Annotated in this window: 48 protein-coding genes, 1 tRNA gene and 1 riboswitch (1 of these 50 running past the window's edge); of the genes, 28 read left to right on the top strand and 21 right to left on the bottom strand. The window is 71.0% G+C overall.

Annotated features, from left to right (window positions below):
* From M8J73_RS32540 to M8J73_RS32520, 5 genes are all read right to left on the bottom strand, one after another.
* Positions 1–115 carry the 5' end (the start) of a sigma factor-like helix-turn-helix DNA-binding protein gene (locus M8J73_RS32540; RefSeq protein ID WP_055541773.1) on the bottom strand. Its footprint begins 746 nt before the window's first position, so 115 of the gene's 861 nt are visible here — the first part of the coding sequence; its start codon is at positions 113–115; its stop codon lies beyond the left edge, outside the window.
* A 175-nt stretch (positions 116–290) separates the two neighbouring features.
* A complete protein-coding gene (locus M8J73_RS32535) occupies positions 291–686 on the bottom strand; it encodes an ATP-binding protein (RefSeq protein ID WP_055541774.1) in 396 nt (131 codons plus the stop codon).
* A gap of 98 nt (positions 687–784) precedes the next feature.
* Positions 785–1,639, bottom strand: a complete 855-nt coding sequence (locus M8J73_RS32530) for a helix-turn-helix domain-containing protein (protein WP_079055146.1) — start codon at positions 1,637–1,639, stop codon at positions 785–787.
* 499 nt (positions 1,640–2,138) lie between these two features.
* Positions 2,139–4,739 carry a DEAD/DEAH box helicase gene (locus tag M8J73_RS32525; RefSeq protein WP_055536682.1) on the bottom strand — a complete coding sequence of 867 codons (2,601 nt, stop codon included), beginning with the start codon at positions 4,737–4,739 and terminating at the stop codon, positions 2,139–2,141.
* 7 nt (positions 4,740–4,746) lie between these two features.
* Positions 4,747–6,921: a site-specific DNA-methyltransferase gene (locus M8J73_RS32520; RefSeq protein WP_055536683.1), complete on the bottom strand. Its 2,175-nt coding sequence runs from the start codon at positions 6,919–6,921 to the stop codon at positions 4,747–4,749.
* A 183-nt stretch (positions 6,922–7,104) separates the two neighbouring features.
* Between M8J73_RS32520 and M8J73_RS32515 the strand changes: the two genes are divergently transcribed.
* Positions 7,105–7,183 (top strand) — tRNA-OTHER (locus M8J73_RS32515).
* Positions 7,184–7,415: 232 nt separating this feature from the next.
* Here the strand turns inward: M8J73_RS32515 and M8J73_RS32510 are convergent.
* Complete coding sequence (locus M8J73_RS32510; RefSeq protein ID WP_055536684.1) at positions 7,416–9,095, bottom strand: SWIM zinc finger family protein; 1,680 nt, start codon at positions 9,093–9,095, stop codon at positions 7,416–7,418.
* A 1,260-nt stretch (positions 9,096–10,355) separates the two neighbouring features.
* Here M8J73_RS32510 and M8J73_RS32505 point away from each other — a divergent pair.
* Entirely contained in the window at positions 10,356–11,021 is a 666-nt protein-coding gene (locus M8J73_RS32505) for a hypothetical protein (RefSeq protein ID WP_206187737.1), read from the top strand.
* 170 nt (positions 11,022–11,191) lie between these two features.
* Here the strand turns inward: M8J73_RS32505 and M8J73_RS32500 are convergent, their stop codons facing one another.
* Positions 11,192–11,479, bottom strand: a complete 288-nt coding sequence (locus tag M8J73_RS32500; protein WP_206187738.1) for a hypothetical protein — start codon at positions 11,477–11,479, stop codon at positions 11,192–11,194.
* A gap of 355 nt (positions 11,480–11,834) precedes the next feature.
* Between M8J73_RS32500 and modA the strand changes: the two genes are divergently transcribed.
* The 6 genes from modA to M8J73_RS32470 all read left to right on the top strand — a co-directional run bounded on the left by modA (position 11,835) and on the right by M8J73_RS32470 (position 18,065).
* On the top strand, positions 11,835–12,596 hold the full coding sequence (gene modA / locus M8J73_RS32495) for a molybdate ABC transporter substrate-binding protein (RefSeq protein WP_240500864.1): 762 nt from the start codon (positions 11,835–11,837) through the stop codon (positions 12,594–12,596).
* 2 nt (positions 12,597–12,598) lie between these two features.
* Entirely contained in the window at positions 12,599–13,462 is an 864-nt protein-coding gene (locus tag M8J73_RS32490) for an ABC transporter permease (protein ID WP_055536686.1), read from the top strand.
* Complete coding sequence (locus tag M8J73_RS32485) at positions 13,459–14,598, top strand: ABC transporter ATP-binding protein (RefSeq protein ID WP_249829421.1); 1,140 nt, start codon at positions 13,459–13,461, stop codon at positions 14,596–14,598. Before M8J73_RS32490 ends, M8J73_RS32485 begins: the two co-directional genes overlap by 4 nt.
* Before the next feature lie 174 nt (positions 14,599–14,772).
* Positions 14,773–14,869: riboswitch (cobalamin riboswitch) on the top strand.
* Positions 14,870–15,016: 147 nt separating this feature from the next.
* Positions 15,017–16,039: a FecCD family ABC transporter permease gene (locus tag M8J73_RS32480; protein ID WP_249829429.1), complete on the top strand. Its 1,023-nt coding sequence runs from the start codon at positions 15,017–15,019 to the stop codon at positions 16,037–16,039.
* Positions 16,040–16,179: 140 nt separating this feature from the next.
* Positions 16,180–17,058 (top strand): ABC transporter ATP-binding protein, encoded by an 879-nt coding sequence (locus tag M8J73_RS32475; RefSeq protein WP_249829420.1) that lies wholly within the window; start codon positions 16,180–16,182, stop codon positions 17,056–17,058.
* 8 nt (positions 17,059–17,066) lie between these two features.
* A complete protein-coding gene (locus M8J73_RS32470) occupies positions 17,067–18,065 on the top strand; it encodes an ABC transporter substrate-binding protein (protein ID WP_055542834.1) in 999 nt (332 codons plus the stop codon).
* A 51-nt stretch (positions 18,066–18,116) separates the two neighbouring features.
* On the opposite strand, the gene M8J73_RS32465 is transcribed toward M8J73_RS32470, so the two are convergent.
* Positions 18,117–18,479: a hypothetical protein gene (locus M8J73_RS32465; RefSeq protein ID WP_055542835.1), complete on the bottom strand. Its 363-nt coding sequence runs from the start codon at positions 18,477–18,479 to the stop codon at positions 18,117–18,119.
* A gap of 879 nt (positions 18,480–19,358) precedes the next feature.
* The gene (locus M8J73_RS32460) at positions 19,359–22,301 is read right to left on the bottom strand and encodes a SpoIIE family protein phosphatase (RefSeq protein WP_372504056.1); all 2,943 of its coding nucleotides are present in this window, start codon (positions 22,299–22,301) and stop codon (positions 19,359–19,361) included.
* A gap of 504 nt (positions 22,302–22,805) precedes the next feature.
* Between M8J73_RS32460 and M8J73_RS32455 the strand changes: the two genes are divergently transcribed.
* Positions 22,806–23,726 (top strand): lysylphosphatidylglycerol synthase transmembrane domain-containing protein, encoded by a 921-nt coding sequence (locus M8J73_RS32455; protein ID WP_372504055.1) that lies wholly within the window; start codon positions 22,806–22,808, stop codon positions 23,724–23,726.
* A gap of 153 nt (positions 23,727–23,879) precedes the next feature.
* On the opposite strand, the gene ku is transcribed toward M8J73_RS32455, so the two are convergent.
* Positions 23,880–24,929: a non-homologous end joining protein Ku gene (gene ku, locus M8J73_RS32450; RefSeq protein WP_443740365.1), complete on the bottom strand. Its 1,050-nt coding sequence runs from the start codon at positions 24,927–24,929 to the stop codon at positions 23,880–23,882.
* A 142-nt stretch (positions 24,930–25,071) separates the two neighbouring features.
* Between ku and ligD the strand changes: the two genes are divergently transcribed.
* Positions 25,072–25,953 carry a non-homologous end-joining DNA ligase gene (gene ligD, locus M8J73_RS32445; protein ID WP_055541044.1) on the top strand — a complete coding sequence of 294 codons (882 nt, stop codon included), beginning with the start codon at positions 25,072–25,074 and terminating at the stop codon, positions 25,951–25,953.
* A 46-nt stretch (positions 25,954–25,999) separates the two neighbouring features.
* Here ligD and M8J73_RS32440 read toward each other — a convergent pair whose 3' ends face one another.
* Entirely contained in the window at positions 26,000–26,803 is an 804-nt protein-coding gene (locus M8J73_RS32440; RefSeq protein ID WP_055541045.1) for a nuclease-related domain-containing protein, read from the bottom strand.
* A 105-nt stretch (positions 26,804–26,908) separates the two neighbouring features.
* Here M8J73_RS32440 and M8J73_RS32435 point away from each other — a divergent pair, with 105 nt between their 5' ends.
* The 7 genes from M8J73_RS32435 (at position 26,909) to M8J73_RS32405 (ending at position 33,668) form a co-directional block, all read left to right on the top strand.
* Positions 26,909–27,430 (top strand): protein-tyrosine phosphatase family protein, encoded by a 522-nt coding sequence (locus M8J73_RS32435; protein WP_079055082.1) that lies wholly within the window; start codon positions 26,909–26,911, stop codon positions 27,428–27,430.
* Positions 27,431–27,532: 102 nt separating this feature from the next.
* Entirely contained in the window at positions 27,533–28,393 is an 861-nt protein-coding gene (locus M8J73_RS32430) for a hypothetical protein (RefSeq protein ID WP_240501578.1), read from the top strand.
* A gap of 17 nt (positions 28,394–28,410) precedes the next feature.
* On the top strand, positions 28,411–29,667 hold the full coding sequence (locus M8J73_RS32425; protein WP_240501579.1) for an ATP-binding protein: 1,257 nt from the start codon (positions 28,411–28,413) through the stop codon (positions 29,665–29,667).
* A gap of 113 nt (positions 29,668–29,780) precedes the next feature.
* Positions 29,781–30,137 carry an SH3 domain-containing protein gene (locus M8J73_RS32420; RefSeq protein ID WP_055541048.1) on the top strand — a complete coding sequence of 119 codons (357 nt, stop codon included), beginning with the start codon at positions 29,781–29,783 and terminating at the stop codon, positions 30,135–30,137.
* 48 nt (positions 30,138–30,185) lie between these two features.
* A complete protein-coding gene (locus M8J73_RS32415) occupies positions 30,186–31,571 on the top strand; it encodes an FtsW/RodA/SpoVE family cell cycle protein (protein WP_055541049.1) in 1,386 nt (461 codons plus the stop codon).
* A complete protein-coding gene (locus M8J73_RS32410) occupies positions 31,568–33,031 on the top strand; it encodes a penicillin-binding transpeptidase domain-containing protein (protein ID WP_055541050.1) in 1,464 nt (487 codons plus the stop codon). Before M8J73_RS32415 ends, M8J73_RS32410 begins: the two co-directional genes overlap by 4 nt.
* 127 nt (positions 33,032–33,158) lie before the next feature.
* Positions 33,159–33,668, top strand: a complete 510-nt coding sequence (locus M8J73_RS32405; RefSeq protein WP_055541051.1) for a DUF3291 domain-containing protein — start codon at positions 33,159–33,161, stop codon at positions 33,666–33,668.
* 24 nt (positions 33,669–33,692) lie between these two features.
* Here M8J73_RS32405 and M8J73_RS32400 read toward each other — a convergent pair whose 3' ends face one another.
* Positions 33,693–34,496 (bottom strand): hypothetical protein, encoded by an 804-nt coding sequence (locus M8J73_RS32400; protein ID WP_249829416.1) that lies wholly within the window; start codon positions 34,494–34,496, stop codon positions 33,693–33,695.
* A gap of 265 nt (positions 34,497–34,761) precedes the next feature.
* Between M8J73_RS32400 and M8J73_RS32395 the strand changes: the two genes are divergently transcribed.
* From M8J73_RS32395 to M8J73_RS32380, 4 genes are all read left to right on the top strand, one after another.
* Entirely contained in the window at positions 34,762–35,700 is a 939-nt protein-coding gene (locus M8J73_RS32395; RefSeq protein ID WP_249829415.1) for an AurF N-oxygenase family protein, read from the top strand.
* A 335-nt stretch (positions 35,701–36,035) separates the two neighbouring features.
* Complete coding sequence (locus tag M8J73_RS32390; RefSeq protein ID WP_249829414.1) at positions 36,036–36,761, top strand: TetR/AcrR family transcriptional regulator; 726 nt, start codon at positions 36,036–36,038, stop codon at positions 36,759–36,761.
* A 24-nt stretch (positions 36,762–36,785) separates the two neighbouring features.
* A complete protein-coding gene (locus tag M8J73_RS32385) occupies positions 36,786–37,091 on the top strand; it encodes a DUF8847 domain-containing protein (RefSeq protein ID WP_055541205.1) in 306 nt (101 codons plus the stop codon).
* Positions 37,092–37,193: 102 nt separating this feature from the next.
* On the top strand, positions 37,194–38,435 hold the full coding sequence (locus M8J73_RS32380) for a C40 family peptidase (protein WP_055541204.1): 1,242 nt from the start codon (positions 37,194–37,196) through the stop codon (positions 38,433–38,435).
* An 87-nt stretch (positions 38,436–38,522) separates the two neighbouring features.
* On the opposite strand, the gene M8J73_RS32375 is transcribed toward M8J73_RS32380, so the two are convergent.
* The 5 genes from M8J73_RS32375 to M8J73_RS32355 form a co-directional block, all read right to left on the bottom strand.
* Positions 38,523–39,761: a styrene monooxygenase/indole monooxygenase family protein gene (locus tag M8J73_RS32375; RefSeq protein ID WP_055541203.1), complete on the bottom strand. Its 1,239-nt coding sequence runs from the start codon at positions 39,759–39,761 to the stop codon at positions 38,523–38,525.
* Positions 39,762–39,810: 49 nt separating this feature from the next.
* On the bottom strand, positions 39,811–40,434 hold the full coding sequence (locus tag M8J73_RS32370; RefSeq protein ID WP_240501586.1) for a GTP-binding protein: 624 nt from the start codon (positions 40,432–40,434) through the stop codon (positions 39,811–39,813).
* A gap of 115 nt (positions 40,435–40,549) precedes the next feature.
* Positions 40,550–41,047, bottom strand: coding sequence for a DUF742 domain-containing protein (locus M8J73_RS32365; protein ID WP_063799277.1), 498 nt, complete (start codon positions 41,045–41,047; stop codon positions 40,550–40,552).
* Positions 41,044–41,556, bottom strand: coding sequence for a roadblock/LC7 domain-containing protein (locus M8J73_RS32360; protein ID WP_055518822.1), 513 nt, complete (start codon positions 41,554–41,556; stop codon positions 41,044–41,046). The genes M8J73_RS32365 and M8J73_RS32360 overlap by 4 nt, the downstream gene beginning before the upstream one ends.
* Positions 41,553–44,492 (bottom strand): sensor histidine kinase, encoded by a 2,940-nt coding sequence (locus M8J73_RS32355; RefSeq protein WP_055541200.1) that lies wholly within the window; start codon positions 44,490–44,492, stop codon positions 41,553–41,555. Before M8J73_RS32355 ends, M8J73_RS32360 begins: the two co-directional genes overlap by 4 nt.
* Before the next feature lie 370 nt (positions 44,493–44,862).
* Between M8J73_RS32355 and M8J73_RS32350 the strand changes: the two genes are divergently transcribed.
* Positions 44,863–45,648 carry a protein phosphatase 2C domain-containing protein gene (locus M8J73_RS32350; RefSeq protein ID WP_055541199.1) on the top strand — a complete coding sequence of 262 codons (786 nt, stop codon included), beginning with the start codon at positions 44,863–44,865 and terminating at the stop codon, positions 45,646–45,648.
* Between the two features lie 63 nt (positions 45,649–45,711).
* On the opposite strand, the gene M8J73_RS32345 is transcribed toward M8J73_RS32350, so the two are convergent.
* Together M8J73_RS32345 and lon are read right to left on the bottom strand one after the other, a co-directional pair.
* On the bottom strand, positions 45,712–46,206 hold the full coding sequence (locus M8J73_RS32345) for a MarR family winged helix-turn-helix transcriptional regulator (RefSeq protein ID WP_055541198.1): 495 nt from the start codon (positions 46,204–46,206) through the stop codon (positions 45,712–45,714).
* Positions 46,207–46,491: 285 nt separating this feature from the next.
* Positions 46,492–48,894 (bottom strand): endopeptidase La, encoded by a 2,403-nt coding sequence (gene lon / locus M8J73_RS32340; RefSeq protein WP_055541197.1) that lies wholly within the window; start codon positions 48,892–48,894, stop codon positions 46,492–46,494.
* A gap of 215 nt (positions 48,895–49,109) precedes the next feature.
* Here lon and M8J73_RS32335 point away from each other — a divergent pair, with 215 nt between their 5' ends.
* Entirely contained in the window at positions 49,110–49,763 is a 654-nt protein-coding gene (locus M8J73_RS32335; protein WP_055541196.1) for a GNAT family N-acetyltransferase, read from the top strand.
* 57 nt (positions 49,764–49,820) lie between these two features.
* Here M8J73_RS32335 and M8J73_RS32330 read toward each other — a convergent pair whose 3' ends face one another.
* Both M8J73_RS32330 and M8J73_RS32325 read right to left on the bottom strand, forming a co-directional pair.
* Complete coding sequence (locus M8J73_RS32330; RefSeq protein WP_249829413.1) at positions 49,821–50,786, bottom strand: rhomboid-like protein; 966 nt, start codon at positions 50,784–50,786, stop codon at positions 49,821–49,823.
* A gap of 199 nt (positions 50,787–50,985) precedes the next feature.
* Positions 50,986–51,681, bottom strand: coding sequence for a TetR family transcriptional regulator (locus tag M8J73_RS32325; protein ID WP_079055239.1), 696 nt, complete (start codon positions 51,679–51,681; stop codon positions 50,986–50,988).
* 429 nt (positions 51,682–52,110) lie between these two features.
* Here M8J73_RS32325 and M8J73_RS32320 point away from each other — a divergent pair, with 429 nt between their 5' ends.
* The 5 genes from M8J73_RS32320 to M8J73_RS32300 form a co-directional block, all read left to right on the top strand.
* Positions 52,111–53,889, top strand: coding sequence for a glycoside hydrolase family 3 protein (locus M8J73_RS32320; protein WP_055542674.1), 1,779 nt, complete (start codon positions 52,111–52,113; stop codon positions 53,887–53,889).
* 102 nt (positions 53,890–53,991) lie between these two features.
* Positions 53,992–54,666 (top strand): spermine/spermidine synthase domain-containing protein, encoded by a 675-nt coding sequence (locus M8J73_RS32315; protein ID WP_055542675.1) that lies wholly within the window; start codon positions 53,992–53,994, stop codon positions 54,664–54,666.
* 131 nt (positions 54,667–54,797) lie between these two features.
* Positions 54,798–55,535, top strand: coding sequence for a response regulator transcription factor (locus tag M8J73_RS32310; RefSeq protein WP_055513578.1), 738 nt, complete (start codon positions 54,798–54,800; stop codon positions 55,533–55,535).
* Positions 55,536–55,591: 56 nt separating this feature from the next.
* Positions 55,592–56,734 carry a HAMP domain-containing sensor histidine kinase gene (locus tag M8J73_RS32305; RefSeq protein ID WP_055542676.1) on the top strand — a complete coding sequence of 381 codons (1,143 nt, stop codon included), beginning with the start codon at positions 55,592–55,594 and terminating at the stop codon, positions 56,732–56,734.
* A 628-nt stretch (positions 56,735–57,362) separates the two neighbouring features.
* On the top strand, positions 57,363–57,671 hold a 309-nt coding region (locus tag M8J73_RS32300), incomplete at its 3' end, for a 2-oxoglutarate dehydrogenase E1 subunit family protein (protein ID WP_249829412.1).

Below are 57,671 nucleotides of genomic sequence, written 5' to 3'. Positions count from 1 at the left end.
GAAGGCGAGCCAGCTCGGTCACCTCCTGCTGTGCATCAGCCAACCGGGTCGTGACCTCGCGCAACAGCCGGTACGGATCGTCAATCGCCATGATCCGCTGCAACTCGTCCGACATGACTTCACCTCCTAGCACTAACCAGGAGTCTAGGGCCCTAGACGGAATGGGCGGGAGACGGCGTCCCGTACTTACGCCGACCACGTAGAACCGTGACCGTCTGCCGGGCACACCCCTAGGGCTCACCCGTCACCGCCCGCGAGGCGACCAGAGACGACCGTCGAGGCGGGCGCGATCACACGCCCTCCCGCACGAGGTCCGCCCACACCGTCCGCCCGTCGGGCCAGCTCTTGATGCCCCAGTCCTTGGCGCATGCGGCCACCAGCGCCAGGCCGCGACCACCCTCATCCCGATCCGTCACGTCGCGCAGGTGAGGCTCGCGTTCACCTCCCACATCGACTACCTCGATGCGCACGAGGTCACTGTCGTCGCCGAAGCTGACGACCACAACGAACCAGCCGCCGGCCGCGCCACTCAACGAATGCCGCACAGCATTGGTCGCGAGCTCACTGACGACCAAGACCGCCTCGTCGACCGGTCCTCGCTCCTCCAGCAGAGCAGCGACGAAGCGTCGAGCATGACCCACCTCCTCGGCCAGGCCGGGAAAGGCGCGGCACCACTTGGTACGCATGGGAGATCCCTCACTCTACGTCTAGGGGGCTAGACAGCGCAACGGCAGAGTATTCCCACAACGGAGCGGCGGGCTAGGCATCTAGAGGAATTATTCCTCTAACGAGTGAGGGTGTCTCCCAAGCTGCGGAAGTCCGTCATCGACCGCAACAGCAGCTCCCGCACCTCGTCGCCGAAGATGGCCGCTTCCTCGAAGCGGGCGAACGCCTCCTCGTATGCGGCCAGTTCGGCGGAATCGGCCGACACGCGCTCACGGTCGAAGGTCTCGACGACAACAGCCCTCTGGTCGCACAGGGTGAACCCGTGGCGAGGCAGCATCGGCACACACTGACGCCAGGGGATGACCCCGAGCCGCACCGTGTCCAGGCTCTCGACGGCCAGCAGCCGGTCGAGCTGGGCGAGCATGAGCGCCGGAGTCCCCGGCCAGGTACGCAACACGGCCTCGGTCAGCACGAACACCGACTCCCGACCCGGCTCGTACAACACACTCTGCCGCTCGACGCGGGCAGCCACCGCCCGACCGATGGCATCAGGCGACGAGTTCGGCACACTCGCGAAGACGTGCCGGGCGTACTCCGCGGTTTGAAGCAGGGCCGGCAGTACAACGCACTGGAACGACCTCACCAGCTGCGCGGACCGCACCTCTTCATCAACGGTGCTACCGGCGACCGCAGTTGTGCCCTCTGACTGTTGGTCGGCACCAGGAGCCGCCATCACAGCGTGCAGCAGCTCACGGACCTCGCGAGCGGTCGACTCGTCGAGGCCGAGAGCGCCTGAGAGGCGGTCGAGCACATCAACGCTCGGAACCATGCGGCCGGTCTCGACCTTGGACACGGTCGGCTGTCCTACCCCGGCACGCTGCGCTAGCGCAGCACCCGTCAACCCGGCTTCTGCCCGAAGTTCCCGAAGACGCGCACCAAGCCCCCGCATCCGCTCCCGCCGCTCACTCCCCATGCTCAGGGTTCTACACCACGGGGCAGCCCGGCACAGAAAAGCCGATCACGGCCACCGTCAACCATCAGCTGGGATCGAACTGTCAAGCATCACCCGGGATCGGACACGGCCCCAGCCCCCTCCGTGATTCAAACTTTCTCTACTGGTTCAAGGCGGCTCGCTACGCTCACCGCGCGCGGCCCGGCCCCCGGCCGGGCCTGCGCTCCTGCCTCCGTCCCGCTCCAGCCCGGCCGGCGCCCGTGCCGCGCTCATGGCAACCAGCCGCCTGATGCCAGAGATGGGGTACGTCGTGGCTGGGGCGGTCGGCTCCGCGGCTTTACGGAGCCACTTTGGCGCGAGCCTCGAAGATCATGGCCCCAACGTCGTGCTTTACCGGGCAGGTCCACAGACTGCCCGACGCGCCGGAAGCTTACGGGGCCATGATCACTCGCGCCAAAGCAGCGCCACCCCAAAGCCGCTCCACCGACCGCACTTTCCGCGCCCCGTGGACCTGACAAGCTCAGTAATCTGTCGCAGCCGCGGACAGATAAAGCTGTTCCACGTCGCTCGCACCCTTAATAGCTTCTCGCACCGAAGAACTCTTTAGGTCGAGCACTCGAAGCCTCTTGTCCTTCGTCTCAGCCACAGCCTCGATGCGGTGGAATTCAGTGCCGTACTCCTCAGTGAAATCCACCAGACCCACCAACTTAGGAAGAGCGTCCCGGAGATGGAAGCCATGCGGATCGACAATGGAGACCTTCACATCAGAGAGATCACCATGGAAGAAGATGAAGTCAGGACACATGCGTCGCCAATCACCCTTGCCGTCCTTATAAGCGATTGCGAGCGAATCCTCAGAGGCGCGTCCCGGGTTCCTATACCAAGCCAGGAAGCCTGGCTGCCCCATTTCCGACTCTAGAACCTTCGTTTCCCACTGGTTGAGCGATGAAATGGGGAAGTCACCGTTCTCGTCAGCCATGAGGTGTCCAGGCTTAGTCACAACCTTGTTACCGTCCGAATACTCTGTTTCCTCGGACCGAACTTTTGGTCGTGCAACTCCGGTGCGCTGCGGCTCCACAGACATCGCGACGATGTCGTCATAGACGGCCTTGCGTTCGTCCGTCAGCCCCTTGATGGCTACCCGGAACTGAGAGAGCCATTTGGTCGCCAGGGCGTCGGCCTCACGATCGACAGCCTCCTGAACACCGTTGACTTGCGCCAAGGCAGCGACTTTTACGTGAGCATCAAAAAGACCATCATCGTCATCATCCTCCACTGCGATATGGTCAGCATACTTGCGTGCCAGATCCGGGGAAAGGAGACGTTGCGCAACTTTGAAGTCCGAATCCACCGAGCGCTCGTCCGCGATCTCAGTGAATTTTTCCGCTACAACAACATTTTTGTTGTGAACGGAGGCGATGAGCGTCTCTCCCTTAACATCCAATATGCCAGTCGTTGCGACTTGCACCTGCTCTTTGTATCGAGCCATCAAGCCATCGAGAACTGCGAATAGTTCCGCGTAAGCAACCTTCCGGGCGTCAGCCAAGAGGTGGTCACGTGAGAGAGCCTGGGCAAGTGCTGTTAGTCGCTTGGTAGGCTTTGCTGCTTTACGCGGAAGGGTCTGGGACGGAATAGCATCAAATGCATCCCAAACTTCCGCGGGGACCGCCTGATTAACGACCATGTCGACCGGCTTATAGAGGACGCGGCGTCCCTCGCCTCCGCCGGAACCTCCAGACCCGTCTTCACTGTCGTCACCAGAGCTCTTTCCGAGGAGGATCTCGGCGACCCCAGTGGCGGTCGCGCGATTGAAGAACGGAAGGACACATTCGACGGAATTGAGGCGATCATTTCCGGTAATGCGGCGCGCTAGTGGAGTCCGAACCATGCGGCCAAGGAGCTGTGTGATATGCGTCTTGTCAGTAGCCGGGCGAAAAGATACGAGTACCTCAGCCCGAGGGCAATCCCAGCCCGTGGAGATAGCATCTTTTGCAAGAATGACTCTGATATGCGACCTATCCTGGACCTTTTCCGGCGCCACGTATGGAATCACGTAGTCGCCCAACTGGATGTTTGCGTGTTCTCCGAATACATGCGCGATGCTGCCGGCCGGCAGTTCTGGCCACTCTTCGCGGATAGTATCGATGGCTGATACGAGCAGGCTGTCTGACGGAGTGTTGGGGACCTGTACCACCAGGAGCGGTACCACTGGGTCCGATGTCGTACCTTGCTCTTCGGCGTATTGCTTCCACTGCGCGGCTGACTCGCGTACTTTTCGCGTGCCTCGCTTTAGAAGGACGGTGTCGAACACGCCTGATTCTGAGGGGAAGTCAAGACGAATGTCGTCCTTCAGGAGGCCAGACTCCTGGATCAGGGCGGGGTCAACCTCATAGTCCGGGTAGGTGAAGCGGCCTTGCGCCTGCGACATCGCTTCCGAGAACCGTTCAATTGTCGCAGAAATGCCCCACACCACGGGGACCGGAGGCACGCCACTACCTCCGTTGACCAGGCGCTTGACGATAGTGGTCCTATCCTCACGGTCGCTTTTAGTGAGCTTCCGCATCCCTTTATGTGCCTCGTCAAGAATCAGATAAAGGGTCAGGCGGTCATCCTCGATGGTGTTCTTGATTGTCTCCCAGATAGTAAAGGCGCGTAGGTCCGGCGACACTGAGCGCTCTACTAGAGGTGTCTGTTCGTCCTCTGCCGCTCCCCGGACAAGCAGCGACTTCTTCGAGAGCTTCTGCGAATTGAGGAAGTATACCTTCCCTGATTCGAACTTCTCTCGATTGAAGGTGTTCTCGATCACGTGCAATTGAGAGTGAGCGATGCGGTCACCTGCCGCCTCGACTAGCCGCAAACGTGTCTGCTCGTTGAGAGACGGATCGTCTGTGAACCACAAAACTACCGCGCCTGGGTCGGCTTCAAAATTCCAGTCATCGTTGCCGAGGAAAAGAGACTCGATCACTGCGGCGGCCATAACCGTTTTACCGGCACCGGTAGTGGCTGCGAGAGAGAAGGAGACGTTACGACCCTTCCGATGGAAGTCCTCACGGGCGTCACTGAAGTAGGTCAGCATTTGACCCACGGCGTCGTTCTGGTACTCCTTCAGCGTGAATCGCATCGTGCAGTCACTCCCTGCCCGTGTTGATTGTGAAATTCGTCAGATAAGACTCGTACAAGCGCACTGGTTCTACGTGGCCTGGAAGCTCTGAGCAGACCATCTGGAAGCTACGGTCGTCGTCAGTCACGATGAACGCCATTCGTACTCTATCGACCTCTGCAAGGGCGGTCAGAAAGTCGTACGAGTAATCCATGTCAAAAAGAACGCCGTATGAGTCAGCGATATCAAAGCCATCGCGCGCCTTCTCTATACGACGCCCTCGTGCTCCGGCCTTAAGCCAAAGCAGGGGAGCCACAGCCTCGAACGAACGGTGATGTGCAACTGCTCGCGGAGCTTCATAAGTCATCGTAAAAAATTCGATGTTCTCATCGAAGCCATCCGACATAGGAAATGGGTCGGCGAACCTGTACTTTCCTTTAACGGGCTCGCCCTCGGGTGTCAAACCTGTGACTGCCGCTTGCAGTCGCGGCTTAGTAATGAAGTCGCAGATGCCGAGTCGCTCCCATTCGGCATCACCAGGCCGCAATCCTTGTGTCCGCAGCCGAGCCTGCTCGTTCGCCGACACCTCGTTATTTGTGACGATGATGCTGGATCGGGATCCGTCGTCTTGGCGATTCAGACGCATAACGGCATGAGCAGTAGTGCCAGAGCCGCCAAAGAAATCGACGACAAGAGCATCCTTTTTGGGGCCAACAACGAAGCGCAGGATGTCCTCGACCGCGAACAGAGACTTAGGGTACGGGAAGTGGCGCTTTGGAATAAGCGCTGAGAGAATACTTGTACCGCCGATCTCGGCATTGTGTGACGCCATATTCCACACCCGCTTCGGCGGAGTGACAATTGAGCTGTCAGGCGTGACGTGCCCTTCTACGGCGCCATCAGCAGCTCGCCCAGTGACGGTGATTTCTCCCTTGCGGATGCGCTCAATAGTGCCACTGGGCAGGTAATAAATCGTGCCCTTTGCGGTGGCTGGCTTCCAGTTTTTAACCCGCGCGTAGCCGTTAGCCCAATTCTTCCTCAGAACCTCAGGGGTCAGCCCCCACAGCATTTCTGTCCCGTCAGGCTTTAGTGGCCAAAGCGCGACTGTACCCGCAGGGGTCGGAACGGCAGATCGATCGACGTCGTCATCGATCGGATCACCAATAGAGTGCAATGTCCCATCCTCACGGGACACGAAGATGGGATAGAACTGATTCGGTCGCGAACCACGGACGCTGGACGGCTCTCTACGTCGCAAGCCAAGCCATTCGATTGGCTTGGGAGCAGCTTCTACCTCTTCGGCGGCTTCGTCTTCCTGTGTTTCCTTGTACGACGGGAGCATGTTACTTTCCCACGGGTGAATTTTCGCCCCCCCGAAGGTCAAGAAAAAGATATGCTCCTCGACTCGTGAGAATTTCCCGCGCCGCACTGCCCCCTTTGCGCTAATGACGGACGTGACCATCTGAATAGCGGCCTCTGGGAAGGTTTGCTCAAGCAGCAGGCCGAGACGGAGGACCTCTTTCTCGTCGATTGTGACGATAAGGGCAGAGGACTCGGGGTTAAGAAGGCGCTTCGCGAGCTTCAGACGCCGTTCCATGAAGGCCAGCCACTTAGAGTGGGCGTAATCGTCTTCAGGGTCGACGTAATCGTTATTGTACTTCCAATCATTGTCGCGAGTGTTGTATGGGGGGTCGATGAAGATGGCGTCGACTTTCCCCTCATGGGTGAAGAGCAAGGTCTGCAGTGCGTGGTAGTTCTCCGCATTGATAACAGAATGGAACGGCTTTTCGCCCCCTCGCTCGACTTTGCCAGTAGAAATGAGGCCCGGGAAAATGGCGTCACGGAACTCCGCTACGACGACGAGATCATCTACGGAGCGGGTTGCGGTCTCGACCTCCGCATCGGAAGTGTCTTGACGAGTGAGGGTGGCAACGCGGCCACTCTCAGTACGCGTGAGACCAACGACTCTCCAGATGCGCTGATCGACTGACTTGGGACGGGCCCCACGCTCGGCTAGGAAGCGCACCTTGTCACCCTTGCGAACCGGCCGCCCTGGCAGATCGACCGTCTCAGGCACGTGGCGTTCAAAGTTGAGTCCGAAGCGGCGACGCCGGCTTAGCGCTTCCACCTCCCTAGCTAGGTCGGCAGCCAGCTGCGGATCCTTCTGTCCGACCTGCCGCAGGAGGTTGCTCAACGTCGACACTCGGTCCTGTCCTTCCGCCGTCCACTATGTGCTTCCCTGGCTTCACCAGCGCATGGAAGGCTATCGGGTGCACCAGCATGCAGGGGGCCAGTTGGAGCAGACGCAGGTCCCCAGCCCTGGCGTCAGCACTCACGCTCTGCGTGGACTATGCGTGGACGAGGCCGAGGTTCTGGTCCGTCGGCTCCCTCGTGACCTGCACCATCGTGGTCCTCGCTAACGGCCTCCGGAGCCGTGTGCGCAGGTTCGAATCCTGCCGGGGGCACCTTGCATGAGGTGCCCAAAGACCCCGTCACCAGCGGAAACGCTGAGGCCGGGGTCTTCGTGTTTGTGCAGCCGTGTGCCGCCTGGAGCGGCTGTATGTCAGTGCAGGGGCTGTGCGAAGTTGATCGGGGCAGGACTGGCCGAATAGGCAGGACCTGGTCGAGCAGGACGGCTGACGTTTCCCCCCGGTGACCACCCCACCGGCCAGGTGAGCATCCCAGGCGCCGTCCGGCTCACAGACCGTGGTCGTTCATCAGGCGCATCAGGTTCCGCTTGCGTTTCTGGGTGGCGCGCAGAGTCGCGACGTACACGCCGAACTCGTCCTCCGTGCCCAGGCTGCGGTGGCAGTCGCGGACGCTCAGCAGTAGGCCGACGAGCTGCTCGTAGACAGCGTTGCCGGTCTGCTTCAGTAGTGGTTCGGTCAGGCGCAGGTAGACACCGAGCGCATCGGCGGGGCGGTAGGCGCGGGCCTGGTCGGCGAGGGCGAGCCATTGCCGGTCGTCGGCGCCCGCGTCGGTGGCGGCCTGCCAGGCGGCGTCGGTGTCCTTGTCGTCGAGCAGGACGTCGACCAGGACGGGGCCGCCGTACCAGCCCCCTCGCCGGGGTCCCGCGGCGTCGGCGCGGAGCAGGGCCAGGGCCGCCTCCCGTTCGGCCGACCAGCACTCGGCGGCGCGGGCGGCGGCCCGCAACTGCTGGTAGGTGAGCAGGGAGAGGCGGGCGCCGAAGTGGTCGCGGCGCAGGGCGACCGCGTCGGCATGCCGGGCCATCTGCGCGTAGCGCTCGCAGAGGTGGTCGACGAGGGCGGTATCGACGGTGGCGAGGTCCTCGGTCTCCCGGATACCGCGTTCCGCCCAGCTCAGCGCCTCGTCGGGGCGTCCCGCGGTGTCCAGCTCGCGGGCGATGACCAGGTGCGTGTGTCCGTTTGGCGCCAGGTCGGCCGCGTGTACAGCGATCACCGTGTCGACGTCGTCTCCCGCCTTGGCCAGACGCTCCATCAGGTATTTCTCGGCCCAGCCGCGACGGTTGCCCCGCCATGCCTCGACCGCCAGCTTCCGCAGGACGCTCATTCCCTCTTGGCCAAGGATGTCCTCGTAGTCGAGCGGGTCGATGTCGGTGAGTCCGTCGTCCAGGTCTCCGAGCGCATGGCCGACCAGCCAGTGCGCGAGTTCCTCGGGGTCGGGGCGAGCCGCACGGCAGGCGTCGAGGTGGGCGTCGGCGAGGTCGGCACCGATCTGTCCGAGCCAGCCGTCGGAGTCGTCGACGCTCTCCACAGCCTCGGCCAGCAGCCGCATCGCCTCCCGCGCCAGGGTGATCGCGTCGGCGGCGCGGCCCGAGCCGGTGAGCGCGCCGATCGCGGACACCGCCTGCCGGGCCTGGTCGGCGTAGGCGCGGGCATCGGCGTACTCGACGTGTCCGTACTGCGCGAAGGGACCGATGTCGAACAGGTCGCGGATACGGGCCCGGACTGCGGCGAGGTCTCCGCGGGCGCTCGCGGCTCGTAGTTCCAGACGGCGGCGCAGCTGCCTGTTCTCGTCGATCTCTTCCCGTAGCAGAGCGAGCAACTCCGCCTGGGAGAGGGAGGTCAGCCACGCCTGGAGGCCCTGTGCCCGGTCCCGGGCCGCCTTCCGCTGCCGCGGCAGGCTCTCTCGTCGGGCGAGCACGGTCAGGCCGAGGGCGACCAGGTGCTTGCAGAAGTTGCCCTCCATGCCGTACGGGCAGTCGCACTCGCCGGACAGCCCACCGGGCGCGTCGAGGGCCAGCTCCACCTCGTACCGTTCCGTGCCGTGGACGCTCGCGGTGACCCGGCCGTCACCGACCTCGACCCCGGACACCGCGTTGAGATAGCCGCGCCCACGGTCGAAGGAACGGGAGCCGGCCAGCTTCTTTAGGTTCGCCTCGGTGAGGCCGTGCATGACTCTCTTCCGCCCTGCTGTGGCTGCGCACTTGATGCGTCGCCAGCCTAGGGGCTGCCAGGGGAGCGGGCCCACGACTTCGGAGGGTTGGCCTCCAGCGCGTGGAGTGCCAGGGCTGGTCGGCCGGTCACGAACCACGTTCAGGCGCGTGGTGGGCCGGGCCGGGCTTGGCTGACGAAACATTGGTTTGCGGAGTCCCACGGGTCGGCGCCGGACCGGGCCCCTTCGGTCGAAGCAGCCACGGCGCAGTGGCGAGTGGCTGACTCAAGGCAACGGCATCAGGGTTCCCCGGCGCTGCAGTTCCCGGATGTGTTCGGCGGCTCTCTGCGGAGCGGTGCCGCCGGTGACGAGCACCCCGGCTTCCAGGTTCCTGCGTACTCCAGCCGGTGCGCTCGTCGAGGTCGTCGTGGCGGTAGCCGTGGCGCGGGCACCATTCGGTGACGGGGCCGAACAACAGCCCTGCGCAGCCGTTCCACGGGAGCTGGGCGAACTTGTCGACGGTGGCGATGACCATGGCGGGTGCGAGGCGGTAGATCTCCTCGTCGACGCTGAACACGGGGATGCACTCGCCGGGAGAGCCGAGCCGGGAGAAGGGGCAGCGGTCCTCGCCCTCGCCACGCGGGCAGTACAGCAGTACGCGGCGCCGATCGGGGTCGTAGTCCATGTTGGAGTGCGCGGCAGGCCCTGCCCGCACCAGGGACAGCTGAGGACCTGGATGACTCGTGCGTGCTTGTCGCTGGCGCTCTCCCCGGGCGCCGGCGATCTGCTCCTGCGCCTCGCCGAACCAGTTCGGACACCGAGGTCCCCACCCACAGTCCGATACGGAACGGGGTCGTGCCCCAGCGTCGTTCGCGCGCGTACTCCTCGCGGCGCAGTACCTCGCAGGCGCTGACCAGGGCTGCGGCCCGCTGGAACTGCTGGGCCGTCAGCAGCCTCAGGGTGTAGCACACGAGGACCGCGACGCCCGCACGGCCGGCGCGGGCCTCGGTGCCGCTGCCCACGATGCCTGGAGCCTGCGCAGGGCGAAGGTGTAGGCGGCCAGCCCCAGGTAGGCCCTCGGTCTTGCCGCCGCCGGTGGGGAAGAACAGCAGGTCGACGAGAGCCTCGCGCCCGGTGCCGCGGTGCGGGTGGCCCGGGGGCGCTCAGCGAGGCGAGGTTGAGCAGGACGAAGGCGAGCTGGAAGGGCCGCCAGCCGGCCGCCTCCTTGCCCTGCGCGTACACCGCCTGGCGGGCCTTGCGGTAGGAGGCGGGATCGTCCTCGTGCCCGGCGCGCCGGGCGGCGATGGCGGTGTTGCGTCGCTGGAGGGCCACGGCCCGGTTGACGAACCGGAACGCTTCGAGGGCGTCGTCGTCCGTGGACAGGACGTCGATGCCGAAAGCCATGCGGTGGCACACGTCCTCGGCCTGGTCGATGGCCGCTTCGGCAGCTGTGCGCAGGTCGTCGGGGAGGGTCCGCGCCTTCCCCCGCTGAGTCTGGAGCCAGGAGCTGTGGCCGTCGGCGAGCGGGGCCAGGGCGGCGCTCAGTTCCGCGCGGCGTGCGGGTACGGCGAGGGCCGTGAGCTCGTCCATGCCGAGTTCCAGCCCGGCCAGCAGCGGCTGTTCGTCGATCTTGGGGGCGGTGGTGGCGCGTACGTCATACTCGGGCAGCCATGTGGTGGCCAGCCGGTGAGCCCGCCGCTCGCCGTGGCGGACGTCGGCCGTCACGGCGACGTTGCGGCCGACGCCGTAGCGGAGGCTGTCGCGGTAGAGGAGGCGCAGCCGCCGCTCCTCCGGTTCCTCGGAGGCCCCGACGGACCGGGGGTCCAGCGGGTCGTCGATGGGCAGGAAGACGGCCGCCCGGTCGTCGGGGAACGCGGCCACCTCCAGGCCGGTCTGGAACTGCCACTGGGTCCCTGCGGTCGGACGTGCTCTCGGGAAGCCTGTTGACAAGGGCGACCTCCACGACACGCAGGTCCTCGCCCGCCGCTCCGGCCGGGCGCGCGGACCTGTACGTCGAGGTGGATGCAGTGGGCGTCGTCCCCCTCCAACACGCGGCGCTGGTCGCCGGTCCGGGTGACCTGGATGTCGATGGGGTGGTGCTCAACGGCCTCGCGTCCTCACACACGCACCGGGTTCGGGCTGGTGTCGACGATCCTGTCGGCCAGCAAGTGCCGCCCCCAGCGGGCCGTGACGCTGAGGGTGCCGATCGACGCCGGGACCACGAAGGACAGCCCCATGGAGGAGGCCCAGATACGGCCAGCGGCCTGCGGGGTGAGGCGTTCGGGCAGTTCACCGCCCTCGGCGGCCTGCCCGTCGTCGCTGCCGGGTTCGTCGTCGCCGCTCTGCGCGGCGGTGTGAGCCATCGTGCGGGCGTCGTCACCACCGTCCGGGCGGGGCCCGAGCATGCCCACGAGGTACCGGTCGCGCGGCTCCGCGGACCGGTGCGGCAGCGCCGCAGGGGCCACCGCATCGGTCGGGGGCGGGTGCGGTGTGGATGTGCCGCGTGGCTCGCCGGGGGAGAGCATCCCCGCTCGGCATTGGGGGAACGTACATGCCATGCCCTTGGGGGTCTTTCCTTGCTTGTGCGATGGCACTGTGTCTGATGAGCTTGCATGTGCGAGACAATGGGGCAGTCATGGTCGGCTGGGGCTGTGCGTTCCGAGGATCGAGGATCTTCGAGGGCCCCTGCGTCAGTGCGGGAGGAGTGGGGGCTTGGTGGCTCGGTCTTCGGGGTCTGGGTGGTTCCGTCGGTGGGGGGCCCTGGTCGGTGCGGTTGTGTTGTTGGGGGTTGCCGGATGTTCCTCTCATTCCGCTGAGTCCTCTGAGTCCTCTGAGGGCGGTGACGTTTCCGGGGAGGTCACCGTTTTCGCCGCCGCTTCGTTGAAGGAGAGCTTCACGGAGTTGGGGAAGCGGTTCGAGAAGGCGCATCCGGGGGTCGAGGTGACCTTCAACTTCGGGGGGAGCGACTCCCTGGCCGCGAGCATCATCGGTGGGGCGCCTGCGGATGTGTTCGCGTCGGCCAGTCCCAAGACCATGAAGATCGTGACGGATGCCGGGGATGCCGTCGGGGCGCCCGTGACGTTCGTGCGGAATCAGTTGGAGATCGCCGCCCTGCCAGGCAATCCCGAGGGGATCTCCTCCCTGAAGGACCTCACCAAGAGCGGGCTCAAGGTGGTGCTGTGCGACAAGGAGGTGCCCTGCGGTGCCGCCGCCCAGAAGGCCCTCGACGCGAGCGGGCTCCGGCTCACTCCCGTCTCCTATGAGCAGGACGTCAAGGCCGCCCTCACCAAGGTCGAGCTGAAAGAGGCCGACGCCGCGGTCGTCTACAAGACCGATGTGCTCGCCGCGGGTGACAAGGTGGAGGGCGTGGAGTTCCCCGAAGCCGCAGACACCGTCAACGACTATCCGATCGCCCTCCTCAAGGACGCCCCCAACACCAAGGCCGCGAAGGCGTTCGTCGCGCTCGTACGGTCCGGTGAGGGGCAGGAGGTCCTGAGCGACGCCGGGTTCCTGAAGCCGTGACCGTGGGCTCGGTCGACGGCTCGGGTGCCGGGTCCGGCCGCGACGCGGAGGGGCCAGGGCGGGGGCGTGGCCTGATCTCGCCGCGGCGCGGTCCCGTGCCCGTGCCCTTGCTCGTGCCCGCGCTCGTCGGGCTGGCCTTTCTGGTTCTGCCGCTCGTCGCGCTGCTCGTACGGGCTCCCTGGTCGGACCTTCCCGATCAGCTGACCAGTCCTGAGGTGTGGCAGGCGCTGCGCTTGTCGCTGCTCTGCGCCACGGCGGCCACCGTGGTGAGTCTCGTGCTCGGGGTGCCGTTGGCGTGGCTGCTCGCCCGGGTCGATTTTCCGGGGCGGGGGTTCGTACGGGCCCTCGTCACGCTTCCGCTGGTGCTGCCGCCGGTGGTGGGCGGTGTGGCGCTGCTGATGGCGCTCGGGCGCAACGGGGTCGTGGGGCAGTGGCTGGAGTCGTGGTTCGGGGTCAGTCTGCCCTTCACCACCGCCGGGGTCGTGGTCGCCGAGGCGTTCGTCGCCATGCCGTTCCTCGTCATCAGCGTCGAGGGGACCCTGCGGGCCGCCGACCCGCGGTACGAGGAGGCCGCGACCACGTTGGGGGCCTCCCGGTTCACCGCGTTCCGGCGGGTCACGCTGCCGTTGATCGCGCCCGGGATCGCGGCCGGGGCGGTTCTCGCGTGGGCGCGGGCGCTGGGTGAGTTCGGGGCGACGATCACGTTCGCCGGTAACTTTCCGGGGCGTACCCAGACCATGCCGCTCGCCGTCTACCTCGCCCTCCAGAGCGACCCGGAGGCCGCCATCGCCCTCAGCCTCGTCCTGCTGACCGTGTCCATCGCGGTCCTCGCGGGGCTGCGCGACCGTTGGATGAGTGCCTCATGAGGGGGGCCGAGGGCAGGAAAAGGGCGAAGAAGGCGGTGGGCTCCGGTGCCGGTTCGACGGCCGGGGCCGGTTCGACGGCCGGGGCCGGGCGCTCCGGGGCCGGGCTGGATGCCCGGCTCGTGGTGCGGCGGGGGGCGTTTCGGCTTGATGTCGGGCTTCGGGTAGTGCCGGGGGAGGTCGTGGCCCTGCTCGGGCCCAACGGGGCCGGGAAGACCACGGCCCTGCGGGCGTTGGCGGGACTCGAGCCGCTCGCGGACGGGTATCTGCGGCTCGACGGGGCCGCTCTGGAGCGTACGCCGCCCGAGTCGCGTCCCGTCGGGGTCGTCTTCCAGGACTATCTGCTCTTTCCGCATCTGACCGCGCTCGACAATGTCGCCTTCGGGCCGCGTTGCCAGGGCGCCTCCAAGGCGGAGGCGCGTGCGCTCGCCGCCGAGTGGCTGGGGCGGATGGGGCTCGCCGAGCACGCGGGGGCCAAGCCCCGCCGGCTCTCCGGCGGCCAGGCCCAGCGCGTCGCCCTCGCCCGTGCCCTCGCCACCTCCCCCCGGCTGCTGCTCCTCGACGAACCCCTCGCCGCGCTCGACGCCCGTACCCGCCTCGACGTACGCGCCCAGCTCCGGCGGCACCTGGCGGACTTCGAGGCCGTCGCCGTACTCGTCACCCACGATCCGCTCGACGCGATGGTCCTCGCCGACCGGCTCGTCGTCATCGAGGACGGGCAGGTGGTGCAGGAGGGGACGCCGGGTGACATCGCCCGGCATCCGCGGACGGACTACATCGCCCATCTCGTCGGGCTGAACCTCTACAAGGGCGTCGCCGACCGGCACACCGTACGGCTCGACGCCGGGCCGGCGATCACCACCACCGAGGACCTCACCGGGCCGGTCTTCGTCACGTTCCCGCCGAGCGCGGTGACGCTCTACGGCGAGCGGCCCACCGGGGTCAGCGCACGCAACCTGTGGCGCTGCGCGGTCGCCGGGATGGAGACCCACGGCGACCAGATCCGCGCCGACCTCACCGGTGAACTCCCCCTCGCCGCCGACCTCACCACGGTCGCCGCCGCCGAACTCGGCCTCCACACCGGCGCCGAGGTCTGGGCCGCGGTCAAGGCGACGCAGACGCACGCCTATCCGGCCTGAGCCACGACGACTACAGCGACGGCGACTGCGGCGGCGGCCGCGGGACCGCGGGGCGGTGACAGCTGTGGGGCCGCGGGGCGGTGACAGCCGCGGACCCCGGGGCGGTGACAGCTGTGGGCCGCGGGGCCTACGGCCGGGTGTGCGGCCGGTGTTACGCTCGCCATGCCTCTCGTGGGGGAAGCCGGTGGGAATCCGGCGCTGACCCGCAACGGTGTGCGTGAGGACCCGACGGTCCGTGCGCGAGCCCGATTGCCCGTGAGCGGTGCGACCCGTTGACTGCTCGCCGTGGACTGCGAGAGGGGACCGCGCGGCCGTCCGGTCGTACGGGCTGTCTCCTTGCGTGAGGTTCCGCAGGCGGCCCGGAGGACCGAGGAGCGCCTCGATAGTGCGTCAGGCCCGTAGTCATGGCCGTGTTCCCCTGCCTCCTCTGGTGCTCGGGCTGAGTCTCGTGCTGGCCGGGTCGGTCGTGTGTGGGGTGGGGCTCGGGGCGGCGGGGGTCGCGTGGGCGGACGTGGTGCGATTTCTGTGGGCCGGGGGGACCGGGGGGAGTGTCCGGGCCGCGGACGGCGCCGCGTACACGATCGTCTGGGAGATACGGCTGCCGCGCGTGGTGCTGGGGGCCGTCGTCGGGGCGGGGCTCGCGGCGGTCGGGGTCGCCGTGCAGGCCATGGTGCGGAACGCGTTGGCCGATCCGTTCGTGCTGGGCATCTCCTCCGGGGCCGCCGTGGGCGCCAACGCGGTGATCCTGCTGGGGGCGTTCGCGGGGCTCGGGGTGTGGGCGCTGTCGGTGTCGGCGTTCGGGTCGGCGCTGGTGGCGATGGCACTGGTGTACGGGGTGGCCCGGTCCGGGGTCGGGCTCACGCCCTTGCGGCTGGTGCTCACGGGGACGGCGCTGGCGTACGGATTCGAGGCCCTCACCACGGTCATGGTGTTCGGGGCCGCCCGGGGTGAGGCCGCTCGCGCGGCGATGATGTGGCTGCTGGGGAGCCTCGGCGGGGCGACCTGGGCGCAGGTGCCGATCGCCGCGGCCACGGTCGTCGCCGGGTGGGTGTGGTTGCGTGCGCGGGCCGAGGCGCTGAACGCGCTCGCCATGGGTGACGAGACCTCCGCCGCGCTCGGGGTGCGGCCGGAGCGGCTGCGGCGGGAGCTGTTCGTGGTCACCGCCGCCGTGACGGGGACCGTGGTCGCGGTGAGCGGGGCCGTCGGGTTCGTGGGGCTGATGGTGCCGCATGTGGTGCGGATGGTGGTCGGTGCGGATCACCGGCGGGTACTGGCCGTCGCGCCGCTCGTCGGGGCCGTGCTGCTCGTCTGGGCCGATGTGCTGTCCCGGCTGTTGCTGGCACCCGCCGAGCTGCCCGTGGGAGTGATCACCGCCGTGGTCGGGGTGCCGGTGTTCCTGCTGCTCATGCGGCGGGGCGGCTACGCGTTCGGGGGGCGGTGACCGTGCGGCGCGAGGGTGTGCGGGGCGACGGTGGGCGGGGCGACGGTGGGCGGCGCGACGGTGTGCCGGGGGACGGCGTACGGAGCGGGGTGCCTGGTGGTCCCGAGGCGGGCGCCGGTGGGCTCGGGGGTGGGGCGGGGGTGTCGCTCGGGGTCGAGGGGGTGACCGTCGAGGTCGCCGGGCGGCGGATCGTCGAGGACATAGGGCTTGCGGTGGCCGGCGGTGCCTTCGTGGGGCTCGTCGGGCCGAACGGCAGCGGCAAGTCGACGCTGCTGCGGTGCGTCTACCGGGCGTTGCGGCCCACCTCGGGGGTGGTGCGGATCGGCGGGGACGACGCGCACGCCCTGCCCGCCCGGGAGGCGGCGCGGCTGCTGGCCGCGCTGCCGCAGGAGTCGGCGTCGGAGTTCGACTTCACCGTGGCCGAGGTCGTCGGCATGGGGCGGCTGCCGCACCGGGAGCGGACGGCCGCCGGGGACCGGGAGATCTGCGCGCAGGCGATGGCGCGCACGGGGGTCGCGCACCTCGCCGACCGGGGGTTCCTCGGGCTGTCCGGTGGCGAGAAACAGCGGGTGCTGATCGCTCGGGCGCTCGCCCAGCGCCCCCGGGTGCTCGTCCTCGACGAACCGACCAACCACCTCGACATCGCCCATCAGTTGGACGTCCTGTCCCTGGTGAGGGGCAGCGGGCTGACCGTGCTCGCGGCCCTGCACGACCTCAATCTGGCCGCCGCGCACTGCGATGTGCTGTACGTCCTCGACGGCGGCCGCATGGTCGCCTCCGGCGCCCCGCACGACGTCCTCCGGCAGGAACTGCTCGCCGAGGTGTTCGGGGTCCGGGCCCACCCCGTACGGCATCCCGAGACCGGCGCGGTGCAACTCCTCTTCGACCGGCTCCCCCGGTCCACCGACACGCGTCCCCTCGGCCGCCACCCCGCCCCGGTTCCCCATCCCCACCCCCACCCCCACCCCGATCCCCATCCCCACTCGCACTCGCACCCGCACCCGCACCCGCACCCCTAAGGATCTTCATGCGCTCGTCGTTCGTCACCGCGCTCTGTCTCGCCACTACCGTCACCGTCGCCGCCACCGGGTGCGGGGCGACCGTCGAGGCGGGCGGGAGCGCACGGGCCTCCTCCGTCACACTCACCAACTGCGGGAAGAAGGTGACGTACGACAAGGTCCCGGAGCGGGTGGTCACCAATGACGTGGGGATCACCGAGCTGATGTTCGCGCTGGGGCTGGAGGACCGGATGGCCGGGTTCGCCATGCCCGACGACAAGGGCGACCTGAGCGGAGTGCCCTGGAAGGGCGGCTACGACAAGGTCCCGTGGCTGTCGAAGGACCAGCTCACCAAGGAGAACGTCCTCGACGCGCGCGGCGACTTCGTCTTCGCCGGCTGGAACTACGGCTTCCGCGAGGAGGCCGGCTTCACCCCGCAGGCCCTGAAGAAGCTCGGCATACCCTCGTACGTCCTCACGGAGTCCTGCCGCAACGGCCGTACGGACACCTCACGGGGCATCATGCCGCCGCTGGAGGCGCTGTACACCGACCTCACCAACCTGGGGAAGCTCTTCGGGGTGGAGAAGCGGGCTGCCTCGCTCGTCGCCGAGTTCAAGGAGGAGGTCGCCGCCGTCCGGGCCGAGGCGCCCCGGGGGGCTGAGCGGCCGAAGGTGTTCCTGTACGACAGCGGGGAGGAACAGCCCTTCACCTCCGGCCGGTACGCCGCGCCCGAGCAGATCATCAGCGAGGCGGGCGGCGTCAACGTCATGCACGACGTGGCGGACTCCTGGACCACCGTGGGGTGGGAGAGCGTTGTCGAGCGGGACCCCGACGTCATCGTCATCTGCGACTACGGGGACGTGAGCGCCGAACGGAAGAGGAAGTTCCTGCTGTCGTACGGGCCGTTGCGGAACGTCTCGGCGGTCAAGAACCGGCGGATCTTCGTCCTCGACTACGTCGACCTGGTCGAGAGCCCTCGCAACCCTTCGGCCATCGCCCGGCTCGGGACGTATCTGCGGCAGGTGTGAGCGGGGGCGGACAGCGGTGAACGCCGGCCCGACGCCTCGGACGGCCTCCCGTCACACGGCTCCGCGCCGGTGGGGCGGGGTGAAGACGTACAGGTCGAGGATGGGCGGCATCGGGGCCACGCCCGGGCCGCCGGCGCGTACCCAGGCGACGATGTCCTCGGTCGAGTCGGGGTCGTTGACGAGGCCGAGCCAGACCGGGCGGGCGCCGGCGGCGCGGCCCGCGGCGGAGGGCTGGACGACGACCACGTTGGCCTGGTCGCAGACGTCCAGGCAGGTGGAGACGCGAGTGGGGACCGTCTGCCGGAGCCGGGCGGTCTGGGCCTCGTGGTCGACACCGGGGAGTTTCGAGGTGCCGCAGCAGCAGTCGCGGCAGACGACGACCCGGCTGGGTGCGGGAGGCGGCGGAGTGGTCACGGACCGACCCGGATGATCTTCACTTCGGCGAGTCTAGGCGAGTCTGGTGGCCGGGCACGAGGGGCCCCCGCGCCGCGGTCGGACTACGAGGCTGCGGGTCGGACTACGAGGCTGCGGTCGGTTGACGAGGCCTCGGTCGACTTACGAGGCCACGGTCAGTTGACGAGGCCTCGGTCGACTTACGAGGCCACGGTCAGTTGACGAGGCCTCGGTCGACTTACGAGGCCACGGTCAGTTGACGAGGCCTCGGTCGACTTACGAGGCCACGGTCAGTTGACGAGGCCTCGGTCGACTTACGAGGCCACGGTCAGTTGACGAGGCCTCGGTCGACTTACGAGGCCACGGTCAGTTGACGAGGCCTCGGTCGACTTACGAGGCCACGGTCAGTTGACGAGGCCTCGGTCGACTTACGAGGCCACGGTCAGTTGACGAGGCCTCGGTCGACTTACGAGGCCACGGTCAGTTGACGAGGCCTCGGTCGACTTACGAGGCCACGGTCAGTTGACGAGGCCTCGGTCGACTTACGAGGCCACGGTCAGTTGACGAGGCCTCGGTCGACTTACGAGGCCACGGTCAGTTGACGAGGCCTCGGTCGACTTACGAGGCCACGGTCAGTTGACGAGGCCTCGGTCGACTTACGAGGCCACGGTCAGTTGACGAGGCCTCGGTCGACTTACGAGGCCACGGTCAGTTGACGAGGCCTCGGTCGACTTACGAGGCCACGGTCAGTTTTCGACAGCAGGCCTCGGCAAGAGCGGCCACCCCGTCGGCCGCCACCACCCCGACCCGATCGCCGCCAACCCGACCCGGTCGCCGCCACCCCGACCCGATCGCCGCCAACCCCAGCTGGGCGCCACCAACCCCACCCTGGCGGCGCCTTCACGGCAGCGGCTGCTCCGCCCAGATGATCTTGCCTTCGGGGGTGTAGCGGGTTCCCCAGCGTTCGGTGAGCTGGGCTACGAGGAAGAGGCCGCGGCCGCCCTCGTCCTCGGTGCGGGCGCGGCGCAGCTGGGGTGAGGTGCCGCTGCCGTCGAAGACCTCGCAGATCAGGGCGCGGTCGCGCAGCAGACGGAGCTGGACGGGGCCGGTGGCGTGGCGGATGGCGTTGGTGACCAGTTCGCTGACGATGAGTTCGGTGGTGAAGGCCAGGTCGTCCAGGCCCCAGGTGGCCAACTGCTCGGTGGCGGCCACGCGGGCCCGGGAGACGATCGCCGGGTCGCCGGGCAGCTCCCACTGGGCGACCCGTTCCGCGCCGAGCGCGTGCGTGCGGGCGACGAGCAGCGCCACGTCGTCGCACGGCCGGGTCGGGAGCAGCGCGTCGAGGACCGCGTCGCAGGTGTCCTCCGGGGTCCGGTCGGCGCCGGACAGGACGGCACGGAGCCGTTCCAGGCCGGTGTCGATGTCCCGGTGCCGGTCCTCAACCAGGCCGTCGGTGTAGAGGACCAGCCGGCTGCCCTCGGCCAGTTCCAGCTCGACCGTCTCGAAGGGCATGCCGCCGAGGCCGAGGGGCGGCCCGGACGGCAGGTCGACGAGGTCCACATGGCCGTCGGGGCCGACGATCGCCGGCAGGGGGTGCCCGGCGCGGGCGAGGGTGCAGTGCCGGGAGACCGGGTCGTAGACCGCGTAGAGGCAGGTCGCGCCGATGATGCCGGAGTCCTCGTGGGTGTTCTCCACCGCCCAGCCCTCGCCCCGGTCGAGGCGGGCGACCAGATCGTCGAGGTGGGTGAGGAGATCGTCGGGGGGCAGGTCCAGGGAGGAGAAGTTGTGGACGGCGGTGCGCAGCCGGCCCATGGTCGCGGCGGCGTGCAGACCGTGGCCGACGACGTCCCCGACGACCAGCGCGACGCGGGCGCCGGAGAGCGGGATGACGTCGAACCAGTCGCCGCCGACGCCCGCCTGCGCGGGCAGATAGCGGAACGCGACCTCGACCGCGCTCTGCTCGGGGCGGCCCCGGGGCAGCAGGCTGCGCTGGAGGGCGAAGGCGGTGTTGTGCTCGCGGGTGTAGCGGCGGGCGTTGTCCACGCAGATCGCCGCGCGGCCGGCCAGTTCCTGGGCCAGCGACAGATCGTCGTCCTCGAACGGGGCGGGCTGCCGCGAGCGGTAGAAGCTGACGACGCCGAGGGTCGTGCCGCGGGCCCGCAGCGGCACGGTGATCAGGGAGTGGATGCCGGCCGCGAGCGCACGTTCGAGACGGGCGGGGTCCTGGGCGAGCCAGCCGCCCGCCTCGGCGAGGACGGGTTCGAGCACCGAGCGGCCGGTCTCCCAACTGCGGGCCTGCGGGGTGGAGGCGACGTACTGGACACGGTCGCCGGCCTCGTACAGATGCGAGTCGTGGTGGACGGCGCCCAGCGCGACCCGGCGCAGCGCCATCCCCTCCCCCAGCGGTTCGGGCTCGTCGCCCAGCAGGACGGAGTCGGGCAGGTCCACGGCGGCGAAGTCGGCGAACCTCGGCACCGCCACCTCCGTCAGCTCCTCGGCGGTACGGGTCACATCCAGCGTCGTGCCGATGCGGATGCCGGCGTCGTGCAGCAGCTCCAGGCGGCGGCGCGCGAGCACCGCCAGCCGGCCGACGCCGGGTTCGCCCACGAGCAGCAGCCAGGCGTCGGCGACGGGGTCGCCGCCGGGACCGGCGGACGCGTCGTCGCCGATCAAGGGCGACGGGACGGGGCCGGTGTCGGGGGCCGGCCGCGCAGCCGCCGACGGGGGCTGCGGGGAGGGCGGGGCGACCGCGCGCAGGGCGACGGTGGGGCGCGTCGGCGCCGCCGGGTGGGACGACTGGGCGGTGGAAGGCCGGGGGGTCGTTCGTCCGGGGCGTATGGGTGGGGCGGCGGGCGGTGCGGTGGGGCTGGCGGCCGCTTCCGTGGGTGCCATCCGTTCCATGTGCCGCAGTTGGGGTCCGCCCAGGACCCGGGCCTCGACGACGACGCCGGTCTCGCCCGACGCGCCCATCATCGGGCGGCGCAGAAGGGTGGCGACACGGCCGCCGGAGAGAGTCACCTGGTCGAGGGTCAGGTGGGGGGAGGCGATGAGTTCCTCGGCCTTCTCGCGGAGGACGGCCAGGTCGACGCGGCCGAGGGTCTCGGCGCCGTGGCCGTACGGCCCCCGCGTCCGGGCGGGGCCTTCGGGCTGGCGGGGCCACGGCTCGGAGAGCGGCGCGGCCCGGCGGTACGCGGCGAGCAGGGCCCGCTCCCGGTCGCTGGCCTGTTCCAGCAGGCGGGCCTCGATGTCGTGGGCGGTCTCCCGGACGAGGCGCAGCATGGCGGGATGGCCGTCGTCGCGGAGGCAGGTGAGGTCGAGGATGGCCTCGATACGGCCGCTGAGCGGATCGCGGACGGGAGCGCCGGCGCAGGCGAACGGGGAGAGGCAGTCGGCGAAGTGCTCGCGGCCGATGACGTACACCGGCCCGCGTTCGGCGAGGGCGGTGCCGACGCCGTTGGTGCCGGCGGCGGCCTCCGAGGCGCAGAAGCCGGGGGCGAAGTTCACCTCGTCGAGACGGCTGAGGAGCCGGGTGTCGCCGCCGTGCCGCTGGACCACCCGGGCCTGGCCGTCGCACAGCACGACGGTCATGCTCACGTCGGAGAGGGAGGCGGTGAGCCGGGACAGCACCGGGTCGGCCGCGTGGAGGAAGGGGTCTCCCAGGGTGAGATCGGGTGCGTAGGGGATCAGCAGGCGGTCCGGTTCGAGTCCCGCGGAACGGCAGCGTTTCCAGGAGTCGAGCACCGGGTCGCGCACATCCGCGTCGACCCGCGCACCGGCGAGGAAACGCTCGTGCGCGTCCACGAGCCCGCCGATGTCGTCCCAGGCGACGGACAACGGGATCACTTCCCTCGTCCGGAGGTCTCCCCGCCGCTCGCCGCCACTCGGCGCGCGCCCCGAGGACCCGCCAAGGGATACAACCCTAGACCTCGCGTGACACGAATCACAACATCGTTCGCACAAGGGCACGGGAGAATACAAAACGCCTGTACGGACGCCTGACGGTGGCTCCGGCGGCAGTGGGAATTCGGTTCCCCCACATGTGAGCGTCACATCCGAAGGGAACGCTCCTGTCATCCCCCTCGTTCTTGTCACGCCCTGCCTCCGCCGGTCCGGTCCCCGTCCGCACGGCGGCGACACGGAAGGACGACGTGCCCTTTGTATCCGCTTCCGCTCGACGCGCCGCTCCCCGCGCGGCCCGCCGCCACTGACCCCGAGCCCGAGCCCCCCTGCTCCACGCTCGCCCTCCCCACGAACCTCCCCCCAACCCTCCCCACGAACCTCCGGAGCCGCCTCCCCAGCGGGCTCCGCCGACTCGTCCCCGCCCGATCCGCCGCCACCGCCCGCCGGTTGCGGCTCACGCTCACCCTGCTGCCGCTGCTGCTGCTCGGGGTGTGGGCCGCGGTCGACTGGCGCACCGTGTACGGCGGCGCCACCCGGCTGGTCTCGGCCGACCCGCGGTGGCTGCTGGCCGGGGCCCTCTTCACCGCCCTGTGCTCCGTGGCCGCCGCGTTCGTCCGGCAGGGCGCGGTGCCCGAACGGCTGCCGCCGGGGCAGCTGATCGCGACCCAGTTCGCGGCCGGCGCCGCGGGCCACGCGCTGCCGGGCAACATCGGCGCCCACGCGGTCGTCCTGCGCTTCCTGCGCGGCCAGGGCATACCCCTGCCCCGGGCCACGGCCTCCCTCGCCCTGTACTCGGCGGTGAAGCCGGTCGCCAAGACGCTGGTGATCCTCGCGTTCCTGGTTGCCTTCCCCGGCACCCTCAAGGTGACCGAGCTGCTCCCGAAGGGCGAGACGCTGGCTCTGGCCGGCGCGATCACCGGGGTCAGCGTGGCCGCCGTGGTCACCCTGGTCACGACCGTACGGCCGCTGCGGCAGCCGCTCATCGGGGGACTGCGGACCGCGCTGACCGACACGCGGGTCGTGCACAGCCGCCCCGTCCGAGCCCTCGCGCTGTGGGGCGGGGCCGCCGCGTTCCCGTTGTGCCAGGGCGCTGTCGTCGCCTCCGTCGGGACCTCCGTGGGGTTGCCGCTGTCCTGGATCCAGATGGTCTTCGCCTACCTCGTCGCCAGCACCGCCGCCGGTGCGGTGCCCGCGCCGGGCGGCCTCGGCCCCATGGACGCGGCCCTCGTCTTCACCCTGGTCGCCTTCGGCGCGCCCGCGACGGTCGCCACGACCACCGTCATCGGCTACCGGGTCCTGACGGTGTGGCTGCCCCTGCTCCCCGGCACGCTGGTGCTCTCGGCGCTGGTAAGGGCGAAGGTGCTGTGAGAGAACCAGCGGGAGGGCCGGGCCGGATGCGGGTGGGCGGGGGCTGGTCGCCCGGTTCCCCGCGCCCCTGAAAGGCGCGGGCTGCCGCAAGGCAGGGGCTGCTGAAAGGCACGGGCTACGGAAAGGCAGGGGCCGCGCCCCGCGCTTCGCGCCTCAGGCCGGGCGCTTGCGCGGCGTCGTCTTCTTGGCCGGGGTCTTCTTCGCGGTGCTCTTCGTCGTCGCGGACTTCTTCGCCGTGGACTTCTTCTCCGTCGCCTTCTTGGCGCCCTGGGCGCTCCGTGCCCCCTGGGACGACTTCGACGTGGACTTCCTGGCGGAGGCGGAGGCGGAGGCGGCCGACGGCGCCGACTTCTTCGCGGTGGCCGTGGACTTCTTGCCTGCGGGTTCCTTCGGGGTGCGCATGGGGGTCACGCCGGCGACGTCCTCGCCGCGGGACTCCTTGGCGGCGCGGACGCTGTTCTCCAGGGCCGCCATCAGGTCGAGCACCTTGCCGCCCGTCTCCGGGGCGGGCGCGGTCGGCGGCTCCTCGCCGGAGGCCTTCGCGGCGATGAGTTCCTCGACGGCCTCGCGGTAGTCGTCGTGCAGCTCGTTGAGGTCGACCTCGCCGAGCGTCTCCATGAGGGCGTCGGCGAGATCGAGTTCCTTGTCGCGGACGGTGACGTTCGCGTCGGGCGCGACCCCCTCCGTCGTACGGATCTCGTCGGGCCAGAGCAGCCCGTGCATGGCGAGCACGTCGTCCACCACCCGGAGCATCCCGAGCCGCTCGCGCCCGCGCAGGGCGAACTTGCAGATGGCGACCTTCCCGCTGCGTTTGAGCGCCTCCCGCAGCAGGGTGTACGGCTTGGCGGCCGGCACGCCGTTGGGTGCCAGGTAGTACGCGGCGTCCACCTGGAGCGGGTCGACCTTCTCGGCCGGGACGAAGCCCTCGATCTCGATGGTCTTGGCGGTCGGGATCGGCAGCGACGCGAGGTCGTCGTCCGTGATCGGGATCATCGTCCCGTCGGCGTCCTCGTACGCCTTGCCGATCTCCCCCTGCGCCACCTCGCGCTCCTCCAGCTCGCACACCTTGCGGTAGCGGATGCGACCGCCGTCCTCCGTGTGGATCTGCCGGAAGGAGACGGAGTGGCTCTCGGTGGCGTTCACGAGCTTGATCGGGATGCTGACCAGGCCGAAGGAGATGGCGCCGTTCCAGATGGATCGCACGAGCAGCACACCCCTTTCGGACGTTTTCCACCGAATCATCCACACCGTATCCCCGGCCGGTCACCCCTGCCTGCCGACAGTGACCCACCCCCAACCAAGGCACTTTGCCCTACTTTCACTACTTTCATGCGATTCTCGTTGCATGACGCCGATCACCGAGGTGGAGGGCCACCGGGTCGCCCTGTCGAATCTGGAGAAGGTCCTCCATCCGGCGACCGGCTTCACCAAGGGCGAGCTGCTGCACTACTACGCCACCACCGCGGACGCCCTCCTCCCCCATCTGCGGGGCCGGCCGGTGTCGTTCCTGCGTTACCCGGACGGCCCCGGCGGCCAGCGGTTCTTCGCCAAGAACGTGCCGCCGGGCACCCCCGAGTGGGTCACGACCGCCGAGGTGCGCCGTATGGAGGGGCCGTCCCGGATGGTGCTGGTGCAGGACCTGGCCAGCCTGATGTGGGCGTCGAACCTCGTCACCGAGTTCCACACGCCCCAGTGGACCGTGGACTCGCCCGACGAGGCCGACCGGATCGTGTTCGACCTGGATCCGGGGCCGCCCGCGAGCGTCGTGGAGTGCTGCGAGGTCGCCTGCTGGCTGCGGGAGCGGCTGGCGGCCGACGGGATCGAGGTCCTCGCGAAGACGTCCGGGTCGAAGGGGCTGCATCTGCTGGGCGCGGTGCGCGGGGCGTCGTCCGAGCGGGTGACGGAGTACGCCAAGGAGCTGGCCGTGGAGGCGGAGCAGGCGATGCCGCGCAGGGTCGTCCACCGGATGACGCGCAGTCTGCGCCCAGGGAAGGTGTTCGTGGACTGGAGCCAGAACGCCGCCCGCAAGACCACGGCCGCCCCCTACACCCTGCGGGCCCGCACCGAGCCCACGGTGTCGGCGCCGGTCACCTGGACCGAGGTCGAGGAGTGCTCCTCCCCCGGCCGACTGGTCTTCCGGGCGCCCGACATCGCGCCCCGCCTCCAGGACTACGGCGACCTCCTGGCCCCCCTGCTCGACCCGGCCGCCGCCCGTCCCCTGCCCTGAGGACCGCCTTCCCGGCGAGACCCGGACCTGTCCGCCGTCGCGGCGGTCAGACCCTCGTCCAGGTGCCGCGGTCCCGCGCCGTCGCGTGCAGGGCCTCGATGTCGGCCGGTTTGAGCATGCCGCCGGTGCGGGCGAGGCCGGGGAGGTCGGCGTCGGTCAGGACGCGGGCCTCGCGCGGGGGCGCGCCGACGCGCAGGCCGGCGGGTTCGACGAGGGCGAGGACGGGGTGGACCTCGGCGGTGAGGGCGTAGGAGGCCCGGTCTGCGTCGGCGCGGAGCCGGCGCAGCAGGGGACGCGGCTCATGGCGGCCGAGGGCGACGAGGGGGTCGGAGACGGTGACGCGCTGCCTGCGGGCGTAGAGGGAGCGGACGCAGTACAGGCCGCCGGGGCCGATCACCAGGTGGTGGATGCGGTCCCCGCCGGGCAGCGGCACCGAGTGCAGGGTGCGCCAGCCCGCGCCCTCCAGCCCGTCCAGCAGCGCCCCGATCGTCTGTTCCGCCGTGAGGGCCCGACGGCGCGGGTCGGGGCGCAGCCGGTGCGGCGGTCCGGGGTCGCGGTCGAGGGCGACGAGCAGGGCCTCGCCGGGGCGGTTGGGGGCGAGGTCGTCGTCGGGGTGCAGGGTCAGCCGGGCCAGCTCGGCGGCGGTCGGCACGGGCGGCGGGCCCACGGTGACCGGTCCGGTGACGAAGGGGTGGAGGGCGGCGAGCACCTCCGCTCTCGACTCCTCGCTCAGGAGGTTCACCCGGCCCGTCTCACGGTCGTACCAGGCGACGTTGCTCCCGTCGGTCCGGCACACGTACAGGCGTTCCTGTCCGTGCCGCCGGGTCGGTATGACGCGCAGTCCGTTCATGCACCATCACCCCAGACCATGGGAACAGGCGGGGTGCTCCATCGGCAAGAACCCGGATACCTTTGGGGGGGACGACCCGTCGTCAGGGGCTTGGGGAGGCCGCCGTTGCCGCCGCGCAGAAAGCAACCCGACGTTCCGGCTCCGCACGAACCGTGGAGCGAGATCGTGCCCGGCCTGTGGATGGGCGGGCACGAGTTCGCGGGGCGGGCCGGCACCGGAGAAGTCGAATTCGCCGTCGTGGGCGATGAGTTCGATCTCGTGCTGTCCCTGCTGCGGCTCCCCGGGTACGGGCCGGGGGACGGCGTCGAGCACCATGTGTGGCCGATCCCGGACGGACCGCTCGACGGGACGCAGCTGGCGGGCGTGATGCGGCTGGCGCAGGCCGCGTGCGACGCGCTGGAGGACGGCCGGAAGGTCCTCGTCCGCTGCTTCCACGGCTACAACCGGTCCGGTCTGGTCGTCGCGCACGCGCTGATCCGCGACGGGCACTCCGCCGAGGAGGCGATCCGGCTGATCCGCACCCGCCGCTCGCCGTGGGCGCTGCACAACGAGCTGTTCGTGGAGTATCTGCACACCGGCCTGCCCACCGTCCGGTTCCTGGAGGAGCTGGAGGAACTCGCCGAATAGCGTCTGTCGTCCGGATCACACCGACCGCGCGCCCTGAGGGCGGATCGAGCCACGCATAAGGTGTACGGGACCGAAAGTCGCTCTTTCGCATCCAGGAGTCCCGTGTTCCACAGCCGGTTCGCGCGCGCGGCCGTCGGCGCCGCGTTCGCCGCGGCCGTCGTCGTGCCGTTGACGGGCTGCGGCGACTCCGGGGGTCTGGTGAGCGCGGGCGCGACGCCCATCGCGCAAGGCCCGACCCGGCTGTGGCCGGGGCAGCCGCCCGCCTCCTCCCCCGCCTACGACTTCGGCGAGGCCGACACCGAGGTGGTCAAGGGGGTCACCGCCCCCGGCGACGACATCCGGAAGGTGGACCCGGTGGCGGTCGTGCGCGCGGAGATCGCCGCGCACCCGGACGTGTACGCGGGCTCCACCGGGCCGTACCGCGGGACGGTCCGGCGCATGGCCGACTGCGGGCCGGGCGGCGACCGGAAGGAGTGCCCCGTCCTGGAGGCCTACTACCGGGACCTCACCGGCGACGGGCACGACGACATGGTCCTGGGTTTCCGGCTGCTGCCGGGCAATCAGACAGCCGTACGGATGTACACCTTCCGCAAGGGCCGACTGGTGCAGGTGCTGGCCAACGACGACGCGGTGATCGCGGTCGAACTGGCCGGCCGTACGGTGATCATCCGGTCGCCCGCGGCGATCGAGGGCTACGAGTACCGCACCCAGTGGAACTGGGACGACGAGCAGCGGGCGATGCTGCTCACCCGGGACGAGATCCTCCGGGTCGGGGGGTCGACGGGGCCGTCCGACGGGCCCACCCCTACGCGTTCGCCGTCCGCGTCGCCGCCCCGGTCGTCGTCAGCGTCGTCAGCCACCTCGTCTTCGTCGTTCTCGTCGTTCTCGTCGTTCTCGTCGTCCATCTTGTCCTCGGCGTTCTCGTCGTTCTCGTCGTCCGTCCGGCCGTCGGAGAGCCGATGAAGTCCGGCGGAGGGCTCGTGACGCGCGCGCCGGGGAGGCGGCCGGGGCTGCGTCGGCGGGCCGCCTCGCTCACCTGGAAGGCGCTGGCCTTCATCACCGTCATGTGCTGCGGTCTGGCCGCGCTGCTCGGTGCCCTCGTGCATGTCTCCGTGACCGACCAGACGGTCAGCGACGCCCGCTCGCGGGCCCTCGGCCGGCTGGAGAGCGCGGCGCGGGCGTACGAGGCGGGGAACCGGCTCCCGCCGGACGCCGGGGTCGATCCGCCGGGGCTGCCGGAGTCACTGCGCGCGCTGGCCGAGAGCGGGCGGCGCGGCACGATGGTGGGCGTCGTCGACGGCTACCCCACGATGTGGGCGGCGACCCCCGCCGACGGCCGCGCGCTCGCCGTACGGCTCGACTACGCGCAGAGCGCGGCCACGATCGAGGCGCTCGACCGGGCCATCCTGGGCTCGTCGGCGCTGGCGATCGGGGTGACGCTGACGCTGGGCGCGCTCGGTGTCACCCGGGTCACCCGGCGGCTGCGCACGACCTCCCAGGTGGCGCGGCGGATCAGCGCGGGCGACCTGGACGCCCGGGTCGGTGATCCCCGGACGACGGATCCGGCGCGGTACCGGGACGAGGTGGCCGCGGTGGCCGCGGCGCTGGACACGATGGCGTCGACGCTCCAGCGGAAGCTGCTCAGCGAGCAGCGGTTCACGGCGGACGTGGCGCACGAGCTGCGGACGCCGCTGACGGGGCTGCACGCGGCGGCCGAACTGCTGCCGCCGGGGCGGCCGACGGAGCTGGTGCGGGACCGGGTCGCCGCGTTGCGGACGCTGACCGAGGACCTGCTGGAGATCTCCCGCCTGGAGACGGGCAGCGAGCGGCTGGACCTGGAGGACGTCCGGTTGGGTGTGCTGGCGGAGCGGGTGGCCGCGCACGCCGGTGCCGGCACGCAGGTGCGCGTCGTCGAGGACAGCTGTGTGGAGACCGACCGGCGTCGGCTGGAGCGGGTGTTGGGGAACCTGGTGGCCAACGCGCACCGGCACGGGGCGCCTCCCGTCGTGCTCACCGTGGACGGGCCGGTGGTGACCGTGCGGGACCACGGGGGCGGGTTCCCGGAGTACCTCGTCGCCGACGGACCGCAGCGGTTCCGCACGGAGGGCTCCGCCAAGGGGCACGGGCTGGGGCTGACGATCGCCGTGGGGCAGGCGGAGGTGCTGGGGGCGGAGCTGGAGTTCTCGAACGCCTGCGACGGGGGCGCGAGGGCCGCGTTGCGGCTGCCCTGGGGCTGACAGCTCCTCAGGGTGCGGCGCTGCTCCGATGGCCCAACGCGGAAGGCGTCCCGTTCCGCCTCCTCCTAACGTGGCGATTAGTCAGCTTCGCCCCCTTTCTGGAGGAGCATCACATGTCCCTGCGGATTCTGCTCATGCGATTCGGCATAGCCGCCGCCGGTGGCGCTCTCGTGGCGCTCGCGGCCACCACACCCGCCGCCGCCGGCGACGAACGGGGCTCCGCCGGCCCCCCCAACAAGACCGTCAAGGGGCAGGTCACGGCCCGCTCCGGGCTGATCCTGCGCAGCGCGCCGACCCGCGGCAGCGCGATCATCCGCGTCGCGCCCTACGGCGAGATCGTCAAGATCTTCTGCCGGACCACGGGCCAGACCGTCGACGGCAACCGCTACTGGTATCTGCTCACCGACGGCACCTGGGCCTGGGGTTCGGCCCGCTACATCGACACCTGGAAGACGCCACGCTGGTGCTGAGTTGAGCGACACAGCGCACAAGACATTCCATTTGGGTAAGTTCCGGACATGACCACCAAGGCCGGAACGACCCTGGCGGCGGGTCCGGCGGACCCGTCCCCGCCCGCCGTTCGCCTCCCCCGGCGCAGAGGCGTCGAGTTCAGCCTCGTCGTCGTGGCCGTCCTGCTCTCCGTGTACGGCTACTGCGCCGTCGGCCTCGCGAAGAACGGCACCGTCCCGCCCGGCGCCGCCGATTACGGCGCCGGGCTCGGCGTGCTCGCGCTGCTGGCCCATCTGGCGGTGCGGCTGTGGGCGCCGTACGCCGATCCGCTGCCGTTGCCGATCGCGGTGCTGCTGAACGGGCTGGGGCTGGTGCTGATCCACCGGCTGGACCTGGAGACCCCGGCCGATCAGGCGGCACCCGCCCAGCTGAACTGGTCGGCCCTGGGCATCGGGCTGTTCATCGTGGTCATGGTCCTGCTGCGGGACCACCGGGTGCTCCAGCGGTACGCGTACGTCTCCGTGGTGGGCGCGCTGGTGCTGCTGGCGCTGCCGATCCTCTTCCCGCCCGTGAACGGCGCCCGGATCTGGGTGCGGATCGCCGGATTCTCCCTCCAGCCCGGCGAGTTCGCGAAGGTGCTGCTGGCGCTGTTCTTCGCAAGCTATCTCGCGGCCAACCGCAACGCGCTGGCGTACGCCGGGCGCCAGATCTGGCGGTTCAAACGCCTCCAGCTGCCGACGGGGCGGGTGCTCGGGCCGATCGTCACCATCTGGCTGCTGAGCGTCGGAGTGCTGGTCCTGGAGCGGGACCTGGGCACCTCGCTGCTGTTCTTCGGCCTGTTCGTCATCCTGCTGTACGTCGCCACGGGCCGTACCGGCTGGATCGCGGTGGGGCTGCTGCTCGCGGGGGTGGGCGCGGTGGCCGTCGGCTGGCTGGAACCGCATGTCCATGTCCGGGTGGAGGACTGGCTGCACCCGTTCGCGTCCATCGAGGCGGGCCAGGGCCCCAACCAACTCGCGCAGTCGCTCTTCGCGTTCGCGGCCGGGGGGCTGCTCGGCACCGGGCTCGGCCTCGGCGAGTCGATCCTGATCGGCTTCGCCGCCAAGTCGGACTTCATCCTGGCCACGGCGGGCGAGGAGCTGGGCCTGGTCGGGCTGTCGGCGATCTTCCTGCTCTACGCCCTGCTGGTGGAGCGCGGCTACCGCGCCGGGCTCGCCCTGCGTGACCCCTTCGGGCGGCTGCTCGCCATCGGCCTGGCCTCGATCATCGCCCTCCAGGTCTTCGTGATCGCGGGCGGCGTGACCGGGCTGATCCCCCTGACCGGCATGGCGATGCCTTTCCTGGCCCAGGGCGGCTCCTCGGTCGTCACCAACTGGATCATCGTGGCCCTGCTGATGCGGCTGAGCGACTCGGCCCGCCGGCAGTACGACGGCCCGGAGGGGAGGGACGCGTGACCAAGTACATCCGCCGTGCCGCCGCGCTGTGCGCCCTGCTGCTCGTCGCCCTCCTCGTCAACGCCACCCGCGTCCAGGTCGTCCAGGCCCGCGCCTACGACGCCAATCCCGCCAACCGCCGCCCCGAGATCGCCCGTTGGAGCCAGCCGCGCGGGAACATCCTGGTCGGCGGCCGGCCCGTCACCGGTTCGAAGGACACGGGAGAGCAGCTCCGCTACGAACGGACCTACCGGGACGGCCCGTTGTACGCGCCGGTCACGGGCTTCGCCTCGCAGGTGTACGGGACGACGCTGCTGGAGCACGCCGAGAACCCCCTCCTCGACGGCAGCGACCCGATGCTGTCCTTCCTGCCCCTGTGGAACGACATCACCCGCGACCAGAACGCCGGCGGCGAGGTCGTCACCACCGTCGACGCGGCGGCGCAGCGGGCGGCCTACCGGGGGCTGGGCGCCCGCCGGGGCGCGGTCGTGGCCCTCGAACCGGCCACCGGACGCGTCCTGACGCTGGTGTCCCGCCCCTCGTACGACCCCGAACTGCTGTCCGGGAACGGCCCCTCGGTGGCGCGGGCCTGGGCGCGGCTCAACGGGGACGAGGGCAAGCCCATGCTCAACCGGGCGGTGCGGCAGACCTATCCGCCGGGCTCCACCTTCAAGGTGGTGACGGCCGCCGCGGCGCTGGACGCCGGGGTCGTCGAGGATGTCGACGCCCCGACCCGCTCCCCCGCCCCCTACACCCTGCCGGGCACCACCACCTCCCTCGCGAACGAGGTCGAGGGCTGCGAGAACGCCTCGCTGCGCTACGCCTTCGAGTGGTCCTGCAACACGGTGTTCGCGAAGCTCGGCGTGGACGTCGGCCTCGGCGCCATGAGGGACAAGGCTCGCGCCTTCGGGTTCAACGACTCGGGGGTGCGCATCCCCTTCTCCGTGGCGCCGAGCAGCTTCGACACCCACATGGACCGGGCCCAGCTCGCCCTGTCCTCCATCGGCCAGTTCGACACCCGGGCCACGCCCCTGCAGATGGCGATGGTCACGGCGGCCGTCGCCAACGGGGGCACCGTCAGATCGCCGTACCTCGTCGAGCGCACCACCACGGCCGACGGCCGCACCGTCTCCACCGCCGGCACCCGCACCTTCCGCCAGGCGATGACCTCGACGACCGCGAGACGGCTCCGCGAGCTGATGCTGGGCGTCGTCACCGACGGCACCGGCGGCAAGGCCCGCATCCGGGGCGCCGCCGTCGGCGGCAAGACCGGCACCGCCCAGCACGGCATCGGCAACTCCGGCACCCCGTACGCCTGGTTCATCGGCTGGGCCCAGTCCCATGACGCGCTGGAGCCCGAGGTGGCCGTGGCGGTGGTGGTCGAGGACGCTGACGCGGTACGGGGCGAGATCAGCGGCGGCGGGGACGCGGCCCCGATCGCACGGGACGTGATGAGGGCGGTGCTGAAGAGGGCGGGATGAGTACGACCGCGGGCCCGGTGGGAGGCTCGCTGGGGGACCGACTGTCCGCCTGCCGGGTGGGCACCGGCTGTCCGCCCGCTGAGATAACGGGTGTCTCCCCCGAGACGCCCGACCTATCGTTCGGTCCATGACCGCCGTCACGTACGAACTCGCCCAGGTGAACATCGCCCGTCTGAAAGCCCCCCTCGATTCGCCCCAGTTGAAGGACTTCGTCGACGCGCTGGACCCCGTGAACGCGGCGGCGGACGCCGCCCCCGGATTCGTCTGGCGCCTCCAGAGCGACTCGGGCAACGCCACGGACGTCCCGGTCCTCGGAGACGAGTGGCTGATCATCAACCTGACCATGTGGCAGGACATCGACGCCCTGACCACGTTCATGTACCAGGGGCAGCACCGGGAGATGCTGTCCCGCCGCAGGGAGTGGTTCGAGCGGCTGGCGGAGGCCGTGACCGCCCTGTGGTGGGTGCCGGCCGGTCACCGCCCCTCCGTCTCGGAGGCGGAGGAACGGCTCCTGCACCTCAGGGCGCACGGCCCGACGCCGTACGCCTTCACCCTGCGGACGACGTTCCCGGCGGGCCCGGCGGAGCCGCTCGGGGGGCCGGCCGCCGCACCGGAGCCCGGGGTCACCGTCGGCTGACGACGCCGCGACCGGAGGTGGGGGTCAGCGGATCGGCCGACGCATCTCGTCCCGCACCCGCAGGGTCAGCTCGGCGCTCGCCTCCAGGTCCACGTCGTCCGGGTCCTCGCCGGTCACCGCGGGGTCGACCACCAGGACCATCACCCCGGTGTTGCCGTCGTTCCAGGCGCACTGCGGATACACCGTCCGCGTCCCGAGGTCCTTCCTGGCGAGAAGCTGGCAGGTCACGGTGGTGTCGGAGCCGGAGGGACGGAAGTCGCGGGGCGGCACGGCCGGCTCGGTGCCGTCGGCCCCGGCGGCACGCTCCAGCATCGTGTCGCGCGCCCCGTCGGGGTCCTTGAAGCGGCCGTGCAGGCCCGAGACCGACAGCTGCCCGCCGCGGTTCACCGCCGTGTACGTGGCGACGGCCGTCTCGACGTCCCGGCCACCCAGGGTGCGCTCGGCGTCCCGCGCGAAGGCGCTGTCGGACGCGTCGGAGTACTCCCGCTCCAGCTGGTACGCGCCGTCCAGCAGCTTCGGGGGCAGCGTCAGCCGGTACTCGGCGTCTGGATAGGCGGCGTCGGAGTCGCCCCTCAGGACCACGAACGCGGCCACGCCCACCGCCGGCAGGGCGACGGCCCCACCCACGATCCCGAGGACGAGCCCGATCCGGCTCCTGCGCACCGGCGAGGGCGGCGGGGGCGGCGGGGGCGGCGGGGTCCAGGCCACGTGAGCGGACGAGCCGTCCGGTGCGACCGGGGCTACCGGGTCGACCGGGGCTGCCGGTGACACGACGGGCACCGCGGCGTACGGGTCGTGCGACTGCGGGGGCGGCGGAGGCATGGACACCCCGGGCACGCTACTCAGCCGCCTGCCCGCGCAGGAGGCCCCGGCGACCTCACCGAGCGCTTCTTCACCGACAGTTCCGGCCGCGTTCGCCCCGCCGTCGCCGCGCGCGCCCGACCGGTCCGCCGACGGCGCGCGGACCCCGCCGGTAGACGTGTCGTCAACAAGTCGCGCACAGGGGATTGACGCCCTTGCTGACAAGTAGTCTCATAAGCGGTGACCGCCGGTAACTGACCGAAAATCCCCGTACGACGAGGTGGGAACAGCCATGACGACGGTGACCTCGGTGTCCGAGGCGGAGGTGCTCCGTGACGCCCTCGGCCTGCTCAAGGACCGTGAGCAGGTGGCCGAGCGCCTGCTCGCCTCCTCGGCGAAGCACTCCTTCGACCCGGACAAGGAGCTGGACTGGGACGCGCCCTTCGAGCTGGGTAAGTGGTTCTGGCCGCCCGAGCTGGTGTCGCTGTACGGGACGCCGATGTGGCGGCGGATGTCGGAGGAGCAGCGGATCGCCCTGTCCCAGCACGAGGCGGCCGCGCTGGCGTCGCTCGGCATCTGGTTCGAGATCATCCTCATGCAGCTGCTCGTACGGCACATCTACGACAAGGCGGCGACCAGCGCGCATGTGCGCTACGCGCTGACCGAGATCGAGGACGAGTGCCGGCACTCGAAGATGTTCGCCCGGCTGATCAGCAAGGGGGACACCCCGTACTACCCGGTGAGCCGGACGCACCAGAACCTGGGGCGGGTCTTCAAGACGATCTCCACGACCCCCGGGTCCTTCACGGCGACCCTCCTCGGCGAGGAGATCCTCGACTGGATGCAGCGGCTGACGTTCCCGGACGAGCGGGTCCAGCCGCTCGTGCGCGGGGTGACCCGGATCCATGTGGTCGAGGAGGCCCGGCATGTGCGGTACGCCCGCGAGGAGCTGCGCCGGCAGATGGTGACGGCGCCCCGGCTGTCCCGCAGCTTCACGCGGGTCACCTCCGGTGAGTTCGCCCGGGTCTTCTCCGTCGCCTTCATCAACCCCGACGTCTATACGAACGTCGGCCTCGACCAGCGCGAGGCGCTCGCGCAGGTCCGGGCGAGCGCGCACCGGCGGGACATCATGCAGACGGGGGCGCGCCGGCTGACGGACTTCCTGGACGACATCGGGGTGCTGCGGGGGGTGGGGCGGCGGATGTGGAAGTCCTCGGGGCTGCTGGGCTAGGGGGTGGGGCGCCTACTGACTCGGGGGTACGGGTTCGGCCGGCGACTGCGGCTGAGTGGGGGTTGTCCGCGCCCACGCGGCGGAGCCGCATGTGTCACCGCCCCGCGCCCCTGGAGGGACGGGCCTGCGGCCCGCCCTCCCTCGCAAGGGGTGGGCCCGTGGCCCGCCCTTCGGCCTGAAAAGCACGGGGCGGAGCCCCGGTCGCCTTTCAGGGGCGCGGGGAACTGCGCGACCAGCCCCCACCCACCCGCACCCGCCGAAGAAACCCACACCCCCGAGCTGGAAGGCGCACGGCCCCAAACCAGCGGCACCCCCTCCGCGACTACCCTGCCGGTATGACGTCCGAGGCCCCCACCCGCGCGTACCGCCGCCTGAGCGTCGAGGAACGGCGCAGCCAGCTCCTCGACGCGGCCCTGGAACTCTTCGCGCACAACGCCCCGGAGGACGTCTCCCTCGACGACGTCGCGGAGGCGGCCGGGGTCTCCCGTCCCCTCGTCTACCGCTACTTCCCCGGCGGCAAGCAACAGCTCTACGAGGCCGCCCTCCGCTCGGCCGCCGAGGAGCTGGAGCACTGCTTCGACGAGCCCGCCGAGGGCCCCCTGACCGCCCGGCTGTCCCGCGCCCTCGACCGGTATCTGACCTTCGTCGCCGGGCACGACGCCGGTTTCAGCGCCCTGCTCCAGGGCGGCAGTGTCGTGGAGACGTCACGGGCGACGGCCATCGTGGACGGCGTGCGGCGGGCCGCGGCGGAGCACATCCTGCGGCATCTGGAGGTCGCGGAGCCCGACCTCCGGCTGCGGATGACGGTCCGGATGTGGATCACCGCCGTGGAGGCCGCCTCCCTCATCTGGCTCGACGAGGGCAAGCAGCCGGATGTGGCGGAGCTGCGGGACTGGCTCGTGGAGCAGTTCGTCGCCTGTGTCACCGTCACCGCCGGCCGGGACCCGCAGACGGCGGCCGCCGTGCGCGGCGCCCTCGCGATGGAGGCCGCGGACGGTGCCGTCGGCGCCCTGGCCCGCCGTGTCCTGCCCGTGGTCGGCGACGCCGCCCACCTGCTGTGACACCGGTCCTGTGACACTGGTCGGGTGAAGACACAGGACACCCCTTTCGTCGGCGGCCCCCTGGACGGGCGCGTCCTGCCGGTGCTGCTCGGCATGACCGGGCACCCTCCGAAGACGTACCGGGTCCCCGTGCCCGATCCCGCGGGCGGACCCGACACGGTGCTCGTGTACCGCAGGGTCGACGCCGGGCGGGGCGGGTTCATGCGGCAGCTGTGGAAGTACGAGTACGCGCCGGACGCGGACCCGGGCCGGGGCTTGAAGTGGCCGTGGTCGGGGCCGCGACGGCAATCCGCCACGCCGCCCGAGCGGCCGCCGTCCCCCGACGAGTGACCTCGGCGGGCCGGACGGCCCACCCGGCGCGCGCCCGCCCGTCGCTCCTCCCATCCTGCCGGTGCGAGATGGACGGCCCATCCGCGCACCGGAGGTGATGACGTGTCAGGAAAGGTCCTGCGCCTGGTCCGTACGGCGACGGCCACGGCGGTCGCGGCAGGCACACTCCTCACGACGGCACCCGTCCAGGCCGCGGCAGCCCCGCTGGCACCGCCGCCGGGCGACACGGCGGGACCCGCGTCCGACAGCGACATCGCCGCGCCGCCCGCCGACAGCGACACCGCCGGGGCCTCCGTCGACGGCGACACCGCCGCCGGCGACGCACGCTCGGTGGCCGGGCTCCTCACCGACCTGCGGCGGCTGTTCCAGGAGGCGGAGGAGGCCACGGAGGCGTACAACGCCACCGAGGAGGAGCTGCGCAAGCAGCGGGCGGAGGTGGCGCGTCTCGACCGGCGGCTCAGCGCGGCCCGGCTCTCCCTGCACGACAGCCGGGGCGCCGCGGGACGGCTGGCCCGGCAGCAGTACCAGAACAGCACCACCGACCTTTCCCCGTACGTACGGCTGCTCCTCGCCCGCGACCCGCACCGCGCGCTGGAGCAGGGCCATGTGATCGGCCAGGTCGCGCAGGAGCGCGCGCAGACCGTGGAACGGATGACCGGCAGCGAGCGGACGACGGACGCGCTCGCCCGCCGGGCCCGCGCCGCCCTCGACCGCCGGCTCACCCTCACCGAGCGCCGTCAGAAGGAACGTGACGCGGTACGCAGCCGTCTCGGCGAGGTCGAGCGGCTCCTCGCCTCCCTCACCACCGAGCAGCTCGCCGGAATCGAACGGCTGGACCGGGACACGACGGCCGAGGCCCAGCGCAGGCTCGTCGCCTCCGGCGCGCTGAGTTCCGTACGGCCGCCGACCCGTACCGGGGCGAAGGCGCTGCGCTACGCGGTCGCCCAGATCGGCAAGCCGTACAAGTGGGGCGCCGAGGGCCCGAAGGCGTACGACTGCTCGGGGCTGACCTCCCGCGCCTGGTCCCACGCCGGACGCCGCATCCCCCGCACCAGCCAGGCGCAGTGGGCCCGTCTCCCGCGCATCCCCCTGACCAAGCTGCGCCCCGGCGACCTGGTCCTGTACTACCCGAAGGCCACCCATGTCGCGCTCTACCTGGGCAAGGGCCTGGTCGTGCAGGCCCCCCGCCCCGGCACCACCATCAAAGTCTCCCCGATCGCCGCCAACCCCCTCCTCGGCGCGGTACGCCCCGACCCCAAGGCCAAACCCCTGAAACGCTTCGCCCTCCCCAAACTCCCGAGGACGGCGAAGAAGGGCTCGGACACGGGCTCCAACGTGTCGTGAGGGAGGAGGGAGGTCTGTGATGTCGCGCGAGGGGAGGCCGGCGGGTGTCGCCGGCGCGGCGGCCGGGGCCCGTCGTCCCCGGGGCGCTCAGCCGCCCGCGACCTCCGACAGGTACGCCTCGGTCTTCTCCGCCTCGAAGAAGTAGTTCTCGAAGTCCGCCGGGTCGTCGAAGCCGTTCGCGAAGCGGTCGGCCACGCGGGGCAGGGCGCCGGCCGCGCCGATGAGGGTCAGCACGTGCTCCGGCGGCTCCCCCAGCATCGTGTTCGTCCACTTCGTCGCCGGGCCCGCCGTCTGCGCCCAGAACCGTTCGAACGTGCGCCGCATCCACGCCTCGTCGAACTCCGCGTCCCCGTGGTCCAGGATGGCCCGCAGATAGGCCGCCGCGCACTTGGCCGCCGTGTTGGCGCCCTGCCCGGTGATCGGATCGTTGGCCACGACCACGTCGGCGACGCCGAAGGCCAGCCCGCCGCCGGGCAGATGGGCGACCGGCTGCCGCACGACGGGGGTGTACCGGCCGGTCAGCACCCCGCCCGCGTCGGTGAGTTCGACCCGGCCGGTCCGCGCGTGCTCCCACGGGACGAACCGTTCCATCAGGTCCAGGGTCAGGGCGAGGTGCTCGGCCGGGTCGGTGACGCCCTGGAAGACGTCCGCCGGGCCGCCGGGCACCCCCTCCCAGAAGAGCAGGTCCGCCCGCCCGGACGTGGTCAGCGTGGAGGTGACGAAGAGTTCGCCGACGCCGGGCACCAGATTGCAGCGGGCCACCTCGTGGTCGGGGTGCTCGGGGCGGGGCTCCAGGCCGTGGACGTACGCCGCCGCGAGGGAACGCTGCGGCCGGGTGAACGGCGAACGGTCGGCGTCACGGGCGAACATGGAGACCAGCTCGCCCTTGCCCGCGGCGACCAGGACCAGGTCGTAGACCCGGGCGAAGTAGTCGAGGTCGGAGACGGCCGCGCCATGGACGACCAGTTGGCCGCCCCGCTGGGCGAACGTGTCCAGCCAGCCCGCCATCTTCACCCGCTGGTCGACGGACTGGGCGTACCCGTCGAGCCGCCCCACCCAGTCGACGAGGCGCTCGGCGCCGGGGCCGGAGACGGAGACCCCGATACCCGTCATCCTCGGCGCCTGGGACTCCCAGAAGTTCAGCCCGAGGTCCCGCTCGTGCTGGAGGGCGGTGTGGAACATGCACTGCGTCGACATGACCCGCCCGTACCGGATCTCGTCCGCCGTACGGTTGGACATCAGCGTGACCTCGTACCCGTGCGACTGGAGGCCGAGGGCGAGTTGGAGCCCGGACTGGCCGGCTCCGACGACGAGTATCTTCCGCATCCGGACTGGTCTCCTACGCCTCTGTGTGCCCCGTGCCCCCCGGCCGGGGCTACTCGGGGCTGACGGATATCGCGTGGCCGCAGAGCGCGAGCAGGGTCTCCAGCACCGAGGCCCGGTTCCGCGCGTCCATGATCATGACAGGTACATGGGCGGGCACGGTCAGCGCGTCCCGTACGTCCTCCGGCTCGTAGCGGTCGCTGTCGTCGAACTCGTTGACGGCGACGATGTACGGCAGGCCGCAGCTCTCGAAGTAGTCGAGCGCGGGGAAGCAGTCGGTGAGACGGCGGGTGTCGGCGAGGACGATGGCGCCGATCGCGCCGCGCACCAGGTCGTCCCACATGAACCAGAACCGCTCCTGGCCGGGCGTGCCGAACAGGTAGAGGACGAGGTCGTCGTCGAGGGTGATGCGCCCGTAGTCCATGGCCACGGTGGTGGTGATCTTCTCCGGGGTCGCGGAGAGGTCGTCCGTGGCGGCGCTGGCCTCGGTCATCAGGGCCTCGGTGCGCAGCGGAGTGATCTCGGAGACCGCGCCGACGAGGGTGGTCTTGCCGACGCCGAAGCCGCCCGCCACCACGATCTTGGTGGCGATGGGGGCGCGGGACAGGTCGGCCTGCCAGGGTTTCAGGTCCTCCTCGGGCTCCGGCTCGTACCGGGGCGCGGGGGCCCCGGTCAGGCGGTCGAGACCGCGGGAGGCGGCCCGGGCGAAGCCGCCGGGCCGGGGGGCGTCGACGGTGACGCCCGGGGTGACGCCCGGCGAGGCGTCGGGGGTGACGCCAGGCGAGGCGGCGTCAGAGACGGCGGAGTCCACTCAGCACCCTTTCCAGCAGAGCGCGGTCCGGCTGTCCCGGGCCGTGACCTGTTCCGTACACACGGATCTTTCCCTGGTCCGCGAGATCGCTGAGGAGGACGCGGACCACGCCGAGCGGCATCTTGAGCAGCGCGGCGATCTCCGCCACCGTCCGCATACGGCGGCAGAGTTCGACGATGGCCCGCACCTCGGGCATCACCTTGCCGGTGAGGGAACCTCCCCCGCTGCCGGACGCGTGGGCGGTGGCGTCCGGCTCCGGACTGTCGGCCGGGGCTTCGAGTACGGCGACGAAGGTCTCGACGAGGAGCACATGACCGAAGCGGGTGCGCCCGCCCGTCAGGGAGTAGGGGCGCACGCGGGCGGGTTTGCGGTCCCCGCCGCGCACCGGGAGCCTTTTGTGGGGGCTCCGCTGCGGGCCCGGCTTCCTCGCCGAGCTCGGCTTGGGGCCGCGCGCCCGCGTCTTCTTGGCGCCGCTCATCGCCTGCTCCCGGCCGCCTCGATCTCCTCGGCCTCCAGGGACTTGCGCAGTTCGCTGCGGAGTTCGGGCGTGAGGACGTGTCCGGCGCGGCCCACGAAGAGGGCCATGTGGTACGCCACCACGCTCATGTCGCAGTCCGGGGAGCCGTGGACGCCGAGCAGCGAGCCGTCGCTGATCGACATCACGAAGAGGCTGCCCTCGTCCATCGCGACCATCGTCTGCTTGACCCCGCCGAACTCCATCAGCTTGGCGGCGCCGATGGTGAGGCTGCCGATGCCGGAGACGATGGTGGCGAGGTCGGCGGCGGAGCCCCGGGGGCCCTGGGGCCGTTCGCCCTGGGCCTCGCGGGCCTCGGCGTTGCGGCCGGGGTCGGAGGAGAGCAGCAGCAGACCGTCGGAGGAGACCACCGCGACCGACAGCAGTCCCGGCACCTCCTCGACGAGGTTGGTCAGCAGCCAGTGCAGGTTGCGGGCTTCACTGCTCAAGCCGAAGGTACTGGGCGCGGTCAACTGCTTGCCTCCTCGGAAGTGCCCCCCGTGGTGTCAACTGCCTCTGTCCGGTACTCCTGTGGCTCGGGCGCCCGTGTCTCGCCCGACTGCTCGGCGATCTCCGCCTCGACGTCACGGCGTCCCTCCCTGGCCCCCTGGTGGAACCCGCCGAGCCGGCGCCTGAGCTCCTCGGCGTTCACGCCCCCCGTGCGCGGCTTGGGGGCCGTGGGCACGGGCGCGGTGATCCGGGGCGTGCGCTTGGGCAGGCCCTTGTCGGTCAGGCGCGGTGCCTTCGCCGACGTGCGCGCCGCGTCCCCCTCGTCGGCGGCGCGCTCATGGGTGTCGGGGCCGATGGTGTACGGGTCGTCGGCGTCCTCGTCGGAGACCTGCTCCGGGACCACGGGAGCGAACAGCTCCATGGTGGTCTCGGAGACGGACTCCGTCGGGGCCACCGGCGGGTCCTCCCGTACGTCGTCGTCCTCGTCGTCCCCGGCCGTGTCCGCGTTCCCCGCGCGGACCGCCGAGTCGGTGTCCGTGGCCGTGTCCGCGTTCCCCACGCGGACCGCCGAGTCCGTGTTCGTCTCTGTGGGCGTGTCCCCGTCCGTGGTGGGTGCGGCGTCCTCGTCGTCCGCCGCGCCGGTCGCGTTCCCCGCGCGTCCGGCGGTGTGGGCGGCGTCCCGGGCGAGCAGCGCCCGTTCGGCGGCCTCGATCAGCGGGTCGCCGTCGCCCTCGGGCTCACGGACGGCGACGGAACGGGTCGGCAGGGCGCCGTCGTTGTTCTCGGCGGCGAGACCGGGCAGCGACAGCACGGGTCCCGCGGTGGGCGTCGGCCCGGCGGCGGGCGGGGCCGGTGTCGTGGCCAGCAGCGTCGTGGGCAGGACGACGACCGCGACGGTGCCGCCCGCTGTCTGCTCCTGGAGCCGGACGCGGGTGCCGAGCCGGTGGGCGAGGCGGGCCACCACGTAGAGGCCGAGGCCGAGGTCCTCGCCGTCCTCCTGGTCGTAGGGGGCGTCGGGGTCGAAGTCGGTGAGGCGGGCGTTGAGCTTCGCGAGCCGGTCGGCGGGGATGCCGATGCCGCCGTCCTGGACGGAGACGGTGACCTCGCCGTTCTCCATCAGCCGGCCGGAGACCTCGACGCTCATCTCCGGCGGCGAGAACGTCGTGCCGTTCTCCAGGAGTTCGGCGAGGAGGTGGCTGAGGTCGTCGGCGCCGAACCCGGCGACATGCGCGCTCGGCGGCAGCGCGGCGATACGGACCCGCTCGTAGCGCTCGATCTCGCTGACCGCGGCGCGCACGACATCGACCAGCGGGACGGCTCCGGCGTGGTGCTGGATGTGCTCGTGGCCGGCGAGGACGAGGAGGTTCTCGCTGTGGCGGCGCATGACGGTCGCGAAGTGGTCGAGCTTGAAGAGGGTGGCGAGCCGGTCGGGGTCCTGCTCGCGCTCCTCCAGGGACTCGATGACGGCGAGCTGCCGTTCGACGAGGCCGAGGGTGCGCAGGGCGAGGTTGACGAACGTGCCGTTGATGCTGTGCTGGATCCTGCCCAGGTGGGCGCCGGCCTCGGCGAGTTCGGCGCGCAGCCGGTCGCGTTCGTCGGCCATGGTCTGGCGCTGGCCGATGAGGTGCTTGCGGTCGCCCTCCAGGGGCGCGAGCCGCTCGTGCAGGGCGAGGGCGTGCGCGTGGAGCGCGTTGACGGAGCGGACGACCTGGGCGAACTCGTCGTTGCGGCCGGTGAACTTGACGGGTTCCTCGGTGAGCGGGTCGCCGGCGACGCGGGCGGAGCCGATGCGCAGCACCGCGAGCGGGCGGGTGAGCGAGCGGGCCATGCCGGTGGCGACACCGACGGCGAGGAGCATCAGCGCGCCGAGGAGGGCGACCCGGATCTCCAGCGCGGTGACGTCGTCGTCGCGCAGTTGGGCGAGGTCCTTGGTGCGCCGGTCGTAGAGGGAGGACTCGGCGCCGCGCATCAGGTCGACGCGGGCGGAGAGCGCGGCGTCGACCTTGGTGGCGCTGGTGGTCTTCTCGTCGTCGGAGAGGGTGGGCTGGTCGGTGAGGCGCGCGAGGTACTTGTCGGCGGTGTCGGCCTCGGGGCCGGTGACCGTGGCGTCGTACGAGGAGCGGGCGGTGGCGGGCGCGGTCTCGCGGAAGTGGGCGAGGGCCGCGTCGGAGCGCACGCGGGCCTGCTGGGCGGCGGCGCCGAGGGCGTCGCGCTGCTTGTCGTCGGCGGCGGAGCTGCCGGTCGTGGTGGTGGGCAGCCCGGTGGCCGGGTCGATGACGGTCCGCGTGGTGCTCGGGACGCTGAGCGCGGCGACGAGCAGTCCGCGGGCGGCGGCGGCCTGCTGGACGGCGGTGTCGAGTTCGGCGAGGGCGTACGCCCCGCCGCCCGCGCGGGGCGGCAGTTGCTGGGCGAGTTCCTCGGCGAGCGCGTGGAGTTCGGTGACGACGGCGGTGTACGCCTGGTGCGCTTCGAGAGCGGTGCTCTTGCCGGAGAGCGCCGCTTTGCGTACGGCGGCGATGGACCGGATGTCCTGGCGCAGCGCGGCGGAGGTGTCGGTGTCGGCGCTCAGCTCCGCGACCTGGCGGTCGACGCGGTCGGCGCGCTGCTCGTCGGGGGCGGCCGACTTGGGCCGTCCGGCGGCGATGTACGCGGTGACCTCGTCACGCTCGTCGGCCAGCGCGTGGGCGAGGGTGAGCGTCTCCTGGGTCTGCTCGGCGAGCGTGACCAGGGACTGGGTGTCGTGCAGTTGCTCCGAGGCGGCGAGCACCGAGGGCGATCCCGCGCCGGCGATGGCGGCGGCCACGACGGCCACGGCGACGATGAGCCGGTTGCGTACGTGCGCCTTGCGCCCGGTGCCGACGGTGGGGGCCTGCTGTGCCGTCCCCTGCTGGTTCGGGGAGGCCGCGGAGGCCTTCGAGGCTGCCTTCTTGCCTGCGCGCCGAGGCCGCGTCTTCTGCACCGGTGCTCGCATTCCTGACTCGTGTACCCATGGGCCCGGGTGACGTTCCGTCAACTTGTGAGCGTCCCCCCGGTACGGCTCCCGACCCTCCCAGTGCCGGTGGGCGGTGGTCCCGCATCATCAGTCCCGCCACCCGAAGGAGTGAACATCGCCGGGGAGTTGGCGGGCAAGTTCCCCCGGCTCGTGCCGATGCCCCGCCCGATCGGCCGGTTGGACGTCGGCGACGCGCTTTGGCAGTATTCGCCGCCGCGCTTCCCCACACGCGATCATTCCATGCCAAACCCGGCGCCCGGATTGGAGGGTCCGGGTCGTACGGCGACCATTGTCGGCCTTTCGCGGATCTTGTGGAGGGCTCGTGCAGACTGGCCGAATGCGTACGGAACTCGCCTCTGAGCCCGGCCATCCCTCCCGCCCCAACGAGGACTTCGCGTCGGTCGCGCTTCCCGCCGGGGGACAGGGCGGTGCCGTGGTCCTCCTCGACGGTGTGACACCACCGCCCGCCGACTACGGCTGTCGACATTCGGTCGCATGGTTCACCTCCCGCCTCGGCGGCGCACTGACCGAACTGTCCCTTTCGGAACGGGATTCGCCGCTGACCGCCGTTCTTGCGCAGGCCATCTCTCGTACCGCCCGGGCGCACGCCCAAACCTGTGACCTTTCTCACCCAAGAACCCCGCAGGCCACAGTGGTTCTGGCGCGGTGGTCGGCACGGACGCTGGAGTACCTGGTCCTGTCCGACTCCGCCCTGCTGTTCGAGGGGCCGGACGGGCTGGTGACGACGGTGCTGGACGACCGTCTGTCGCGCCTCCCGCGGGCCTCCCTCGCCACCGCCGCGATCGCCGATTCGACGGTCCGCAACAAGGAGGGCGGCTTCTGGACGGCGGCGGCCGATCCGGCCGTGGCCGCGCGGGCGGTGACAGGGGCCGTCCCACGCGAACAAGTCCGGGCCCTGGCCGCCCTGACCGACGGGGCGACCCGCTGGGTGGACATGTTCCACGAGGGGGGCTGGGAGGACTGCTTCACCTACCTGCGCAAGGAAGGCGCGGCCGCCCTGGTGGAGCGGGTACGGGACCTGGAGGACGCCGACACCGAACGCCGTTTCCTCGGTCGGGCGAAGACCCACGACGACGCGAGCGCGGTGTTCGCGGAGCTGTGAGGCGCACGGCGGGACGGATCCGGCCTCGACGCACGGCGGGACGGATCGGGCCTCGACGAGCCGTCAGCCGTCGGCGCCCCGGTTCAGCTGGTGCAGGAGTCGCGCGAGTTGGGCCACCTCGTCCCGGTCCCAGTCGGCGAGCTGGCGTACGTACGCCACCCGCCGGGCGTCGCGCACCGCGCGGAACCGTGCCCGCCCCTCGTCCGTGAGGTGGACGAGCCAGGCGCGGCCGTCGGCCGGGTCGGGTTCGCGGGCGATGAGGCCGAGGTGTTCGAGGGCGCGCAGCTGACGGGACATCGTGGCCTTGCCGACGCCGATGTACGCGGCGAGTTCCGTGGCGCGCAGCCGTCCCGTCTCGTCGAGCCGGGCGAGGAGGCCGTACGCGGCGGACTCCAGGTCCGGGTGGACCGCCCGGGCCATCTCGCCGGACTTGGCGCGGGCGCGCCGCAGCAGGACCGTCAGTTCCCGTTCCAGCGCGAGGAACGCCTGGTCCATGCCGCCGGTCGGCACCCCGGGCCCGATGTCGCCCCGGCCGCCGTTTCCGCCCTCGTCCTGCACGTCAGCGCTCCTGATCCCGGTTCCGCGTCGCCGAAGAGTTGCCGAAAGTGTCCGCCGCGGACCGCCGTCGCGGGCGGCGCCTAAGTATTCCGCAGGTGAGGGGTGACGCGGACCGCCGGGAACGCGCGCGCCGCGGGCGCGCCGGTGGCGGGGCGCCCAAGGGAGAGGCCCGGGCCTCCCTCACGGGACCCGGGCCTTCCCTCGTCCGGCGGATGTCCGTCACGTCACCGCCGGAGCTTCCGGGGGGCCGCCCGTGTGCCGGGCGGCCGTACCGTCGTGCGGCCGTCAGGCGGCCGCCGGGACCGCCACCTCCGCGGGGGCGAGGGCCAGTTCCAGCACCTGGCGGACGTCGGTGACGGCGTGGACCTCCAGCTTGTCGAGGACCTCGGCGGGGACGTCGTCCAGGTCGGCCTCGTTGCGCTTGGGGATGATCACCGTGGTGACCCCGGCCCGGTGCGCGGCGAGCAGCTTCTGCTTGACGCCGCCGATGGGCAGGACCCGCCCGGTGAGCGAGACCTCACCGGTCATCGCCACGTCCGTGCGGACCAGCCGGCCGGACAGCAGCGAGGCCAGGGCCGTCGTCATGGTGACGCCGGCGCTCGGTCCGTCCTTGGGTACCGCGCCCGCCGGGAAGTGGATGTGCACGCCGCGGTCCTTCAGATCGGCGACGGGCAGTTCCAGTTCGGCGCCGTGCGAGCGCAGGAAGGAGAGCGCGATCTGCGCGGACTCCTTCATCACGTCGCCCAGCTGTCCGGTGAGCGTCAGCCCCGCGGCGCCCGTTTCCGGGTCCGCCAGCGACGCCTCGACGTAGAGGACGTCGCCGCCGGCGCCCGTGACCGCGAGCCCCGTGGCCACACCGGGGACGGCCGTGCGCCGCTCCGCCGGGTCCTGGGCGGACTCGGGGACGTGGTGCGGGCGCCCGATCAGTGCGCGCAGGTCGGCGTCGGTGACGGTGAACGGCAGCTCCCGCTCGCCCAGTTCGTGCTGGGCGGCCACCTTGCGCAGCAGCCGGGCGACCGACCGCTCCAGGTTCCGCACCCCGGCCTCGCGGGTGTACTCGCCGGCGAGCTTGCGCAGCGCGCTCTCGTCGAGGGTGACCTCGTCGGCGTCGAGTCCGGCCCGCTCGAGCTGCCGGGGCAGCAGGTGGTCCCGGGCGATGACGACCTTCTCGTCCTCCGTGTAGCCGTCCAGCCGGACGAGCTCCATTCGGTCGAGCAGCGCCTCGGGGATGGCCTCCAGGACGTTCGCCGTGGCGAGGAAGACGACGTCGCTCAGGTCCAGCTCCACCTCCAGGTAGTGGTCCCGGAAGGTGTGGTTCTGGGCGGGGTCGAGGACTTCGAGCAGCGCGGCGGCCGGGTCGCCCCGGAAGTCGGAGCCGACCTTGTCGATCTCGTCGAGCAGGACGACGGGGTTCATCGACCCCGCCTCCTTGATGGCGCGGACGATACGGCCGGGCAGCGCGCCCACGTAGGTGCGCCGGTGGCCGCGGATCTCCGCCTCGTCCCGTACGCCACCGAGGGCGACCCGGACGAACTTCCGCCCCATGGCGTGCGCCACGGACTCGCCGAGGCTGGTCTTGCCGACGCCGGGCGGCCCGACGAGGGCGAGCACGGCACCGCCGCGCCGGCCGCCGACGACACCGAGCCCCCGGTCGGAGCGCCGCTTGCGCACGGCGAGGTACTCGGTGATGCGCTCCTTCACGTCTTCCAGGCCCGCGTGCTCGGCGTCCAGGACACCCTTGGCGCCCTGGATGTCGTAGGAGTCCTCGGTCCGCTCGTTCCACGGCAGTTCGAGGACGGTGTCGAGCCAGGTGCGGATCCAGCCGCCCTCGGGGGACTGGTCGCTGGACCGCTCCAGCTTGTCGACCTCCTTGAGCGCGGCCTCCCTGACCTTCTCGGGAAGGTCGGCGGCCTCGACCCGGGCGCGGTAGTCGTCGGACTCCTCGCCCTCCTTCTCGCCGTTCAGCTCGCGCAGTTCCTTGCGGACGGCTTCGAGCTGACGTCGCAGCAGGAACTCCCGCTGCTGCTTGTCGACGCCCTCCTGGACGTCCTTGGCGATGGTCTCGGCGACGTCCTGCTCGGCGAGGTGATCGCGGAGCTGCTGGGTGGCGAGCTTCAGCCGGGCGACCGGGTCAGCCGTCTCCAGCAGCAGGACCTTCTGCTCCGTCGTCAGGAACGGCGAGTAGCCGGAGTTGTCGGCCAGCGCGGAGACGTCGTCGATCGCCTGCACACGGTCCACGACCTGCCAGGCGCCGCGCTTGCGCAGCCAGCTGCTGGCCAGGGCCTTGTACTCGGTGACCAGTTCGGCGACATGGCCGGGCAGCGGTTCCGGCACGCTCTCCTCGACCTGGGTCCCCTCGACCCACAGCGCGGCCCCGGGCCCGGTGGTCCCGGCTCCGATCTTCACGCGGCCGCGGCCCCGGATCAGCGCGCCCGGGTCGCCGTCGGCCAGCCGGCCCACCTGCTCGACGGTGCCGAGCACACCCGTGGCCGCGTACGCGCCGTCGATCCTCGGCACCAGCAGCACCCTCGGCTTACCGCGTTCCGCCCGCGCCGCCGCCTGCGCGGCCTCCACCGCGGCCCGTACGTCCGTGTCATTGAGGTCCAGCGGCACCACCATGCCGGGCAGCACGACCTCGTCGTCGAGCGGCAGTACGGGCAGGGTGAGCGGTGCGGACATCGAAGCCATGATCTCTCCCTCGGCATTCAAGTTGAGCTATGCCGACTCAATGCACATGAGCCCGTGGATGTTCCCCGGAGGCCGGGTCGTTCGCTGTGGGCGATCAGGGCCGACTCGACGGACAGGCGGCCGCCTGGTGACACACCCTCATCGCAAGTAATAGCCTGCATGGCAATGCACCCATTACAGACTGATGGACGTGCCACACCTACACGGGGGCGACAGTGGACGGAATCGTGCGGGCCTGGATCGATGGCTGGGTCGTCTCGCGGGGTGCGGCACCCCCGGTGGTGGAGCCGTGGGGCTGCACGATCGACAACGGAACGGCCGCCCACGTCACCCGGCATGTCCTCGCGGGGACCCATGACGACGTCAAGGAGGAGACGGTCCGGAAGGTGGCCGGTGCGGTCACCGGGGCCGGAGTGTGGCTCAAGGTCTTCGCCGACGTGTCGCGAGTCGCCCCCTGCCTGGGCGAGGGCTGGTGGGTCGACCCCGAGCCGGGCTGGCTGATGACCGCGCCCCTGGGGACACCGGCAGGCCCGGCCCTCACCGCCCCGGAGGACTACCGCCTGCGCACCTGGGCCCGGGGAGGCGTGATCCGCACGATGGTCGCCGCACCGGACGGCTCGTGGGCCGCTCGCGGCCAGATCGCCCCGACGGGGCGGACCGCGGTCGTCGACCGGATAGAGACCTCCGCGTCCCACCGCCGCCGGGGCCTCGGCACACTCGTCATGCGCACCCTGACCAGGGCGGCGTTCGAGGAGGGCGCGGAGGTGGGCGTACTGAGCGGCACGCCGGACGGCCGGGCCCTGTACGCGTCCCTCGGCTGGACGACGGTCGCCCCGCTGACGAGCGCGAGATTCGACGGCCGGCAGTGAGGCGGCCGACCTTCCGGTCGGGGGCCCCGCCCCTTCCCGGCGCAGGGCTCCGGTCGGCTAGGCCGGGACCTTCACGGGAGGCGCCGGGTCCGGGGGCGGGGCCGCGGCGCGGGTCACCGCCGCGCGTCGCCACCGCCGCACCACCGGCCAGGTGGTGATGCCGATCGCGAGGGCGATCAGGTGTCCCCAGTTGGTCATCGGGTCCATGAACGCCATCAGGTCGTCCACGAGCATCCAGCCGAAGGCGAGCAGCAGCGGCCAGCGTGACCACCACGGCAGCAGACCGGCCAGTGCGCCCACGCTCGCCGCCACTCCGAAGCTGATCCCGTAGTCGAGGCGGTGGAGGGAACTGCCGGGCAGCCCGCCGGCCAGGACGGAGACACCGACCGGGATCTCGGTGGCGAGGGTGGCGAGGACATGCCCCAGCAGGAAGACCACGGCCGTGCACCGGCCGCCGATCCGGCGCTCCAGCGCGGTCAGGACCAGCACGAAGCCGAGAGCGTACGGCGACGCCACCCCACCGGCGATCCACAGCGCGCTCGCAACGAGCACCGGCACCGGGGCGCCCACGAGGTGCGCCACGTCCGTACTGAAGCCCTGGTGGAGGGCGTGGACGACGGCCGGGTCCGCGTACTCGGTGATGAGCGAGGTCAGCAGCAGGACGGCCAGGTACCAGAAGGTGAAGGGCGTGCCGGTGGGGGTGGGGAGCAGCCGCCAGGGGCGCGGAAGGGAGCCGGGTGCGGGGGCGGGGCACGCGCGACGGCTGGAGGCAACCGGGCCGCTCCAGCCTCGGCCGTCCGAGGGCTCGGCCCATCGATAGGCAGGCTTGGGCGGCTCCGGCGATCCTGCCTGTTCGGCACCGGACCCCAGCGGCCTCGACAGTCCCGCACGCTCGACACCGGGGCCCGACGGCCCAGCCAGCCCTGCCTGCTCGGCACCAGGCCCCAGCGGCTCCGCCAGCCCCGCCCGCTCAGCACGAGGCCCCGGCGGGTCGGCCTCTCCCCCGCCCCGTACTGGCGTCACCGCTCCCGGCTGGCGTGGGATTCCGTTCAGGAGTGGCCCGGCGGCCGACGGTGTCACGTCGGTCCGGTCCGGCCCTGTCCCGGTGTCCACGCCATCCAAGATGAAGCGCTCCCTCCGTTTGGCTCCACCTTCGGCATCCCGGCGCCCCCTGTCTGTGACCTGCGCCACCTTCGCCGGGATTCACAGCGATCCGACAGCCTCACCCGTCCACCGAGAGCGCCCGCAACACCCGCTGCACGTACGCCCGGAACCGTCCCGCCAGGTCGAACCCCCGCGGGTCCAGCGCCCACTGGATCCGGAGCCCGGCCAGCATGGCGGCCACCTCCTGTGCCACGGCGACGGCGCCGGCATCGATGTCCGGCCGCAGTTCACCGGCGTGTGCCGCCCGCCGCAGCACCCCCGCCATGACCTCCACGAGCTCGGCGTACCGGTGGGCGAAGTACGCGTGGGCGGGATGCCCGGGGTCGCCCGCCTCCGCCGCCAGGACGTTGAACATGCGCACCTGCCCCACCCGCGCGGTGTCGCGCTCGGCGAGCCGCACGAGCATGGAGAACATCTCCCCGGCCGACTCGAACTCGTACGCGAGGAACTCCGCCCGGTCGCCCGCGTCCGCGCGTTCCAGCACCTGGAGGAGGAGGTCCTCCTTGGAAGGGAAGTGGTGCAGCAGACCGCCCTGGGTGATGCCGACGTCCTTGGCGATGCGGGCGAGGGAGGCGGCATGGAAGCCCCGTCGGGCGAAGTGCTCGACGGCCGCGTCAAGGATGCGCTGCCGTCGTTCGTCGCCGACGGCGTACGAGCCGCGGGACGTCGGGGCGGCGGGCGGCGTCCGGGCGGCGGGCGGCGTCCGTCTGCCGGGTTCGTCGGCAGACCCCTCGGGCGTCCGGTTCCGCGCCATGTCCGCCACCCTAGGGCCTGTCGTTTGGATCACGCCTGGGCCGTGGGGCTTGGCACGCACATCTGCGGCGTTGTCGTCGGTTGCCAACTCCCCCACGCTCGAACAACCTCGCGCGGGGGGACCGCGTCGACGCCCTCCTCCGCCTTGCAGCTGCACGCACCAAGCCCCACTCACCGGCAGCATCAAGGCGCCGCAGCCTGGAATCGGCATGATCCAAACGACAGGCCCAAGCCCTCACCCTCCGACCTCGGCGGACGGTGCGAACCGCCGGTTACACGAGTCACCCGCCCTGTCGATCAAGCGGTTCGCCGGGTGATTCTGGCCACGCGACCAAAACCTAGTACCCACTCGGTTTTGCTGCTTCCCTGGACAGGCCTGTGCCCTGCCGCCCCCCACGCACCTCCGTACCCCATGTACAAGGACTGCCGGATGCCCACGCCCGACTACCGCGACCCGAGCCTTCCCGTCGAGGAACGGGTGGAGGACCTGCTGGCCCGGATGACGCTCGCGGAGAAGGCGGGCCAGCTCTTCCACACCCCGCTCACGATGAACTCGGACGGCTCGCTGCACGAAGGGGGCGGCTCCCTTCCGTATGGGTACGGCACCACCGAGCTGGTGACGGACGGTCATCTGACCCACGTCGACCTCGTGGGCCGGTACGGCGTGCGGGAGACGGCGGAATGGGTCAACCGGCTCCAGGCGCTCGCCGCGGACACCAGGCTCGGCATACCAGTCACCCTCTCCACCGACCCGCGCCACTCATACACCCACCAGCGCGGCGCGCCCTTCGCCACCGGCCCGTTCTCCGTCACCGGCCCGTTCTCCGCCTGGCCCGAACCGGCGGGCCTGGCCGCGATCGGCGACGCGGAGCTGGTGGAGCGGTTCGGCGACACCGTCAGGCGGGAGTATCTGGCGGTGGGTTTCCGGGTCGCCGTCCATCCGGCGGTCCGCGCCGGTCACGACCTCGCCACCGGGCATGGCGGAGCCGACCTGACCGGCACCTTCGGCTCGTCCACCGAGCTGATGGGCGAACTCCTCCGGGCGTACGTGCGCGGTCTCCAGGGCCCGCGGCTCGGTCCTCGCTCCGTCGCAGCCATGTTCACGCACTTCACCGGCGGCGACCGGTCTCTCGCGCCGGCCGAGGCGGCCGTCGACGCGGGGTGCTCGCGCCTGATGCCGTATCCCGCCCGGCCGTTCGGGACCGGGGATGGGGAGCCGACCGGCATCGACAGCCACTTCGGCGTCGGCATCGGCATCGGCATCGGCATCGACCGTGACGCCCTGACCCGCCCGCTCCACGAACGCCTCGGCTTCGACGGCGTCGTCTGCACCGCCCCCGGCCTGCTCACCGGCCCGGCGATCCCGGGCGAACCGCACGGGAAACCGGGCGCCGAACACCTCTCCCTCGGCGAGCGCGCGGCGAGGGCCCTGGACGCGGGCGCCGACCAGTTCGGCGGCGAAGGGCGCCCCGACGTCATCGTGGAACTGGTGCGGTCCGGCCGGATCTCCGAGGAGCGCGTCGACGCCTCCGTGCGCCGGTTGCTGCGCGAGAAGTTCCGGCTCGGCCTCTTCGAGAGGCGCTACGTCGACCCGGACCGGGCCGAGGAGACCGTGGGCGCGGCCGAGTTCACCGCCCTCGGCGCCACCGCCCAGCGCCGCTCCCTCACGATCCTCACCAACCACTCCCTACTGCCCCTCACCGACCGCCCGAACCTGTACGTCGACGGCGTCGGCGCGCAGACGGCGTCCCTGTACGGCAATGTCGTCGCCGATCCGACCCACGCCGACGTCGCCGTACTGCGGCTGCGGGCCCCGCACGCGGAACGCCCGGACCACACCGAGCCGTACCTCCCCCCGGGAGCCCCGAGAGCCCCGCGAACCTCGGCGTCCCCGACGTCCCCGGCCCCCGGCGAGAAGCGGCTGCGGGAGATCCTCGCGCTGCTGGACGCCGTGCCCACCCTGGTCTGCGTCACCCTGGAACGGCCCGCCGTACACCCGGAGATCGCGTCGAGGGCAGCCGCGCTCGTCGCCGACTACGGGGCGTCCGACACGGCGTTGCTCGACGTTGTCTTCGGCCGGGCACGGGCCGAGGGGCGGCTCCCCTTCGAACTCCGGTGCCCCACAGCCGTGGTGGAGGAGTCCGGGCCGGACGTGCCGAACGCCACCGGGACGCCCCTCTTCCCGTACGGGCACGGCCTGGAGATCTGAACACGCCCCGTCGCGACGGGCGGACGCTTCGAACACGTCAAGCCCCGCCGGAGCGGTCGTAATTCAGCCGCCGTCGCGCACGGGACGCGTAAGGATGGAGGGATGACCACCATCGACGTCCCCGAAGTCATCGACCGGCGCGAGGGCCCCTACGGCGAGGTAGTCCTGCGGCGGCACGGGGAGCTGTTGCAGATCATCGCCAACGGGTGCTTCCTGATGGACACCTCCGACGGGCGCTCGGAGCGACTGCTGGTCGACGCCGCCCTCGACGCGCTGACCGGGCGTTTTCAGCCGAGTGTGCTCATCGGCGGCCTGGGTGTGGGCTTCTCGCTCGCACACGCCGCCGCGAACCCGAATTGGGGCGCGATCACCGTCGTGGAACGCGAACCGGCCGTCATCGACTGGCACCGCTCGGGGCCCCTCGCCGACCTGTCCTCGGAGGCGCTCGCCGACCCGCGGACGGAGATCGTGGAAGCCGATCTCGTCGAGTACGTCAATGAGACTTGCGCCACGTTCGACGCGCTCTGCCTGGACATCGACAACGGGCCCGACTGGACCGTGTCCGACAGCAACGAAAACCTGTACTCACCGGCCGGATTGGCAAGCTGCGCAAGGGTGTTGAACCCCGGCGGGGTGCTGGCCGTGTGGTCGGCGCAGCCTTCCCCGGAATTCGAGGAATCCTTGGGGAATGCCGGGTTCCATCAGGTGCGTACCGAAGAGATCCCCGTTGCCCGAGGAGTTCCGGACGTGGTGCACCTCGCGGTCCGACCTGGATAGCCCTGGCGTGGTGACTGCCCGTACCCTGCTTGCCTGGCGCCGATCATTCAAGCGTCAATCGCAGTCATGCGCAGCCATGCGTAGTCAAGGGATCACCCCACGGATTCCGGAAAGCAACTCAGGGGCGGGCGATGGAGCAGACACACACCTCCCACAACGGCACGACGGCGACCCCGGGCGCACAGCGCCGGGTACTCGTGGTCGAGGACGACCCGACAATCGTCGACGCCATCGCGGCCCGCCTGCGCGCCGAGGGTTTCGTCGTACAGACCGCGTCCGACGGCCCGGCGGCCGTGGACACGGCGGAGGCCTGGCAGCCCGACCTGCTGATCCTCGACATCATGCTGCCCGGCTTCGACGGCCTGGAGGTGTGCAGGCGCGTCCAGGCCCAGCGGCCCGTCCCCGTGCTGATGCTCACCGCGCGGGACGACGAGACGGACATGCTGGTCGGGCTCGGCGTCGGCGCCGACGACTACATGACCAAGCCGTTCTCCATGCGTGAACTGGCCGCGCGCGTCCATGTGCTGCTGCGCCGCGTGGAGCGGGCCGCGCTGGCCGCCACCACCCCGCGCTCGGGCATCCTGCGCCTCGGTGAGCTGGAGATCGACCACGCGCAGCGCCGTGTCCGGGTGCGCAGCGAGGACGTTCACCTCACCCCCACCGAGTTCGACCTGCTCGTATGTCTCGCGAACACGCCGCGTGCCGTACTCTCGCGCGAACAGCTGCTCGCCGAGGTCTGGGACTGGGCGGACGCGTCCGGGACGCGCACCGTGGACAGCCACATCAAGGCGCTGCGGCGGAAGATCGGCGCGGAGCGGATCCGCACGGTGCACGGTGTCGGGTACGCCCTGGAGACCCCGACCCCCTGAGCCGGGTCCGCACGGCGCGTGTCGTACTCGCGTAGGCACAGGGGACTGGTGGCGATATGAGCGGAGTCGGTGACCCACGGCCGGGGAGCCTCGGTGACGCGCAGTCACGGAGGGTCGCGGGGCCGCTGGGCGGTCTGCGGCCCTTCTCGATCAAGACGAAACTGGGCACGCTCGTCGTCGTCTCCGTCCTGATCACCACGGGTCTGTCGATGATCGCCGTGCACACCAAGACGGAGCTGCGCTTCATCACGGTGTTCTCGATGATCGCCACACTGTTGATTACGCAGTTCGTGGCGCATTCGCTCACCGCTCCGCTGGACGAGATGAACGCGGTCGCCCGGTCCATCTCACGCGGCGACTACACCCGGCGGGTCAGCGAGAACCGCCGGGACGAGCTGGGCGACCTGGCCCACACGATCAACCTGATGGCCGACGAGCTGGAGGCCCAGGACCGGCAGCGCAAGGAGCTCGTGGCGAACGTCTCCCACGAGCTCCGCACGCCCATCGCGGGTCTCAGGGCGGTGCTGGAGAACATCGTGGACGGCATCGCGACCGCCGACCCCGAGACGATGCGTACGGCACTGAAGCAGACGGAGCGGCTGGGCCGGCTGGTCGAGACGCTGCTGGACCTCTCCCGCCTCGACCACGGCGTCGTCCCGCTCCGCAAGCGCCGTTTCGAGGTGTGGCCGTATCTCTCCGGGGTCCTCAAGGAGACCCAGATGGTGGCCAGTGCGCGTGGGGGCATGGCCTCCGGCTCCGGCAGCCACACCCGCAAGGACGTCCACCTCCATCTCGACGTCCATCCTCCGGAGCTGACCGCGCACGCCGACCCCGAGCGCATCCACCAGGTGGTCGCCAACCTCATCGACAACGCGGTCAAGCACAGCCCCCCGCACGGCCGTGTCACCGTCAAGGCCCGCCGCGGGTCCACGCCGGAGTCCCTGACCCTCGAAGTACTGGACGAGGGCCCCGGCATCCCGGAGTCCGAGTGGCACCGCGTCTTCGAACGCTTCAACCGCGGTGCGGTGAGCCGACCGCACGGCCCCGGCAGCGACGGCGGCACCGGCCTCGGCCTGGCCATCGCCCGCTGGGCCGTCGACCTCCACGGCGGCCGCATCGGGGTCGCCGAGTCCCCCAAGGGCTGCCGCATCCAGGTGGCCCTGCCGGGAGCACCACCGGCACGCTCACCCCAGCCGTAGGGGCTCCGCCGCGGCCGGGTTCGGGGGCCGAGTCCGGGTGCCGAGGTGGTCGGCCGACTGCGGCGCCGTCGTGGTCGCTCGCACAGTTCCCCGCGCCCCTTTAGGGCATGGGTCGCGCCCGGCGCCGCCAAGGGGCGCGGGGAACTGTGCGACAAGCCACAGCGCGCCCGCAGGACACCACGCATCGGTCCCCCCGGGATCGCGGGGTCCGGGGCGGCAGCCCGACCGCCGGTACCCACCTTCCCGTGGCCGAATCCCCTCCCCCTTGCCAGATTTCGCTCATCCTCCCAGGGCTTACATCTCTGCCAAGTTGACGTAAAGTTCGAACCGGAGCCACAAGATCCACGGTCGATCCGCCTCGACGGACACGTGTGATCAGGTGCGTTCAGCCGGTCGGCCGCGCGTTCATCGCCGCAGGCCCCGCCCGACGCATGCCCGATCTGTGCCCACCGCACCCATTCCGGACCGGAACCCCGCTTGTTTCCCGCCATTTCCAGCCCCGAAACACGCACTCCGATGTGACTTACGCGACGATGAAGGGGCTCGACCTGACCTTCCCGGCCACGGAGGCGTAGCCTTTATTCCCGCTGTCCATCACCTTGTGAAGCGGAAGAGGGCGGTTGCCGCCGTGTCGCCACAGTCCCCCAGTAACTCGAGCATCTCGACCGACGCAGACCAAGCGGGTAAGAACCCCGCCGCGGCCTTCGGTCCGAACGAGTGGCTCGTCGACGAGATCTATCAGCAGTACCTCCAGGACCCGAACTCGGTAGACCGAGCCTGGTGGGACTTCTTCGCCGACTACAAGCCGGGGGCTGCCGCCGCCTCGGCTCCGGCGGGTACTGCGGCGAAGGGGGCCCCGGCGACCACCACGCCCGCGGCGCCCGCCGCCCCGGCCCAGGCCGCTCCCGCGGCTCCGGCCGCGCCCGCTCCGGCCGCC

The organism is Streptomyces neyagawaensis (assembly GCF_023516595.1).
Lineage (GTDB): Bacteria > Actinomycetota > Actinomycetes > Streptomycetales > Streptomycetaceae > Streptomyces > Streptomyces neyagawaensis.
Note: the sequence above shows the minus strand (reverse complement) of the source record. Positions and strands in the feature narration are given on the sequence as shown.

Excerpts from the sequence above, each read along its gene's own strand:
- M8J73_RS32305 (WP_055542676.1), top strand. The coding sequence starts at position 55,592 with ATGAGCGGAGTCGGTGACCCACGGCCGGGGAGCCTCGGTGACGCGCAG.
- M8J73_RS32325 (WP_079055239.1), bottom strand. The coding sequence starts at position 51,681 with ATGGCGCGGAACCGGACGCCCGAGGGGTCTGCCGACGAACCCGGCAGA.
- M8J73_RS32470 (WP_055542834.1), top strand. The coding sequence starts at position 17,067 with ATGCGCTCGTCGTTCGTCACCGCGCTCTGTCTCGCCACTACCGTCACC.
- M8J73_RS32500 (WP_206187738.1), bottom strand. The coding sequence starts at position 11,479 with ATGCTCGGGCCCCGCCCGGACGGTGGTGACGACGCCCGCACGATGGCT.
- M8J73_RS32310 (WP_055513578.1), top strand. The coding sequence starts at position 54,798 with ATGGAGCAGACACACACCTCCCACAACGGCACGACGGCGACCCCGGGC.
- M8J73_RS32420 (WP_055541048.1), top strand. The coding sequence starts at position 29,781 with ATGTCCCTGCGGATTCTGCTCATGCGATTCGGCATAGCCGCCGCCGGT.
- M8J73_RS32350 (WP_055541199.1), top strand. The coding sequence starts at position 44,863 with ATGCGTACGGAACTCGCCTCTGAGCCCGGCCATCCCTCCCGCCCCAAC.
- M8J73_RS32315 (WP_055542675.1), top strand. The coding sequence starts at position 53,992 with ATGACCACCATCGACGTCCCCGAAGTCATCGACCGGCGCGAGGGCCCC.
- M8J73_RS32530 (WP_079055146.1), bottom strand. The coding sequence starts at position 1,639 with ATGGGGAGTGAGCGGCGGGAGCGGATGCGGGGGCTTGGTGCGCGTCTT.
- M8J73_RS32525 (WP_055536682.1), bottom strand. The coding sequence starts at position 4,739 with ATGCGATTCACGCTGAAGGAGTACCAGAACGACGCCGTGGGTCAAATG.
- M8J73_RS32485 (WP_249829421.1), top strand. The coding sequence starts at position 13,459 with ATGAGGGGGGCCGAGGGCAGGAAAAGGGCGAAGAAGGCGGTGGGCTCC.
- M8J73_RS32405 (WP_055541051.1), top strand. The coding sequence starts at position 33,159 with ATGACCGCCGTCACGTACGAACTCGCCCAGGTGAACATCGCCCGTCTG.
- M8J73_RS32365 (WP_063799277.1), bottom strand. The coding sequence starts at position 41,047 with ATGAGCGGCGCCAAGAAGACGCGGGCGCGCGGCCCCAAGCCGAGCTCG.
- M8J73_RS32320 (WP_055542674.1), top strand. The coding sequence starts at position 52,111 with ATGCCCACGCCCGACTACCGCGACCCGAGCCTTCCCGTCGAGGAACGG.
- M8J73_RS32535 (WP_055541774.1), bottom strand. The coding sequence starts at position 686 with ATGCGTACCAAGTGGTGCCGCGCCTTTCCCGGCCTGGCCGAGGAGGTG.
- M8J73_RS32440 (WP_055541045.1), bottom strand. The coding sequence starts at position 26,803 with ATGAACGGACTGCGCGTCATACCGACCCGGCGGCACGGACAGGAACGC.
- M8J73_RS32375 (WP_055541203.1), bottom strand. The coding sequence starts at position 39,761 with ATGCGGAAGATACTCGTCGTCGGAGCCGGCCAGTCCGGGCTCCAACTC.
- M8J73_RS32390 (WP_249829414.1), top strand. The coding sequence starts at position 36,036 with ATGACGTCCGAGGCCCCCACCCGCGCGTACCGCCGCCTGAGCGTCGAG.
- M8J73_RS32395 (WP_249829415.1), top strand. The coding sequence starts at position 34,762 with ATGACGACGGTGACCTCGGTGTCCGAGGCGGAGGTGCTCCGTGACGCC.
- lon (WP_055541197.1), bottom strand. The coding sequence starts at position 48,894 with ATGGCTTCGATGTCCGCACCGCTCACCCTGCCCGTACTGCCGCTCGAC.
- ligD (WP_055541044.1), top strand. The coding sequence starts at position 25,072 with ATGACGCCGATCACCGAGGTGGAGGGCCACCGGGTCGCCCTGTCGAAT.
- M8J73_RS32510 (WP_055536684.1), bottom strand. The coding sequence starts at position 9,095 with ATGCACGGCCTCACCGAGGCGAACCTAAAGAAGCTGGCCGGCTCCCGT.
- M8J73_RS32415 (WP_055541049.1), top strand. The coding sequence starts at position 30,186 with ATGACCACCAAGGCCGGAACGACCCTGGCGGCGGGTCCGGCGGACCCG.